At 64.7% G+C, this 55,018-nt stretch carries 56 protein-coding genes and 1 tRNA gene (1 of these 57 cut by a window edge); 18 read left to right on the top strand and 39 right to left on the bottom strand.

The window, feature by feature from the left end; translation table 11 throughout:
• From parC to rpoZ, 11 genes are all read right to left on the bottom strand, one after another.
• A protein-coding gene (parC, locus tag XI08_RS23600) for a DNA topoisomerase IV subunit A (protein ID WP_271576149.1) crosses the window boundary here: on the bottom strand, positions 1-422 show its 5' portion. Its footprint begins 1,834 nt before the window's first position; 422 of the gene's 2,256 nt are visible here — the first part of the coding sequence; its start codon is at positions 420-422; its stop codon lies beyond the left edge, outside the window.
• 61 nt (positions 423-483) lie between these two features.
• Positions 484-768, bottom strand: a complete 285-nt coding sequence (locus XI08_RS23595; RefSeq protein WP_027547159.1) for a hypothetical protein — start codon at positions 766-768, stop codon at positions 484-486.
• A gap of 100 nt (positions 769-868) precedes the next feature.
• The gene (gene recO, locus XI08_RS23590) at positions 869-1,621 is read right to left on the bottom strand and encodes a DNA repair protein RecO (protein WP_271576148.1); all 753 of its coding nucleotides are present in this window, start codon (positions 1,619-1,621) and stop codon (positions 869-871) included.
• Positions 1,622-1,773: 152 nt separating this feature from the next.
• Positions 1,774-2,154, bottom strand: a complete 381-nt coding sequence (locus XI08_RS23585; protein WP_271576147.1) for a hypothetical protein — start codon at positions 2,152-2,154, stop codon at positions 1,774-1,776.
• A gap of 21 nt (positions 2,155-2,175) precedes the next feature.
• The gene (era, locus tag XI08_RS23580; protein ID WP_271576146.1) at positions 2,176-3,102 is read right to left on the bottom strand and encodes a GTPase Era; all 927 of its coding nucleotides are present in this window, start codon (positions 3,100-3,102) and stop codon (positions 2,176-2,178) included.
• Positions 3,092-3,907 (bottom strand): ribonuclease III, encoded by an 816-nt coding sequence (gene rnc / locus XI08_RS23575; protein WP_027547163.1) that lies wholly within the window; start codon positions 3,905-3,907, stop codon positions 3,092-3,094. Before rnc ends, era begins: the two co-directional genes overlap by 11 nt.
• Positions 3,904-4,668 carry a signal peptidase I gene (gene lepB / locus XI08_RS23570; RefSeq protein WP_011087823.1) on the bottom strand — a complete coding sequence of 255 codons (765 nt, stop codon included), beginning with the start codon at positions 4,666-4,668 and terminating at the stop codon, positions 3,904-3,906. Before lepB ends, rnc begins: the two co-directional genes overlap by 4 nt.
• 249 nt (positions 4,669-4,917) lie before the next feature.
• Positions 4,918-5,337, bottom strand: coding sequence for a holo-ACP synthase (gene acpS, locus XI08_RS23565; RefSeq protein ID WP_027547164.1), 420 nt, complete (start codon positions 5,335-5,337; stop codon positions 4,918-4,920).
• Positions 5,334-6,086 carry a pyridoxine 5'-phosphate synthase gene (locus XI08_RS23560; protein WP_271576145.1) on the bottom strand — a complete coding sequence of 251 codons (753 nt, stop codon included), beginning with the start codon at positions 6,084-6,086 and terminating at the stop codon, positions 5,334-5,336. The genes acpS and XI08_RS23560 overlap by 4 nt, the downstream gene beginning before the upstream one ends.
• Positions 6,087-6,197: 111 nt before the next feature.
• Positions 6,198-8,486 (bottom strand): RelA/SpoT family protein, encoded by a 2,289-nt coding sequence (locus XI08_RS23555; protein WP_027547166.1) that lies wholly within the window; start codon positions 8,484-8,486, stop codon positions 6,198-6,200.
• 208 nt (positions 8,487-8,694) lie between these two features.
• Positions 8,695-9,087, bottom strand: a complete 393-nt coding sequence (gene rpoZ / locus XI08_RS23550) for a DNA-directed RNA polymerase subunit omega (protein WP_027522935.1) — start codon at positions 9,085-9,087, stop codon at positions 8,695-8,697.
• 326 nt (positions 9,088-9,413) lie between these two features.
• Between rpoZ and XI08_RS23545 the strand changes: the two genes are divergently transcribed.
• On the top strand, positions 9,414-10,058 hold the full coding sequence (locus XI08_RS23545; RefSeq protein ID WP_092193220.1) for a LabA-like NYN domain-containing protein: 645 nt from the start codon (positions 9,414-9,416) through the stop codon (positions 10,056-10,058).
• On the top strand, positions 10,039-10,713 hold the full coding sequence (locus tag XI08_RS23540; RefSeq protein ID WP_271576144.1) for a uracil-DNA glycosylase: 675 nt from the start codon (positions 10,039-10,041) through the stop codon (positions 10,711-10,713). Before XI08_RS23545 ends, XI08_RS23540 begins: the two co-directional genes overlap by 20 nt.
• An 8-nt stretch (positions 10,714-10,721) precedes the next feature.
• Here the strand turns inward: XI08_RS23540 and XI08_RS23535 are convergent, their stop codons facing one another.
• The 4 genes from XI08_RS23535 to dapA all read right to left on the bottom strand — a co-directional run bounded on the left by XI08_RS23535 (position 10,722) and on the right by dapA (position 13,220).
• Positions 10,722-11,303: a peroxiredoxin gene (locus tag XI08_RS23535; RefSeq protein ID WP_271576143.1), complete on the bottom strand. Its 582-nt coding sequence runs from the start codon at positions 11,301-11,303 to the stop codon at positions 10,722-10,724.
• Between the two features lie 4 nt (positions 11,304-11,307).
• The gene (gene smpB / locus XI08_RS23530; protein ID WP_011087830.1) at positions 11,308-11,781 is read right to left on the bottom strand and encodes an SsrA-binding protein SmpB; all 474 of its coding nucleotides are present in this window, start codon (positions 11,779-11,781) and stop codon (positions 11,308-11,310) included.
• A 74-nt stretch (positions 11,782-11,855) separates the two neighbouring features.
• Positions 11,856-12,272, bottom strand: coding sequence for a large conductance mechanosensitive channel protein MscL (gene mscL / locus XI08_RS23525; protein ID WP_027547170.1), 417 nt, complete (start codon positions 12,270-12,272; stop codon positions 11,856-11,858).
• Positions 12,273-12,329: 57 nt separating this feature from the next.
• Positions 12,330-13,220 carry a 4-hydroxy-tetrahydrodipicolinate synthase gene (gene dapA, locus XI08_RS23520; RefSeq protein ID WP_271576142.1) on the bottom strand — a complete coding sequence of 297 codons (891 nt, stop codon included), beginning with the start codon at positions 13,218-13,220 and terminating at the stop codon, positions 12,330-12,332.
• 281 nt (positions 13,221-13,501) lie between these two features.
• On the opposite strand from dapA, the gene XI08_RS23515 reads away from it, so the two are divergent.
• Together XI08_RS23515 and XI08_RS23510 are read left to right on the top strand one after the other, a co-directional pair.
• The gene (locus XI08_RS23515) at positions 13,502-15,913 is read left to right on the top strand and encodes a lytic transglycosylase domain-containing protein (RefSeq protein WP_271576163.1); all 2,412 of its coding nucleotides are present in this window, start codon (positions 13,502-13,504) and stop codon (positions 15,911-15,913) included.
• A gap of 156 nt (positions 15,914-16,069) precedes the next feature.
• Complete coding sequence (locus XI08_RS23510) at positions 16,070-16,345, top strand: DUF3551 domain-containing protein (protein WP_271576141.1); 276 nt, start codon at positions 16,070-16,072, stop codon at positions 16,343-16,345.
• Positions 16,346-16,420: 75 nt separating this feature from the next.
• Here the strand turns inward: XI08_RS23510 and XI08_RS23505 are convergent, their stop codons facing one another.
• The 4 genes from XI08_RS23505 to XI08_RS23490 form a co-directional block, all read right to left on the bottom strand.
• The gene (locus XI08_RS23505) at positions 16,421-16,690 is read right to left on the bottom strand and encodes a DUF3551 domain-containing protein (RefSeq protein ID WP_333928036.1); all 270 of its coding nucleotides are present in this window, start codon (positions 16,688-16,690) and stop codon (positions 16,421-16,423) included.
• 160 nt (positions 16,691-16,850) lie between these two features.
• Positions 16,851-18,368: a porin gene (locus XI08_RS23500; protein ID WP_271576140.1), complete on the bottom strand. Its 1,518-nt coding sequence runs from the start codon at positions 18,366-18,368 to the stop codon at positions 16,851-16,853.
• Between the two features lie 574 nt (positions 18,369-18,942).
• Complete coding sequence (locus XI08_RS23495; protein ID WP_271576139.1) at positions 18,943-21,555, bottom strand: tetratricopeptide repeat protein; 2,613 nt, start codon at positions 21,553-21,555, stop codon at positions 18,943-18,945.
• Between the two features lie 379 nt (positions 21,556-21,934).
• A tRNA-Ser gene (locus XI08_RS23490) sits at positions 21,935-22,028 on the bottom strand.
• A gap of 257 nt (positions 22,029-22,285) precedes the next feature.
• On the opposite strand from XI08_RS23490, the gene XI08_RS23485 reads away from it, so the two are divergent.
• Together XI08_RS23485 and XI08_RS23480 are read left to right on the top strand one after the other, a co-directional pair.
• Positions 22,286-24,382 (top strand): O-linked N-acetylglucosamine transferase, SPINDLY family protein, encoded by a 2,097-nt coding sequence (locus XI08_RS23485; protein ID WP_271576138.1) that lies wholly within the window; start codon positions 22,286-22,288, stop codon positions 24,380-24,382.
• Between the two features lie 64 nt (positions 24,383-24,446).
• A complete protein-coding gene (locus XI08_RS23480) occupies positions 24,447-25,310 on the top strand; it encodes an FkbM family methyltransferase (RefSeq protein WP_271576137.1) in 864 nt (287 codons plus the stop codon).
• A 146-nt stretch (positions 25,311-25,456) separates the two neighbouring features.
• Here XI08_RS23480 and XI08_RS23475 read toward each other — a convergent pair whose 3' ends face one another.
• Both XI08_RS23475 and gatB read right to left on the bottom strand, forming a co-directional pair.
• The gene (locus XI08_RS23475; protein WP_271576136.1) at positions 25,457-25,723 is read right to left on the bottom strand and encodes a hypothetical protein; all 267 of its coding nucleotides are present in this window, start codon (positions 25,721-25,723) and stop codon (positions 25,457-25,459) included.
• A 1,566-nt stretch (positions 25,724-27,289) separates the two neighbouring features.
• Entirely contained in the window at positions 27,290-28,774 is a 1,485-nt protein-coding gene (gene gatB / locus XI08_RS23470) for an Asp-tRNA(Asn)/Glu-tRNA(Gln) amidotransferase subunit GatB (RefSeq protein WP_271576135.1), read from the bottom strand.
• A 194-nt stretch (positions 28,775-28,968) separates the two neighbouring features.
• Here gatB and XI08_RS23465 point away from each other — a divergent pair, with 194 nt between their 5' ends.
• Positions 28,969-30,408 carry an FkbM family methyltransferase gene (locus tag XI08_RS23465; protein ID WP_271576134.1) on the top strand — a complete coding sequence of 480 codons (1,440 nt, stop codon included), beginning with the start codon at positions 28,969-28,971 and terminating at the stop codon, positions 30,406-30,408.
• Between the two features lie 4 nt (positions 30,409-30,412).
• Here the strand turns inward: XI08_RS23465 and XI08_RS23460 are convergent, their stop codons facing one another.
• The 6 genes from XI08_RS23460 to XI08_RS23435 all read right to left on the bottom strand — a co-directional run bounded on the left by XI08_RS23460 (position 30,413) and on the right by XI08_RS23435 (position 35,000).
• Positions 30,413-30,718 (bottom strand): hypothetical protein, encoded by a 306-nt coding sequence (locus tag XI08_RS23460; RefSeq protein ID WP_027547178.1) that lies wholly within the window; start codon positions 30,716-30,718, stop codon positions 30,413-30,415.
• The gene (gene gatA / locus XI08_RS23455) at positions 30,709-32,184 is read right to left on the bottom strand and encodes an Asp-tRNA(Asn)/Glu-tRNA(Gln) amidotransferase subunit GatA (RefSeq protein WP_271576133.1); all 1,476 of its coding nucleotides are present in this window, start codon (positions 32,182-32,184) and stop codon (positions 30,709-30,711) included. The genes XI08_RS23460 and gatA overlap by 10 nt, the downstream gene beginning before the upstream one ends.
• Entirely contained in the window at positions 32,181-32,393 is a 213-nt protein-coding gene (locus XI08_RS23450; RefSeq protein ID WP_027547180.1) for a hypothetical protein, read from the bottom strand. The genes gatA and XI08_RS23450 overlap by 4 nt, the downstream gene beginning before the upstream one ends.
• Positions 32,394-32,417: 24 nt before the next feature.
• Positions 32,418-32,705 carry an Asp-tRNA(Asn)/Glu-tRNA(Gln) amidotransferase subunit GatC gene (gene gatC / locus XI08_RS23445; protein WP_027547181.1) on the bottom strand — a complete coding sequence of 96 codons (288 nt, stop codon included), beginning with the start codon at positions 32,703-32,705 and terminating at the stop codon, positions 32,418-32,420.
• An 87-nt stretch (positions 32,706-32,792) separates the two neighbouring features.
• Entirely contained in the window at positions 32,793-33,869 is a 1,077-nt protein-coding gene (locus XI08_RS23440) for an NAD(P)H-dependent flavin oxidoreductase (RefSeq protein WP_271576132.1), read from the bottom strand.
• 105 nt (positions 33,870-33,974) lie between these two features.
• A complete protein-coding gene (locus XI08_RS23435; protein WP_271576131.1) occupies positions 33,975-35,000 on the bottom strand; it encodes an NAD(P)H-dependent flavin oxidoreductase in 1,026 nt (341 codons plus the stop codon).
• 97 nt (positions 35,001-35,097) lie between these two features.
• On the opposite strand from XI08_RS23435, the gene XI08_RS23430 reads away from it, so the two are divergent.
• Together XI08_RS23430 and XI08_RS23425 are read left to right on the top strand one after the other, a co-directional pair.
• On the top strand, positions 35,098-35,988 hold the full coding sequence (locus XI08_RS23430; RefSeq protein WP_027547184.1) for a LysR family transcriptional regulator: 891 nt from the start codon (positions 35,098-35,100) through the stop codon (positions 35,986-35,988).
• Positions 35,989-36,195: 207 nt separating this feature from the next.
• Complete coding sequence (locus tag XI08_RS23425) at positions 36,196-37,131, top strand: cyclase family protein (protein WP_271576130.1); 936 nt, start codon at positions 36,196-36,198, stop codon at positions 37,129-37,131.
• Positions 37,132-37,182: 51 nt separating this feature from the next.
• On the opposite strand, the gene XI08_RS23420 is transcribed toward XI08_RS23425, so the two are convergent.
• A complete protein-coding gene (locus tag XI08_RS23420; protein WP_271576129.1) occupies positions 37,183-37,398 on the bottom strand; it encodes a hypothetical protein in 216 nt (71 codons plus the stop codon).
• A 47-nt stretch (positions 37,399-37,445) separates the two neighbouring features.
• Here XI08_RS23420 and ruvX point away from each other — a divergent pair, with 47 nt between their 5' ends.
• Both ruvX and XI08_RS23410 read left to right on the top strand, forming a co-directional pair.
• A complete protein-coding gene (ruvX, locus tag XI08_RS23415; RefSeq protein WP_271576128.1) occupies positions 37,446-37,931 on the top strand; it encodes a Holliday junction resolvase RuvX in 486 nt (161 codons plus the stop codon).
• A 4-nt stretch (positions 37,932-37,935) separates the two neighbouring features.
• Positions 37,936-38,859, top strand: a complete 924-nt coding sequence (locus XI08_RS23410; protein ID WP_271576127.1) for an AEC family transporter — start codon at positions 37,936-37,938, stop codon at positions 38,857-38,859.
• Positions 38,860-39,027: 168 nt separating this feature from the next.
• Here the strand turns inward: XI08_RS23410 and XI08_RS23405 are convergent, their stop codons facing one another.
• From XI08_RS23405 to XI08_RS23395, 3 genes are all read right to left on the bottom strand, one after another.
• Entirely contained in the window at positions 39,028-39,798 is a 771-nt protein-coding gene (locus XI08_RS23405; protein ID WP_271576126.1) for a CPBP family intramembrane glutamic endopeptidase, read from the bottom strand.
• A gap of 147 nt (positions 39,799-39,945) precedes the next feature.
• Complete coding sequence (locus XI08_RS23400) at positions 39,946-41,589, bottom strand: acyl-CoA dehydrogenase family protein (RefSeq protein ID WP_271576125.1); 1,644 nt, start codon at positions 41,587-41,589, stop codon at positions 39,946-39,948.
• A gap of 20 nt (positions 41,590-41,609) precedes the next feature.
• Positions 41,610-42,368, bottom strand: coding sequence for a M15 family metallopeptidase (locus tag XI08_RS23395; protein ID WP_271576124.1), 759 nt, complete (start codon positions 42,366-42,368; stop codon positions 41,610-41,612).
• 180 nt (positions 42,369-42,548) lie between these two features.
• Between XI08_RS23395 and XI08_RS23390 the strand changes: the two genes are divergently transcribed.
• The 4 genes from XI08_RS23390 (at position 42,549) to XI08_RS23375 (ending at position 46,916) form a co-directional block, all read left to right on the top strand.
• Positions 42,549-43,496: an aspartate carbamoyltransferase catalytic subunit gene (locus tag XI08_RS23390; protein WP_027547193.1), complete on the top strand. Its 948-nt coding sequence runs from the start codon at positions 42,549-42,551 to the stop codon at positions 43,494-43,496.
• A 5-nt stretch (positions 43,497-43,501) separates the two neighbouring features.
• Positions 43,502-44,803 carry a dihydroorotase gene (locus tag XI08_RS23385; RefSeq protein ID WP_027547194.1) on the top strand — a complete coding sequence of 434 codons (1,302 nt, stop codon included), beginning with the start codon at positions 43,502-43,504 and terminating at the stop codon, positions 44,801-44,803.
• A 104-nt stretch (positions 44,804-44,907) separates the two neighbouring features.
• The gene (plsY, locus tag XI08_RS23380; RefSeq protein WP_271576161.1) at positions 44,908-45,504 is read left to right on the top strand and encodes a glycerol-3-phosphate 1-O-acyltransferase PlsY; all 597 of its coding nucleotides are present in this window, start codon (positions 44,908-44,910) and stop codon (positions 45,502-45,504) included.
• A gap of 212 nt (positions 45,505-45,716) precedes the next feature.
• Positions 45,717-46,916, top strand: a complete 1,200-nt coding sequence (locus XI08_RS23375) for a patatin-like phospholipase family protein (RefSeq protein ID WP_271576123.1) — start codon at positions 45,717-45,719, stop codon at positions 46,914-46,916.
• A gap of 9 nt (positions 46,917-46,925) precedes the next feature.
• On the opposite strand, the gene XI08_RS23370 is transcribed toward XI08_RS23375, so the two are convergent.
• The 3 genes from XI08_RS23370 to XI08_RS23360 all read right to left on the bottom strand — a co-directional run bounded on the left by XI08_RS23370 (position 46,926) and on the right by XI08_RS23360 (position 49,737).
• The gene (locus XI08_RS23370) at positions 46,926-47,522 is read right to left on the bottom strand and encodes a cupin domain-containing protein (protein WP_271576122.1); all 597 of its coding nucleotides are present in this window, start codon (positions 47,520-47,522) and stop codon (positions 46,926-46,928) included.
• A 43-nt stretch (positions 47,523-47,565) separates the two neighbouring features.
• Entirely contained in the window at positions 47,566-48,423 is an 858-nt protein-coding gene (locus tag XI08_RS23365; protein WP_271576121.1) for a helix-turn-helix domain-containing protein, read from the bottom strand.
• A gap of 72 nt (positions 48,424-48,495) precedes the next feature.
• Entirely contained in the window at positions 48,496-49,737 is a 1,242-nt protein-coding gene (locus XI08_RS23360; RefSeq protein WP_271576120.1) for an amidase, read from the bottom strand.
• Between the two features lie 309 nt (positions 49,738-50,046).
• Here XI08_RS23360 and XI08_RS23355 point away from each other — a divergent pair, with 309 nt between their 5' ends.
• The gene (locus XI08_RS23355; protein ID WP_271576119.1) at positions 50,047-50,472 is read left to right on the top strand and encodes a DoxX family protein; all 426 of its coding nucleotides are present in this window, start codon (positions 50,047-50,049) and stop codon (positions 50,470-50,472) included.
• A 347-nt stretch (positions 50,473-50,819) separates the two neighbouring features.
• Here XI08_RS23355 and XI08_RS23350 read toward each other — a convergent pair whose 3' ends face one another.
• Both XI08_RS23350 and XI08_RS23345 read right to left on the bottom strand, forming a co-directional pair.
• The gene (locus XI08_RS23350) at positions 50,820-51,224 is read right to left on the bottom strand and encodes a hypothetical protein (protein ID WP_271576118.1); all 405 of its coding nucleotides are present in this window, start codon (positions 51,222-51,224) and stop codon (positions 50,820-50,822) included.
• 35 nt (positions 51,225-51,259) lie between these two features.
• Positions 51,260-51,427 (bottom strand): DUF6471 domain-containing protein, encoded by a 168-nt coding sequence (locus XI08_RS23345; RefSeq protein ID WP_271576160.1) that lies wholly within the window; start codon positions 51,425-51,427, stop codon positions 51,260-51,262.
• Between the two features lie 74 nt (positions 51,428-51,501).
• Between XI08_RS23345 and dprA the strand changes: the two genes are divergently transcribed.
• Positions 51,502-52,644, top strand: a complete 1,143-nt coding sequence (gene dprA, locus XI08_RS23340; RefSeq protein ID WP_271576117.1) for a DNA-processing protein DprA — start codon at positions 51,502-51,504, stop codon at positions 52,642-52,644.
• Here the strand turns inward: dprA and XI08_RS23335 are convergent.
• Positions 52,641-53,063 (bottom strand): winged helix-turn-helix transcriptional regulator, encoded by a 423-nt coding sequence (locus tag XI08_RS23335; protein WP_271576116.1) that lies wholly within the window; start codon positions 53,061-53,063, stop codon positions 52,641-52,643. The genes dprA and XI08_RS23335 overlap by 4 nt on opposite strands.
• An 83-nt stretch (positions 53,064-53,146) precedes the next feature.
• On the opposite strand from XI08_RS23335, the gene XI08_RS23330 reads away from it, so the two are divergent.
• The gene (locus XI08_RS23330; protein ID WP_271576115.1) at positions 53,147-53,755 is read left to right on the top strand and encodes an FMN-dependent NADH-azoreductase; all 609 of its coding nucleotides are present in this window, start codon (positions 53,147-53,149) and stop codon (positions 53,753-53,755) included.
• Between the two features lie 61 nt (positions 53,756-53,816).
• Here the strand turns inward: XI08_RS23330 and XI08_RS23325 are convergent, their stop codons facing one another.
• Both XI08_RS23325 and XI08_RS23320 read right to left on the bottom strand, forming a co-directional pair.
• Positions 53,817-53,999 carry a hypothetical protein gene (locus XI08_RS23325; protein ID WP_027547203.1) on the bottom strand — a complete coding sequence of 61 codons (183 nt, stop codon included), beginning with the start codon at positions 53,997-53,999 and terminating at the stop codon, positions 53,817-53,819.
• Between the two features lie 176 nt (positions 54,000-54,175).
• The gene (locus XI08_RS23320) at positions 54,176-54,949 is read right to left on the bottom strand and encodes an SDR family oxidoreductase (protein ID WP_027547204.1); all 774 of its coding nucleotides are present in this window, start codon (positions 54,947-54,949) and stop codon (positions 54,176-54,178) included.
• Positions 54,950-55,018 lie beyond the last annotated feature (69 nt).

The following is a 55,018-nucleotide window of genomic DNA, read 5'->3' as shown; positions in this document are numbered from 1 at the left end:
TCGAGCAGAAGCCGCGCGACATCGGTCATGCGCGCTTCGGTGTAGCGGTAGGCGGCGGGGTTATCGCCGTCGATATTGCCGAAATTGCCCTGGCCGTCGACCAGCGGGTAGCGCGAGGAGAAATCCTGCGCGAGGCGAACCATGGCGTCGTAGATCGCCTGGTCGCCGTGCGGATGGAACGAGCCCATCACGTCGCCGACGATCTTGGCGGATTTCTTGAAGGCCGTGCCGGGGTCGAGCCTGAGCAGGCGCATGCCGTAGAGGATGCGCCGGTGCACCGGCTTCAGGCCGTCGCGTGCGTCCGGCAGCGCGCGGTGCATGATGGTGGAGAGCGCATAGGCGAGATAGCGCTCTTCCAGCGCCTCGCGCAGCGGCACCTCATGGATTTCGGCCGGTTCCGGCGGAATCAATCGTTTTCCCATGCCGCCCGGTTAAACCGTGGAAGCGAATCGGGCAAGGATGGATTGGTTCCCTGTGGGCGGCTTACTGCCCCGCCCAGCCGGCAGTCACAGTCTGGGTGGAGTGGGGATTTTGGGCCTGTGTGGTGGTCGGCGCGTTGGCCAAGCAGCGCCTGGCAGCCTCGATCTCTGCTTCCGTCGCGCCCTTGGACCGGGCCCATGCCTCTGCGGCTGCTGCCGAATATTTGGCCACATAGAACCTGACGACCGTGCAGGAAGCGCGGCGAACCAGTCCTGTTTGCTCGCCTGCGAGGGCGTCCGGCGCCAGCGCAATCAGCGCTGCCGACACAATAAGTCCCTTGATCAGCATCAGGTTTATCCCCGGGTTGGAACCCCACGGGCCAATCCGAGAAACCCGGTTTGGTTCCGGGATATTTCATCTGATCAGGCAATACAGAGCCGCGCTGACGTCATGGCGCCGGGATCGCCGCCCTCGCCTGCTGCCGCGTCAAGGCATTGATGAAGCCGGCCCGCGCGTCGGAATGGACCTGCCCGCGCGGCTCCAGCACGTGGCGCAGCAGGAACAATCCGGTCAGCCGAAAGCCGTCCTGGAGATCCTGGTCGGTGAGTTCGCTCGCGGTTTCACCCTGGCGCAGGAACGGCGGCAGGCGCAACAGCCGGTCGCGCCATGGCTCGCCCGCGCCGCGCGACACCGCGCCGCCGGACTTCGGCGAAACGTAGATCAGGTCCGTGGTCTCCCCGGTCACCGCGCAATTGTCCAGCGCGAGCCCGAAGCCGAGCTCGGCGAGCATCGCCAGCTCGAAATGGATCACGTGGACGGCGGCGCTGCCGATGTCGTCGAAATCGTCGAGCGAATGTTCAAGCAGCGCAAAGATTTCCCCGTGCGGATCGCGCTCGGGAAGGAGCCGCGCAATCGAGGCCAGATGGGTGACGCCGTAGACGCCGTGGGACGATGCCAGCAGCGTGGCCGCACGCAGCTTCAGGCCCTCGACCGCGTAGGTGCCGAGATGCTCGTCGAGCCGCGCCCGCCACACCGCGCTGACGCTGTTGCCCGGTTGCAGCAAGGGCCGCATCCGCGAACCGGCGCCGCCGCGGACGAGACCGAGATGGCGGCCGTGTTCGCGCGTCAGCAGCTCGACGATGGCGCTGCTCTCGCCATGCCGCCGCACCCCCAGCACGATGCCTTCGTCGGTCCATTCCATGGGGTGAAGCTTACAGGATTCCGGTCGGGAGCGCAGCGCTCTCTCCCCCGTCATTCCGGGGCGCCTCGAAGAGGCGAACCCGGAATCTCGAGATTCTCAGGTGCGCAATTGCGCACCATAGTTCGATGCTTCGCATCGCCCCCGGAATGACGCTAGGCGTTGAACCAGCCCTGCGCATCGCCGCTGAAGGAGAAATACAGGCCCATCGTGGTCAGCACGCAGGAGACAATCTCGATGGCGCTGTCGAGCTCCATGCCCTTCTCGCCGATGATCTGGCCGAGCGAGATCACCGACAGCACCAGGGCTGCGGCCAGCACCCAGCGCGGCCAGTTCTTGCGCCAACGCGCCGCCAGCCAGACGAAATAGACCAGCAGAAGGATCATGCCGCCGGCGAGCAGCGTCGCCGTCATGATCATCTGCTCGGTCATATCGGCATTGGGCGTGCGGTCCTGCACCGCCACCGACAGCGCATCCAGCATCAACGACGCATAGAGCAGCGCTTCGAAGCGCTGGACGTTCGTGGGCACGCTCATCGGATACCGATCTGTTCTTGCTTATTCTTTGGGAAATTCCAGGCCCATCTCGCGATAGCGATCGGGATCGTCGCCCCAGTTCTCGCGCACCTTGACGAACAGGAACAGGTGCACTGGCACGCCGAGGATCTCACTAATCTCCTTGCGCGAGTCCGCGCCGATCGACTTGATGGTGGCGCCGCCCTTGCCGAGCACGATCTTGCGCTGGCTTTCGCGCTCGACGAAGATCGTCTGCTCGATCCGCACCGACTTGTCCTTGCGCTCCTCCCACTTGTCGGTCTCGACCGTGGACTGGTAGGGCAATTCCTGGTGCAGCTTGCGATAGATCTTTTCGCGCGTGATCTCGGCCGCCAGGTGCCGCATCGGCGCGTCCGACATCTGGTCCTCGGGATAGAGGAACGGCCCCGGCGGCACCATCTCGGCAAGCGTATCCCTGAGATCATCGACGCCGTCGCCGGAGATCGCCGCGATCATGAAGGTCTTGGCGAACGGCATGCGCTCGTTGGCGGCCTGCGCCAGCGCCAGCAGCTTCTCGCGCTGGACCAGGTCGACCTTGTTGATCACCAGGATCTTCTCGTGATTGACGCTGGCCACCTTGGCGAGGATCGCCTCGGCCTCCTCGTCGATGCCGGTCTTGGCATCCAGCAGCACGCAGACGAGGTCGGCGTCATGCGCCCCGCTCCAGGCGGTCGAGACCATGGCGCGGTCCAGCCTGCGCTTGGGCGAGAAGATGCCGGGCGTGTCGACCAGGATGATCTGCGCATTGTTCTCGATGACGATGCCGCGGATCAGCGCGCGCGTGGTCTGCACCTTGCGCGAGACGATAGTGACCTTAGCGCCGACCAGCGCGTTGACCAGCGTGGACTTGCCGACATTCGGTGCGCCAATGAGCGCAACGAAGCCGCAGCGCGTCGCAGCGGGCGCCTCGCCGCTTGCTTCAACCGTCATTGCCGCCGCCAACGCCTTCACGTTCGATCATCACCGAGGCCGCCACCTTCTCTGCCGCGCGCTTGCTGCCGCCGATACCCTCGGCCGGCGCCAGTCCCGGCAGGTCCACCGCGACGCGGAACTGCGGATCGTGATGCGGGCCGGTGCGCTCGACCTCGCGGTAAACCGGCGTCGGCAGGCCCTTCCCCTGCGCCCATTCCTGGAGCACGGTCTTGGGATCGCGCAACGGACGCCGCGGCTTGTGCATGCGCTCGGTCCAGTTGCGCTTGACGAATTCGGCCGCCGCCGCATGGCCGCCGTCGAGGAAAATGGCGCCGATCACGGCCTCGCAGATGTCGCCGAGCACGCTCTTGCGCAGGCGGGCGTCGGCGCTGGGGCCGACCGAGCCGAGCTTGATGTCGTCGAGCAGCCCGAGCGATTTTGCGACGTCCGCGCAGCTCTCCTTGCGCACCAGTTCGGCGAGCCGCTTGGACAGCTCGCCTTCGTCGGCGTTCGGGAAGGCATGGTAGAGCATGTCGGAAACGACCAGCCCGAGCACGTGGTCGCCGAGGAATTCCAGCCGCTGATAGCTGTCGCCGCGCTTGCGCCCGGACTTCAGCGCCGAGACATGCGTGATCGCCTGGATCAGCTGGTTCGGATCCGCAAAGCTATAACCAATGCGCGCCTCGAGTGCCGCATTCGCGTCAGTCGCCTTGGCCTTGCGTACCCGCTTCTTCTTCGCAGGCGTCTTCGGTGCAGCTTCGCCCTCAGGAGCGGCTTGCGCCTCGATAGGTTGGGTCGCGATGTCCTTGGCTTCGTCTTTCATCGGACGATTTTGAAGAAGCGATTCCAGCGCACCGCCCACGGCCAGCGCCAGAACATCCAGGCATGCTCGCCTTCGGCGATGGAGAAGAAGATCATCTGGGCACGGCCGATCAAATTCTCCTGCGGCACATAGCCGACCTGGCCGAGGAAGCGGCTGTCGGTGGAATTGTCGCGATTGTCGCCCATCATGAAGAAATGGCCTGCTGGCACCGTGTAGACGTTGGTGGTGTCCATGTAGCCGTTGTCGGCGCAATCCAGCGTCTCATAGGACACGCCGTTCGGCAGCGTTTCCTTCCAGCGCTTCACCCGGGAGATGCCGCCGCCTTCGGAGCCGCACGGATCCTCGCCGACATATTCGCTCATGCGCTGCCGCTCGACCGGGGTGTCGTTGATGTAGAGCAGCCCGTCCTTCATCTGGACGCGGTCACCGGGAAGCCCGATCACGCGCTTGATGTAGTCGGTGGAATCGTCCTTGGGCAGGCGAAACACGACGATGTCGCCGCGGTTCGGGTCCGAGCCCCAGAGCCGCCCCGAGAACAGCGGCGGCGAGAACGGGATCGAGTAGTGGCTATAGCCGTAGGAATATTTCGAGACGAACAGATAGTCGCCGACCAGCAGCGTCGCCTTCATCGAGCCGGACGGAATGTTGAACGGCTGGAACAGAAAAGTGCGGATCACGAGCGCGATCAGGAGAGCGTGGATTACGACCCGGATCGTTTCGCCGACGCCGCTTTCAGTTTTCGTTCCCGAAGTCACGCTCATTGCTCTCTCAATTCCGGCCGGCGGTCACAGAGCGCCCTCCTCCCGCGAACAGCCCATCGCTTCGCGGCCCAAGGAGATTGTCCTGATTCTGATAATGAGGGCCAATTCCGGCGTAAAGCCGAATTCGCCCAGCCTGATTTGCGTCCGCGGACTTTTAGACGGTTGTCGAAGACCACGCAATCAAGGATCGCATCAAAACTGCATAAGATATTGATCTTTAACAAGAATTATAAAATGACCCCGGAACGGTCAGGGCTTGGCCAGCGGAACGGCTGAAATGATGACGAAGGCCTGTGCGAGCGGCCAGTCATCGGTGATCGACAGGTCGATCCGCGCCTCGAAGCCAGCAGGCGTCAGGGCCTGGAGCCGAGCCAGGGCACCGCCGGTCAGCTGCATGGTCGGCCGTCCCCCGGGCAGGTTGACCACCCCCATGTCGCGCCACCAGACGCCGAGCCTGATGCCGGTGCCGAGCGCCTTCGAGCAGGCCTCCTTGGCGGCAAAGCGCTTGGCATAGGTCGCCACCACCATCTTCTCGTTCTTGGCGCGGCGCTCCGCCTTGGCCCGCTCAGCCGCGGTGAAGATGCGGTCGAGGAAACGCTCGCCGTGGCGCTCGATCACCTTGCCGACGCGGGTGATGTCGATCAGGTCGGAGCCGATGCCGATGATCATGCCCGGCTCCGTCCGCGGTCCATCGCCGCGCGCATGCTGCGCACCGTCTCGGCAAGACCGACGAACAGCGCCTCGCCGATCATGTAGTAGCCGATGTTGAGCTCCATGATTTCGGGCAGAGCCGCGATCGTCTCCGCCGTCGCATAGTCGAGCCCGTGGCCGGCGTGGACCTCCAGCCCCGCTTCCTTCGCCAGCTTCACGCCCGCCACGATCCGCTGCCATTCGGCGTCGGCCTTCTCGGTGTGGCCATCGACCACGGCGTCGCACCAGGCGCCGGTGTGGATCTCGATCACCGGCGCACGCAGCCGCGCCGCCATCTCGATCTGCGCGGGGTCGGCGGCGATGAACAGCGAGACGCGGATGCCGGCATCGTTCAGCCGCGCGATGTAGGGCGCGAGCGCATTGTGCTGGCCGACCACATCCAGTCCACCCTCGGTCGTCACCTCCTGCCGGCGCTCCGGCACGAGGCACACCGCATGCGGACTGGTGGCGAGCGAGATGCGCATCATGTCGTCGGTCGCTGCCATCTCGAAATTGAGCGGCTTGGAGATCTCGGCCTTCAGCCGCGCCATGTCCTCGTCGCGGATATGCCGGCGATCCTCGCGCAGATGCGCGGTGATGCCGTCGGCGCCGGCCTCGATCGCCAGCAGCGCGGCGCGCACCGGATCGGGATTGCGGCCGCCGCGCGCGTTACGCAGGGTCGCGACATGGTCGACATTGACGCCGAGGCGGAGCGGAGAAGCGGGCATTGCAAGGCTCACAAAGGTAACATTTCTCAACTTGTCATGCGCGGGCCTGACCCGCGCATCCATCCTCTTCGAAGAGATGGGTTGCCGGGTCAAGCCCGGCAACGACGAGCTTCATCCATTAACACGTTCGACGCGGGCGACGACCGCCTTCGCGCGCAACTGGGCCAGGATCGCGCTCAGGTGCTTCAGGTCGTAGACTTCGAGATCGATCGTCGTCTCCGTGAAGTCCGGAGAGCGGCGCTGCATGCTGATGTTGTCGATGTTGCCGTCGTGCTCGGCGATCACGGTCGCGATCTGCGCGAGCGCGCCGGGCTCGTTGACGTTCTCGACCCTGATACGGGCCGGGAAGCGCTGCGGCGCGGTGTCCTCGATGTCCCAGCGCACGTCGAGCCAGCGCTCCGGCTCCTCCTCGAAATCCTTCAGCGCCGGCGCCTGGATCGGGTAGATGGTGATGCCCTCGCCCGGCGTGACGATGCCGACGATGCGATCGCCGGGCACCGCGCCGCCGTTCGGCGCGAACTTCACCGGCAGGTCGGAATTGATGCCGCGGATCGGGATCGCGACCGGGGTTCGCGGCGGCTCGGAGGCCGCCTTCTCCTTGAGCTTGGCGGCGAGCCCCTTCTTGATGCCGTAGCGGGCGACGCGCTCCTCCTTGTAGTCGGGATACATCGCGCGCGCGACGTGTGAGGCCTTGATCTCGCCGCGCCCCACGGCCGCCATGACGTCCTCGATCGAGGTGCGCGCAAGCCGCGGCAGCGCACCCTTGAGCTTGTCGTCGGCGTATTCGATCTTGGCGCGCTCGAACAGGCGCTCGACGATGCGCCGGCCGAGACCGACATATTGGTCGCGCACGGCGGTGCGCGTGGCGCGGCGGATCGCGGCGCGCGCCTTGCCGGTGACCGCGAGCGTTTCCCAGGCCGAAGGCGGCGCCGATTGCGCCTCCGAGGTCAGCACCTCGACCTCGTCGCCGTTCTGTAACTCCGACGACAGCGGCGAGAACTTGCCGTTGATCTTGCAGCCCACCGCGCTATTGCCGACGTCGGTATGCACCGCATAGGCGAAGTCGATCACGTTGGCATGGCGCGGCAGCGCGATCAGCTTGCCCTTCGGGGTGAAGCAGAACACCTGGTCGTGGAACAGCTCGAGCTTGGTGTGCTCGAGGAATTCCTCGGGGTTGGCACTCTCCGAGAGGATTCCGACGGTGTGGCGCAGCCAGGCGAACGCGTTGGATTCGCGCTTGAGGAACTCGGTCGGCGAGCCCGCGCCTTCCTTGTAGAACACGTGCGCGGCGATACCGCGCTCGGCGATCTGGTCCATCGCCTCGGTGCGGATCTGGAGCTCGGCGCGCTGGTTGCCCGGACCGATCACGGTGGTGTGTATCGAGCGGTAGTCGTTCTGCTTCGGCGTCGAGATGTAGTCCTTGAAACGCCCCGGCACGACCGGCCAGGTGGTGTGGACGATTCCGAGCGCGCGGTAGCAGGCCTCGACGTCGTTCACGACGACACGGAAGCCGAAGATGTCGGACAACTGCTCGAAGCCGACCGATTTGCGTTCCATCTTGGTCCAGATCGAGAACGGCTTCTTGCGGCGGCCATAGACCCGCGCGCCAAGGCCCCGGTGGCGCAGATTGTTGGAGAGCTGGGCCTCGATCTCGCCGATCAGATTGCGGTTGCGCTCGGCGAGCGCATCGAGCCGCTGCATCACCACCGAATAGGCCTCGGGGTCGAGCGTGCGGAAGGACAGATCCTCCAGCTCCTCGCGCATTTCCTGCATGCCCATGCGGCCGGCGAGCGGCGCGTAGATGTCGAGCGTCTCCTCGGCAATGCGCCTGCGCGATTCCGTCGGCACGAATTCCAGCGTGCGCATGTTGTGCAGGCGGTCGGCGAGCTTCACCAGGAGCACGCGGACATCGTCGGCAATCGCCAGCAACAATTTGCGCAGGTTCTCGGCCTGCTTGGCCTCGCGCGACACCAGCTCCAGCCGCTTCAGCTTGGTCAGGCCCTCGACCAGCGCGCCGATCTCGGGCCCGAAGATCTGGTCGATCTCGGCCCGCGTCGCTTCGGTGTCCTCGATCGTGTCGTGCAGCAGCGCGGCCACGATGGTGGCGTCGTCGAGCTTCAGGTCGGTGAGAATCGCCGCCACTTCGAGCGGATGCGAGAAGTACGGATCGCCCGAGGCCCGCGTCTGCGAGCCGTGGGCCTTCATGGCGTAGACATAGGCGCGGTTCAGCAGATCTTCGTTGGTGTTGGGATTGTAGGACCTGACGCGCTCGACGAGGTCATATTGACGCATCATGCGCGCACGCGGCTTGGCCGGGCGTGCCACCGGCGCAGTCGGGGCCACGGCAACCGATTCGGTTGCGGCCTGCATCTGCGTTGGTCTGCGGCGTCGATACACCATGCCGTCCTGCCTTCAAACGGACCTCAGGCGGCCCGTTGTATACATCTTAGCTCCGATCCCGCGCGCGTCCGATCAATTCGGTGACAGGCGCGCAGCGCGAACCGGCAACACTATGGTAACCACGAAAACGCCAACAAAAGCAAAGGCCCGAACACAGGTTCGGGCCTTTGATAAGATCACAAGAATTCGACGATTGCGACGGGACGATCTACTCGTCTTCCTCGGGCTGCTCTTCCGGCGGCGCGAGGCCTTCGAGGCCCTTCAGGAGCTCCTCTTCGGTCATGCGCTCAACGGCAACTTCGGTATCGTCCGCATCGACGCTGGCGCCGGCGGAACCGATCAGCGGCACCGTGTCGGGCTCGGGCTCGTCGACCTCGACGAACTTCTGGAGCGAGTGCACCAGCTCCTCGCGGAGGTCCTCCGGAGAGATGGTCTGGTCCGCAATTTCACGCAGAGACACAACAGGGTTCTTGTCGTTATCGCGGTCAACCGTTAGTTGTGAACCCGACGAAATCATGCGGGCACGGTGGGCGGCCAGCAGGACCAGGTCAAACCGGTTATCGACCTTGTCGATGCAATCTTCTACGGTGACGCGAGCCATGGACTGTCGCTCCGTTGTGGGTGGGACGAAATATGTGGATGATTGGGGCTAGTTATAGGGACCAAGACAATTTCGCAAGGCCAATTTGTGATTTGGCCTCGCCAAATGGCTCTGCTACCCCCACATTGGGGCTGGGATGGGCGATTTCCAGGGCTGCCATTGAGGGCGGCCCCGGGTGTTTGAGAGTTCGCCATAACTATACCTTGATTGCCCCGACTTCTCCGGATTTGCGGTTTCGACGGGTTTCGGCGGCACTCTAGAACTGCGCGGCCTGCTGCAGCGCCAACAATAAACGATCAATCACGAGCACTTCGCGAGCAAACTGAATGTCACCTTCTCCTACCAACAAGATCGCGCTCTTCATCGACGGGGCCAATCTCTACGCGACGGCGAAAACTCTGGGCTTCGATATCGACTACAAGCGCCTGCTGAAGGAGTTTCAGAGCCGGGGGACGCTGTTGCGGGCGTTCTACTACACCGCCATCATCGAGGATCAGGAATACTCCTCGATCCGCCCGCTGATCGACTGGCTGGACTACAACGGCTACACCGTCGTCACCAAGGCGACCAAGGAGTTCATCGACGCCTCCGGCCGTCGCAAGGTCAAGGGCAACATGGACATCGAGCTCGCCGTGGACGCCATGGAGCTCGCCGAGCACATCGACCAGATGGTGCTGTTCTCCGGTGACGGCGACTTCCGCTCCCTGGTCGAGGCCGTCCAGCGCCGCGGCGTGCGGGTCACGGTGGTCTCGACCATCGCCAGCCAGCCGCCGATGATCGCCGACGAGCTGCGCCGCCAGGCCGACGTCTTCACCGACCTCGTCGAGCTGCAGTCCAAGCTCGGCCGCGACCCGTCCGAACGCCCCGCCCCGCGCGATCGCGGCGATCGCGAGGCCCGCCACCACGCCCCGCAATTCCTCCAGCGCGCAACCACGATGGCGCCGAGGGGCGATGACGACTTTGAGGAGTGAGGCGGCCCGGTCAGGCCGCCAGCCCCCCACCCTCGTCCCCGACCGTGACTGTCCGCTCTGTCCGCGCCTGGTCGCCTTTCGCGAGGCGAACCGCGCGCGCGAGCCGTCCTGGCACAACGCCCCGGTCGCGCCCTTCGGTGACATCAAGGCGCGTCTCCTGATCGTTGGCCTCGCTCCGGGCATGCAGGGCGCCAACCGCACCGGCCGTCCCTTCACCGGCGACTACGCCGGCGACCTGCTCTACGCCACGCTGCTCGAATACGGCTTTGCCAAGGGAACCTACCAGGCGCGTCCCGATGACGGGCTGAAGCTGGTCGACTGCCGCATCGCCAATGCCGTGCATTGCGTTCCGCCGCAGAACAAGCCGCTGCCGGTCGAGATCAACACCTGCCGCCAGTTCCTCGCGGCAAATCTCGCGACGATGCCGAAGCTGCGCGCGATCGTCGCGCTTGGACGCATTGCTCACGACACGGTGCTCAAGCCGCTGAACCTGAAGGCCTCGCAAGCCCCCTTCGGCCACGGCGCGGTGCATCAGGCCGGCGCGTTCAGGCTCTACGACAGCTATCACTGCTCGCGCTACAACACGAACACCGGCGTGCTGACGCCGGACATGTTCCGGTCCGTGTTCGCGAAGGTGAAGGCCGACCTGGATTAGCCCTTGGACTAGCCTTTGACGGGATTGGCCTTCAGCCAGTCCAGGACATCGCCGGCGTTCCGGTCGGGCGGAAACACCGGATAGAACACGTGCGTGACCTTGGCGTCGTCGATGATCAGCGCAAGGCGCTTGATCAGCGTCAGGCCTGCGACCTCCATGGTCGGCAGTTTGAGGGCGCTCGTCAGCGCCAGCTTCTCGTCCGACAGCACCGGAAACGGCAGATGCAGGCGCGATGCCATCTCGGTCTGGTATGCGTTGCTCTGGGTCGAGAGGCCGAACACTTGAGCGGCGCCGGCGGCCTTCAGCTCGGCGAACAGATCGCGAAACGCACAGGTCTGCGGCGTGCAGCCGCGCGCGCCCGGGATCATATCCCAATCGTCAACCAGCGAGATCTTGCCGGGCTCGCCGGTGCGGGGATAGGCGAACACCACGGTTCGGCCGGAGAGCGCCGACAGCATGACTAATGTGTCGTCGGTCGCGAGCAGGCCGATCGCGGGTAGCGTCATGCCCGGCAGATGCGCGGCGCCGCCATCATCAACCGGCGCCGGAATCTTGCTCCAGTCGACCTCGAGCAGGTTCTTCTGATTCATCCCGCTATCCCCTCGCCCTGAGCAGGCGGCCCTTCTCCCGGCTCCAGTCGCGCTTCTTCTCGGTCTCGCGCTTGTCGTGCAGCTTCTTGCCTTTGGCAACCGCCAGCTGCAGCTTGGCCCGGCCGCGCTCGTTGAAGTAGAGCTTGAGCGGGATCAGCGTCATGCCCTCGCGGTCCACCGCGCCGATCAGCTTGTTGATCTGCCGGCGATGGAGCAGCAGCTTTCGCGGCCGTTTGGGCTCGTGGTTGAAGCGGTTGCCCTGGAGGTATTCGGGAATGGTGGCGTTGATCAGCCAGATCTCGCCGTTCTTCGAGTCGGCGTAGGATTCCGCGATCGTGCTCTTGCCGTTGCGGATCGACTTGACCTCGGTGCCGGTCAGCGCAATGCCCGCCTCGATCGTATCCTCGATCGCATAGTTGAAGCGGGCCTTGCGATTTTCCGCCATGACCTTGATCGGTCGTTCGTTCTTATCGGCCATGACCTTCAAAAACCTGGCAAAAAAACCCGAGTGAGATACGCGCGGACGCTAACAGTTTGGGTGAAGCGCGCGCGTCAAGACTTCTTGAGGAGATCGCGGATCTCGGTGAGCAGCTCGACCTCGGCCGACGGCTTCGGTGGAGCGGCCGGTGCAGCCTCCTCCTTGCGCTTCAGCGTGTTGATGGCGCGGATCACCAGGAACAGCACGAAGGCAATGATGATGAAGTTGATCGTCAGCGTGAGGAAGCTGCCCCAAGCCAAGACCGCGCCTTGCTTTTTGGCATCCGCTAAGTTGGTGGCGGTGACCGCTTTCGACAAGGGGGTGAAGTAGTTCGAGAAGTCGAGGCCGCCGGTGACGGCGCCGATCAACGGCATGATCACGTCGCCGACCAGCGAAGTGACGATCGCACCGAAGGCCGCGCCGATGATGACGCCGACCGCGAGATCGACGACGTTGCCCTTCATGGCGAATTCGCGGAACTCCTTGAGCATCCGCCTGCCCGTTTGATCGACCCCGCTCATGAAAGGCTCCCCGGAAAGGCTGCCGCGTCAGTTGATCAGGCCGGCGTGCACCATGGCGCTGCGCACGGCAACGCGCGTCGGCTCCGACACCGGCACCATCGGCAGCCGCAGCGTCTCGTCGAGCTTGCCGAGCAGCGACATCGCGTACTTGATCGGCGCCGGATTGCTCTCGATGAAGAGGTTGTTGTGCAGCGGCATCAGCTTGTCGTGCAGCTTCAGCGCGGTGGCGTGATCGCCCTTCTGCCAGGCGGTGTGGAACTCCGAGCACAGCCGCGGCGCGACGTTCGAGGTCACCGAGATGCAGCCATGGCCGCCATGGGCCATGTAGCCGAGGATGGTCGCATCCTCGCCCGAGAGCTGGTTGAAGTCCTCGCCCATCGCCGCACGCTGCTGCGACACGCGGACCATGCTGGCGGTAGCGTCCTTGACGCCGGCGATGTTCTTCAGCTCCCACAGCCGCTTCATGGTGTCGACCGACATGTCGATCACCGAGCGCGGCGGGATGTTGTAGATGATGATCGGAATCCCGATCGCATCGTTGATCGCCTTGAAGTGCTGGTACATCCCTTCCTGGGTCGGCTTGTTGTAGTAGGGCGTCACCACCAGCACGGCGTCCGCGCCCGCCTTCTCGGCGTGCTGGGCCAGCTCGATCGCCTCCTTGGTCGAGTTGGAGCCGGCACCGGCAACGACCGGCACGCGGCCCTTGGCCTCCTCGATGCACCACTCGACGACCTTCTTGTGCTCGTCATGGCTGAGTGTCGGGCTCTCGCCGGTCGTGCCGACCGGGACCAGGCCGTTGGTGCCCTCGGAAATCTGCCAGTTGACCAGGGAGCGGAACGCCGCCTCGTCGAGCGAGCCGTTCTTGAACGGCGTGACCAAGGCGGTGAACGACCCCCGGAATTTCGTCTTGGCTGCCATGGACTTCCTCCGTACGCGGCGAGTTTTGAGAGCAAGCCCCATTCATATCGGGTCTATCCCGCCGGTAAAAGGGCCGCTCCCGTGCGACGCACCGTTTAGGCCGCGATTTTGCCGCGGTGATGGTGCAAACCCGCCCGCGGTAAGCGGCTGTTGGTATTTTGTCCGCATATTCAATCAAATTCAGCTAGATCTTGAGCCACTTGACTGATTCGGGGCGACGAAACGCCGTGACCTCATTTCCTCGTGCCACATGGCGATCCACCGGTCTGGTCGTGTGCCTGATGGCAGGCCTGTCGGTCGGCTGCGCCGCCTGGGCCAAGTCCAATGAGACACCTGCCGAAGGCGCCAAGGACACCGCGAAGCCAGCCGCCAAGGACGCCACGAAGGGATCCGGCAAAGGATCGGCCAAGGACACAACGAAGGACACAGCGAAGGAAACAGCCAAGGGAACCGGCAAGGACACAGCGAAGGGCGCGAGCAAGGGGGCGGCTGGCGCCCCGGCCAAGGATGCCGCGAAGAAACCGGCCCAGAATGCCGGCAAGGGTGCTGGCAAGGAACCCGCCAAGGACAAGCCCAAGCCTGCGGCAGCGATGCCCGCGCCGAAATCGCAGCCGACCGCCAACGGCTCAGCCCCCAAGGCCGCCCCCGCGCCGGCCGCAACGGCCACCGTCAGACCTGCCGCCGCTCCGACCGCCAAACCGATCGCAGCTCCCGTGCTGGCTCCCGCGACCCGCCAGCACGCTACGCCGCGCAAGCCGGTCACGCCGGCCGCGGTCGCTGCGACCTCCTCGACGTCGCAAGCCGACAAGGACACGCTCGAGAACGTCATCGACCTCGTGCGCAAGCGCAAGGCGGCCGACGCCACCAATTACGCTGCCTCGATCTCGGATCCCGTTGCGCGAAAGCTCGCCGAATGGATCATCCTGCGCAGCGAGGACAACGGCGCGACCGTGGAACGCTACCGCGCCTTCCTCTCCGCCAATCCAAGCTGGCCGTCTCAGACCTTCCTGCGCCGCCGGCTCGAGGCTGCGATGTGGGACGACAGGCGCGATGATTCAGTTGCGTGGTCATGGTTCGAGAACGAATCCCCAGTGTCCGCCAAGGGCCGCTTCACGCTCGCCAAAGCGATGCTGGCGCGCGGCGACCGCGCCAATGCCGAGCGGCTGGTGCGCGAGGCCTGGCGCAGCGATCCGATGTCGGAGGACACCGAGAACAACGCGCTCGACCAGTTCGGCGCCCTGCTGACGCCGGGCGACCAGAAGGCGCGGATGGACACCCTGCTCTACGGCAGCGAGAACGAGGCCGCGCTGCGTGCCGCAAAACGTCTCGGCGCCGGCTATGTCGCGCTCGCCAAGGCCCGCATCGCCGCCGTCAAGAAGGCGCCGAACGCGCACGCCTTGCTCGACGCGGTGCCGCGCGAGCTGCACAACGATCCCGGCTTCATCTTCAGCAAGATCCAGCTGCTGCGCCGCGAGGAGAAGTTTGCGGAAGCGGCCCAGCTCATGCTGTCGGCGCCGAAGGATCCGAACCGGCTCTACAATCTCGACGAATGGTGGATCGAGCGGCGCCTCCTCGCGCGCAAGATGATCGATACCGAGGAATTCCGCAGCGCCTATCTGATCGCGCGCGATGCGGCGCTGCCCTCGCGTGACATCTACAAGACCGAGCAGGAGTTCACCGCCGGCTGGATCGCGCTGCGCTTCCTCAACGATCCCGCCACCGCCACCCAGCATTTTGCCCGCATCGGCGTCGGCAGCGTCAATCCGACCGCGCTGGCGCGCGCCGGCTATTGGCAGGGTCGCGCCGCGGAAGCCGCTGGCCGTCAGCAGGAGGCGCGCAATGCCTATGCGCGGGCCGCCGAGCAGTCCACGAGCTATTACGGCCAGCTCGCACGCGCCAAGCTCAGTCTGCCGCAGATAGAGCTCAACAGTCAGCCGCGCGGCCGTGGCGCCGAACGGCTGGAGATCGTGCGCGCCGCGCAGCTGCTCTACGAGCTCGACGAACGCGAGATGGCGGTGCCCATGCTCGCCGACATGGGCGAGAACGGAGATCCCGAGGCGCTGGCCGGCCTCGGCGAGCTGACCCAGCGCCACAGCGATGCGCGCGGCATGCTGCTGCTCGGCAAGGCCGCGCTCAACCGCGGCCTGCCGTTCGACTTCTACGCCTATCCCGTCAACGGCATCCCGCAGTTCACGCCGATCGGCCCCGAGGTCGAGCGCAGCATCGTCTATGCGATCGCGCGGCAGGAGAGCGCATTCAATCCCTCGGTGGTCTCGCCGGCGCAGGCCTATGGGCTGATGCAGGTGACACCGGACGCCGCACGCTATGTCTGCAAGCGGCACGGCGCGACTTACGATCTCGGGCGGCTGAAGAACGATTCGGTCTACAACGCCACGCTCGGCTCGGCCGAGCTCGGCGGACTGCTCGAGGATTATCGCGGCTCCTACATCATGACCTTTGCCGCCTACAATGCCGGCCGCGGTAGCGTGAAGAAGTGGGTCGACCGGTACGGCGATCCGCGCGATCCCAAGGTCGATGCGGTGGACTGGGTTGAGCTCATTCCATTCTCCGAGACGCGCAACTACGTGCAGCGGATCATGGAGAACCTTCAGGTCTACCGCGCCCGCTTCGGCGGCGGCACGCGGTTGCAGATCGAGGCCGATTTGCGCCGCGGCACCGGCAGCGTGGAATAGCGGGGCTTGATCGACCCGGCTTGGTCCTGAGCCCTGGCAGCGATGCAGCAAAGGTTCGGGGTAGAATGTCGTGACGGGGCGGACGGCCCCGCCATAGGGCTGGAACAAGCATGACCAACAGCAGTTGGTTAGCCCTCACGAACCCGGAGAGATCTCATGTCCCGCGTGGTCGGTGTGCCCATGTTCGCAGCCGTGGCCTTGTCCGGCTTGGTCGTTGCCGGCTCGCCCGCCCACGGCAAGAATCGTCACCATTCCCAGCCGCAGGCAACCGGCATTCAGGATCGTTATTGCCTGCAAGGACGGCGTTGGGGCTACCCTGGCAACTGCCTGTTTTCCACCTACAACCAGTGTATGGCGACTGCTTCGGGCACGATCGATTCCTGCGGTTTGAATCCAACCTACGCCTTCCAGGAATGGAAGGGACCCAGGTGATAGTCTGATCGCGCTCGTTGAGGCGGTCAGATCACACGGAAGCTGCGGGCCCGATTTCGCAGAGGATTTCGATTCTCACCCGGCCGGCGCGGACCGGCCGCGGGGAGCGCGAGCCGGACCGGCTGAATCCGGCGGGGACCAATATGGGTTGGCCATGCACATCGCCGACAACCCCATCGCGGCAGCCCTGCAGTCTTCCCACGATAGGTAGCTGCAGTAGGTCCTGCTGCTGCCGCCCCACTCCCATTTCTGGAGGCACACGGGATAGCGGGGATCCAGGGGTTCAGCGGCCGCCGGCGCGAAAAACGGGGTGAGCGCAGCGACCATGGATGCCGCACCCAGCACGCTCAGCACCCGTCTCCAGATCCTCGAAGAATTCACGCTCAGAAACTCCCGTACCGCGTGCAGACGAACGATCTGCCTTTTAGACGGTCTCCGCGAGACCCACAAAGAAAAACCCCGGCAGTTTCCTGCCGGGGTTCGCAGATCAGTCAGACGACCGATCTTAGAAGTTGCGTTGAGCGCGGAGGAGCAACTGGAGGTTGCCCTGATCCTTCAGCTCGTAGGTGGCGACGGGCTTCGCAACCGCGGCGTTCCCCGTGGCAGCACCCGTGATCGTGCCCGAGTACTTCTGGTCGAGCCAGACGTAGCTCAGGTCGGCAGTGAAGGCCAGGTTCTTGACCGGGGTCCAGACCACGTTGCCGCCGACAACCGCGAGGTTGAAGTCCGGGTTACACGTGGCAGTGGCGGCGCCGAAGGCGGCGACGAAGTTGGCGCAGATCAGAGCCTTGCCCGTGTCGCCGTAGCGAAGCGAAGCATAAGCACCGTAGATCGACGAAGCCCAGTTCGGGGACCAGTTGTGGGTGTAACCACCGCGGAAGCCCCAGGTCTTGACCGTGTCGATACCGGTGCCGGTACCGAAGACGCCATCAGCGAGACCGGCGAAGCCGAGGCTCTGATAGGCGATGCCGCTGCCACCGTAGATGTAGATGTTCTGCGGGAACAGGCTCTGGAAGTTGTAGCGGGTCGCACCGTCGGTGTAGACGGCCTGCAAGTTGATCGAGTCACCCGCACCAGTCGGGATGTTCTTGATCGACAAGGCACCCTGCACCGCAAAGCCCCACTTGTCGTCGGGATGGCCGGTCGGCTCCGTCGTGCCGTAGTAGGCAGTGTGGAGTTCGTGCGCGGCAACCGAGAACTGGGCGAGACCCCAGGCCTGGTCAACGCGAACCTGACCGACGATGTCGGGCGTACGCGTGCCACCCCAATCGTTGGTGCCGTAGATGCCCTGGATGAAGGCAGCGCCAGCAGCCGAAGCCGAGGTGAAGCCGCTGAGACCACCAGCAGTGATGCTGGCGTTATAGAGGTTCGTCTGGCCGCCAGCGGCGGTCGTCAGGTCCTGCAACGCCACCGAAGCGGTGATGCCCTGGCCGAAATCAGCCGTGTACGCAACCTGGTTCACACCGGTCACGTTGTTGCTGCCGCCCGGAAGGAAGTCGGGACCACCAGCCGGATAGCTCTGCCACGGTGCGTCGAAGATCGAGACGGTGCGGCCGAAGGTGAAACCAGCGAACTGGATGAACGCATGGTAGAGGCCGAGCGTCGCCGAGCCGGTCGAGAACGCCGACGGGTTGCTGGCGGTGGTCGCCTGGCTATCCCAGGAGAAGATCATATCGGCGTAGGTGCGCACCACGCCATACTCGGTCGCCGTCCGCGTATCGACGGTGAAGTCCATACGAGCGCGGCTCTGGTAGTAGTTGTCCAGACGGTTGTTAGCACCGCCGGGAGCGCCCTGGCCGATGCCGTAGTCGCTGTTCGTGTTCCCCAGCATGTCCGCACGGACGTAGCCGCCGAACTTGATGCAGGTGTCAGTGCCCGGCATGTAGTAGAAACCGGCTCCGTACAGGGAGCAGATCTTCACGTATTCGACCGCCTTGGCCTTCACGGGAAGATCGGCTGCCTGAGCTCCGCCAACGGCGATCAGACCCGCCGCCGTACCGAGCAAAAGGCTCTTAAAGTTCATGTTAAACCTCCAAGTTTGCTCTATAGGGAAGGTTCCGGATCCGCTGGGTGACGACACCCTAAGGTTGGTTCCCTTGTCCCTTGTAACCACCGCTTAGCCGCTTCGCGCTTTCGGACACACCCGCTGAAAACGCGAGGGACTTAAGCGAACCACCTAGAACGGGACGACCTCGGGATGCCCCCCTCCGTCGCTCGCTCACAATTACTGAACGTCTTTGCACACACAACAAAAGAACGCTTCGGACCGGGCCTCAAACACGTGTTTTCCGATGGGTGTTGCACAAATAACACGCAGTTGTGATCGACGGCGCCCGCGTAACAGACTGAAAAACATAGAGAAATTTCTCTGGTTCCAGCCGCCTTGAAAAATCCCCGGTTTGGGCACCGCTCTCCATGGCGCTGCTGCGCCTCTGTCCCACTCGAATCGAGCAGCCGAATCCCCGCCGAATCTGTGCGGCCGCTCCTTCAGGCAAAAAGCCGAATAGTCACATGGAACACGGCTGGGAACATCGAGAACCAGGCATCGGCTACTCGCGGCTCGATCCGGATCAACCGATCGGCCGGTGTTCCAACCATCAGACGGATCGTACCGAGGACACCTCGATGTGATCGGGCGGCAATCCGGCGCGATACCGCCGAACCATGGCCTCAAACGCTTGTTCCAGGTTTCGGGCAAGCAGAGACGTATCGAACAGCGGCATCGTATGACGACGCTTTTCCAGAGTTTCCCTGATGCCGCGGAGCTTCTCGCGATCTAGCGCCAGTTCAATCGCGCGTTCTTCATATTCATCGCGAGAATGCGTGATGAGTTCGACCAATCCGAGAGCATGCAGCAGGCTGGCTGCGACCCGGCCCGCATAGGTTTCTCCGGCCAGCGTCAGCACGGGCAGGCCGGCCCAGAGAGCGTCGCCTGCGGTGGTGTGGGCATTGTACGGCAGCGCGTCCAGGAACAGGTCTGCCAGGCCGTGACGCGCCAGGTGATCCGCCGTCGAGGCAACGCGCGTCGCAAAGACCAGGCGCTGGGGATCGATGCCGCTTGCCTCGGCCGCTCTCCGCAAATTGGATTTTGCGACATCCTGGAGATCGGAAAGCCAGACGACGGAGCCGTCGACCTCCTTCAGGATGCGCATCCAGCTCCCAAAGGTCGCAGGATTGAGTTTGTAGGCGTTGTTGAAAGCGCAGAAGACGACGCCTTCGGCAGGCAATCCCTGCGCTCGCCTGTCGAGCCCGGCATGCGAGATCGCGCGTCCCTCGGCATCGTGCGGCATGAAGCAATGCGGCAGCCAGGCGACCTTCTCTGAAAAGTGCTTGCGGTCCTCGGCAGGAATGACCCGCTCGTCGGCGATCACATAATCCAGCAATCCTCCGCCGACGGTGCCGGCAAAGCCGAGATAACCTGCGAGAATTGGAGCTGGCCGCTGCGCGAGAACAGCGAGCCGCGCTCCGAGCGTATGCCCCATCAGGTCCACGAGGATGTCGATTTTGGCCGCCTTGATGCAGCCCATGATTTCATCGTCGCTCCGCTCGAAGAGATCGGTAAACTGGTCGAAGCTCCGCTCCAATCGCGCGCGCAGATCGCTGTCGTCGGTCGGGCCGATCGAGAAACCATGCGTTTCAAATCGGGTGCGATCGTGGGCCTCGAAAAGACCTGCGGCCAGATAGCTGACCGGATGGGTGCGAAAATCCCCCGACAGGTAACCGACGCGGATCTTGTCGGCCTGAACGGGAACAGCGTCGACGGATTTGCGCGCGGCAAGACCAAGCATCCTTTCGATCCAGAAATCGGCGCTTCGTCGCTGGTCCTCGGCCGATGCCGCAATCGAGAGCAGCGCAAACGGCTGACAGCCCCCCTCGCCCGCACGAATGGATGCGATCAAGCGCGTTCTTTCAGCCTCTATCTCTGTCCAGTCGCAGCAATTCAGCTTCGAATAGAGCCTCGCGCCTTCCACCCCGGGCAGGTCGCGATTGAGCGAGAACGCCCTGTCGAAGGCCGCGAACGCGTCGTCGTGGCGACGAAGGTTGGCGAAGATATTCCCTCGCCCGAACCAGGCCTCCGCCAGGTCGGACCTGATGGACAGCGCCTTGTCGTAGCCGTCGAGCGCCTCCCCGTAGCGCTTGACGTCGGCGAAAACATTGCCTCGGCCCAGCCAGGCTTCCGCCCGGTCCGGCGCGATGGAGAGCGCCTTGTCGTAGGCGGCGAGCGCATCATCGTGACGCCGCAGATCCAGGAAGACATTGCCGCGGCCGAGCCAGGCTTCGGCCGAATTCGCTTTGCTCGAGAGCACCGCGTCGTAGAGCGCGAGGGCATCGTCGTGGCGCTTGAGGGCCGTGAAGACGTTGCCGCGGCCAACCACGGCTTGGATCGAATCCGGCTTGATCGAGAGTGCTTTGCCGTAGGCCGTGAGCGCTTCGTCATAGCGCTTGAGATCCGCGTTGACGTTGCCCCGGCCAAGCCAGGCGGCCGCCGATTGAGGGGCGATGCCGAGTGCGCGGTCGTAGGACGCGTCGGCATCCGCGTAGCGCCTGAGCTCGTACAGGACATTGCCCCTGCCGATCCAGCCCTCCGCCAGATCGCCCCTGATGGAGAGTGCACTGTCGTAGGCGGCAAGAGCCTCGTCGCGGCGCCCGCCACGAGCCAGCGCCGTGCCGCGGCCGAGCCAGGCTTCCACCAGTTCGGGCCTGACGGAGAGCACCCGGTCATAGGCGGCCAACGCCTCGGCATGGCGCCCGAGTTCGAGCAGCGACTTGCCCTTGTTCGCATGAGCGTCGGCGTAGTTCGGATCGAGGGCAATCGATCTGTCGAAGTCGGATATGGCCGCTTCGTATTGGCCGAGATCGTTGCAGGCTACGCCGCGGTTGTTCCAGCTCTCGCGCACATTTGGATTGAGCCGCAAGGCCCTGGTGAATTGCTCGTGCGCGAGTGCGGGCTTACCGAGCTGCTTCGCGATCAGCCCGTAATTGTAGAAGGAAACATCCGATCCCTGGTTGAGCTTGACGGCGCGCGCGATGAATGGCTCGGCCTCGGCGAACCGGTTCGTGTTCACCAGAACGATTGTCAGCAGGTTGAGCGCAGGCACATGCGACGGCTCGGACTTGATGACCCGCCTGAAGCCCTCTTCGGCCTTCTTGAGATCGCGCGCATTGAGGGCCGAGAGCGCCTCATTGAAGATTGCTGCAATGTTCTTCATCGACGGGAACACACCCCTTGCACGGCGACCCACTACGTCCACGGATCGACGTCGCGCTCAGCACCCAAACCATGCCCATATCCGCCCAATCGAGCGAAAGACCGGTGAAGTACCTCACGCCGGCTCGGTTGAACATACGCCGGACGCCATGTTTTCTCGGGCAAGGTGCAGGGGACATGGTCCATTGGGCCGGGAGGACCTCGGCAGAGCCGGATTTGACGGTTCCGGCCTCCCTTACGGCGATTCGCCGAGCTGCAAACCAGCCGCCGCGGACCATGCGGGATGGCAACGCCGGGGATGCTCCGCCCTTCAGCCCATCCGGGCAACCGAGCGCGCGGCCAATCCGCGAAAAATGGAAGATATTTCAATTGGATGCATCTGGCGGAGACGGAGGGATTCGAACCCTCGATAGGCCTTTACAAGCCTATAACGGTTTAGCAAACCGCCGCCTTCAGCCACTCGGCCACGTCTCCAACGCGCCGGGTATGCCCGACACGGCGGCGGGCTGCAAGCGGCAGAATTGGGACGAGCGGGTTTCTTTGCACATGAAAGCTCTGGCAGTGATGAAAGAAGGACGGGCGGGACTGGCTGACGCCCCGGGCCGGCGGGCCGTCGTCACGCCCGCGTAGCGGGCAGCCCTCGCGTCGGTTGGCCGGCATCGAGATTATCATGCGTGAAATCTCGGCCCGAGCGCGATAGTTTCGTGCCTCGAAGCGCGGCGGCGCGGCCGTTGTTCTCTCCGGCGAAGGCGGCTAGAGTTTTTGCACCAGTTCGCCAAAGCACAGCCCCGTCATCGGGGTCCAGAAAACCCAATCACATGTCGCAGCACAGCCGCAACAAGGGAGCTTCGGCCCCCTCCTCACTCCATCCGTCGACTGTTCTGGACCAGGCACTTGCGGCGCACCGTGCGGGCAATGTGTCGGATGCGGAGCGGGCCTACACGGCGATCCTAAAGGGAAGCAGAACGCACCCCGTCGCGCTCCACATGCTTGGGCTGTTGCACGCACAGCGCGGCAATTTCGCGGATGCCGAGCCATTGCTCAAGAAAGCTGTCCGCGTCGATCCCGGCAATCCCGACGTCCTCTTCAACTATGCCAACGTGCTGCGTGCATTGGACAAGACGGACGATGCGCTCGACTGGCTTGCGAAAGCGATTGCCCTGGCGCCGAACTTCGCCGGTGCGCATCTCAATCGCGGAGCGATCCTGATGGCACGGAAGGAGCTTCACGATGCCATCGCGGAATTTGATCGCGCCATTGCGATCGCGCCGTCGAGCGCAGCGTTCGCAAACCGAGGTAGCGCGTTTCACCAGCTCGGTCGGCTCGACGAAGCGCATGACAGCTACCAAAGGGCCGTCGAGCTCGGACCGTCGAATCCACAGAACCATTTCCTCTTGTCTGAAGTCCTTACCCAGATGGGTCGGCACGACGAAGCGATCGGAGCGCTCGAAAGAACGGTCGCGCTGGACAAGGCGTTCCCGTTCGCATTGAGCAAGCTCGTTGGTTCCAGGCGCAAGCGTGCCGACTGGCGCAATTTCGAACGTGAACAGGCCGCCCTGGACGAGGCCGTCGAAACCGGCGTGGCGGTCGACCCCTTCACCTTCTTTCATGCCTCGTCGTCTCCCGCACACCAATTGACCTGTGCGAAGACATATGTCGCCAACGTCGCCCCGGAACGGGGTGCAGCGATATCTGGAACGCCGTCACCGGCTTCCCGGCTGCGGGTCGCGTACCTGTCTGCCGATTTTTACAATCACGCCACCGCGCATTTGATGGCCGGAGTTTTCGAGGAGCACGACCGCGAGCGCTTCGAAATTAGCGCCATCTCCTACGGACCGGATGACCGCGGCGAGATGCGCGGCCGCCTGAAGGCAGCATTCGAGCGCTTCGAAGACGTCAGCCATCTTCCCGACGAGGACGTGGTCGAGCTGATACGCCAGCTCAACATCGAGGTCCTCGTCGATCTGGGAGGCTTCACCGCCGGTGCGCGGCCGAAGATCCTGGCGAGCCGGGCGGCTCCCATCCAGGTCAACTATCTCGGCTTTCCCGGCACAATGGGCGCGTCATATATCGACTACGTCATGGCCGACCGGATCGTCATCCCCGAAGGAGAGCAGAAGCATTACGCCGAGAAGGTGATTTATCTCCCCGACAGCTATCAGGCGACCGACGCGAGGCGACCGCCCCTGCCAAATGGACCGGCCCGGAGCGAGGTCGGTCTGCCGGAAGACGCATTCGTCTACTGCGCGTTCAACAGAGCGTCCAAGATCACGCCCCTGCTGTTCGATGTCTGGATGAGGCTGCTGACCAGGACCGCGGGCAGCGTCCTCTGGCTGCTTGATGGGGACCCGATCGCCAGGGAGAACCTGAGGCGTGGAGCCGTTGCGCGCGGCATCGCCGCCGACAGGATCGTGTTCGCCCCACTCGTCCCTGCCGACGAACATCTGGCGCGCCACCAACTCGCCGATCTGTTCCTGGACACATTGCCCTACAACGCCCATACCGGGGCCAGCGACGCCCTTTGGGCTGGCTTGCCGGTCCTGACCTGCCTCGGCACCGCCTTTGCGGGACGTGTTGCAGCCAGTCTCCTGAATGCGGTTGGCCTTCCTGAGCTAGTGACGCGATCGCTGGACGAATATGAGGACTTGGCGCTTCAGATCGCGCGTGATTCCGAACTTCGAACCGCCCTCAAGAGCAAGTTGGCGGCACGTCGGACCACTTGGCCTCTGTTCGAAACTGCCCGGATGGCGCGACACATCGAAAAAGCCTTCAATGAAATGTGGCGCCGCCACTACGCTGGCGAGGCGCCGGCCTCGTTTGCCGTCTAAATCTCATCATGAGGTCGCCTTGGCGTGAAGCCTCATGTCATTCCTTCCATGGGCTTCTCCGCGCATGACTGACAACGAACCGGACCTTCTAAACAACCTCATCCGGCCGGCACGGCTGACCTCGGTGGTTGATGTCGGGGCCAATCCGATCGATGGCGAGCCGCCCTACAAGGCGATGCTGCAACGAAGACTTTGTACCGTCGTTGGCTTTGAACCGCAGGACGAAGCGCTTGCAGAGCTCAATGCCCGCAAGAGCGACCTCGAGAGCTACTATCACTATGTCGTTGGGAATGGGCACAAGGCAAAGCTGCGTCTGTGCCGACTCCCGGGAATGACGAGCCTGCTGCTTCCGGATCAGAATGTGCTGTCGCATTTTGCGAAATTTTCCGAATGGGGCAGCGTGGTCAGCGAACATCCGGTCCAGACCCGCCGGCTCGACGATATTGCCGAAATCCGGGATCTGGATTTCCTGAAAATTGACGTTCAGGGCTCCGAATTAGCAATTTTCGGAAGCGGGCGGGAAAAGCTGAAGCAGGCGGTCGCCGTCCAAACGGAGGTCTCGTTTCTTTGTCTCTACAAGGACCAGCCAACATTCGGCGATATTGATGGCGAACTGCGCAAGCAGGGGTTCATTCCTCACGCTTTTACGGCCGTCAAACAGCGCATGATCGCTCCATTGAGCGACCCATCCAATCACCATGCGGCCATGAACCAGCTACTGGAGGCCGATATCGTCTACGTGCGAAACTTCATGCGGCCGGCTGCCATGACGGTCGAACAACTCAAGCATCTCGCAATGATCGCTCATCATTGCTACCGCTCGTTCGACCTTGCCGCGAACTGCGTTCACCACCTGATTGCGCGGAAGGCGATCCCCGATCAGTCGATTCACGATTACATGGCGTCGATCCAGCTTCCGCAACGCTGAACTGATTGCACGATCGCGGGACGCGTATGAGTGCGCGTCGGTCGGCTCGACGAAGCGGCCTCGTTTGCGATATCGCTGCGAGCTCGCCTTGGCGCGCAATCGCACCGACCGGTCGAAGTCCAGTTCCCCGGGTCGGGGTGAATCGCTCAGTGGGTGGAAACCCACGCCCTCGCCTCGCGCTGAGCGGCCGAAATGTCGGCGTCCGACATCTGCCCGGCGACTTCCTGGCGCAGCGCCACGGCGTCCTTGCGGCCCTTCAGGGCGGCGAGGTTGAACCATTTGTGCGCGGCGACGAGATCGACGAGGCCGGCGCGGCCGCTCGCCCAATAGATCCCGCGCTCGAACAGCACGTCCGACAGCGCGCTCGCGTCGATCGGCGTCGCGGTCTCCAGATCGAAAGTACCCTGAAACATAACGCATCCCCTGTTTTCTTGTGCCGCCTCGTTCCCCCGAGCGCGGCTCCCGTCCAACTCTGATTTGCGTGATCCCTTCTGGGATCATGCGCCGTTCAACTCTCCCCATGCCGTTTGCCGGCTTGTTGAAGGCGATGATGGCGGGCAAATTTGAATGGCAGTTTAAGTATCGCGATGAAGCAGACGTAAACGCGGGCCGCCGGCGCCCGCATGGAGAATGCAAAAAGCCTCCGTTTTGCAGGCACTTCTGCAATTCGTCAGATTCGGTTTACCTTGGGATTTTCGGACAACGATAACCATCACGCGCGGTGGCGGGGCGCTGCGGCGTACATTCCGCCACTCATTGTCGTCACCCGCGACCCGGCCACGCCGGGGCTTTTCGGTCCTGGGACGCCGAAGCTTCGGCCAACGGCGGGCGGGTGACCCGGTACTCCGGAGAGGCCAGTCATCTATCAAGAGCCGCGGCGTACTGGATCGCCGGTCGGAACCGGGCGATGGGTCCGCAAATGCGGAAACGGCGCTCGGACGCCGCGCAACGGCAAGACCGCAGCCATCGCCTGCCCCAAGGCAATGCACAGCGGCAGCGCGGCCGCGTCGCGATCAGATCGGCAATGTCGGGAAAAGGAATGCCGGCAATACCCCGGCCTCAAGGGAACGAGGGCGTCGGCGAACACGTCAGGACCAGATTCCACTTTGACCGCGAGGCCACTCGTGAAATTGCAGAACCGAAAGAATCAGCCCCGCACCGAACGAAGAAAACTTGTTTCTTCTGCCGGACCGTGAAGAGAACGATCCGACCGTTGACCTGATGTCTCGCCGACACCCTCTATCGTCGACCAGAGCCTTCTAGGAGGCGCTGATGACGTGCCGGCTGTCTAGCAGCCGGCAACTTCAGAAGTCGAAGTTACTTCTTCTTCTTCGCGACCTTGCGGGTCTTCTTCGCAGTCTTCTTCACTGCGCTCTTCGCCTTCTTCGCCTTCTTCGCTTTCTTGGCCATGTTGCCCTCCGATGTGTGAGATGGCTTTAATCGCTGCGTGCACTCGGGGATCGAGATGCACACTCATCCCGAATACACCAACACGACGAAAAAAACAGCTTCTCGCTTAAAGAAGTGTTGACGCAGCAAGGCGCGTGCGCTTGGCCGGCGCGACGCAAGCACACTGCATGACGCGTTCGCTCGATCGCGGAGAGTGGGCGCATCATCGGTGTTTGCGAGAGTATTGATTGCAAGAAAACACTATGCAGAAAGTATTTTCCTGCACTCACGCATTGCGCATGACCGGCGCGCTGACGCGTGTCGCGACGCGCGGGATCGCCTCGCGAAGGCGTTTCGCGGACTCTGAGTCGCAGATTTTGGCAACGAAAATATTTTCATGCTTAACGGCGCGAGCGCTCGTCGGAGCGTGTGCAAGCCGCCGTTTTGCGCGAATCGCGTGACGGCGATTCGGTCGCCTCGGAGCTGTCGATCGGGATGAAGTTTGCCGCCGAGGACGCGCGCGAGCGTCGCATCGCGAACCGAAGGCGAGGTGACGAAGCGTCTCCGTCACCTCGTCCGAACGCGTGAGGCTAGACGCCGAGCTTGGACTTGAGCAGCTCGTTGACGCTTTGCGGGTTGGCCTTGCCGCCGGACGCCTTCATCACCTGGCCGACGAACCAGCCGAGCGACTGCGGCTTGTCCTTGACCTGCGCGGCCTTGTCGGGATTGGCCGCGATGATGTCGTTGACCACCTTCTCGATCGCCGAGAGGTCGGTGACCTGCTTCATGCCGCGGCTTTCCACCAGCGCGCGGGGATCGCCGCCCTCCTGCCAGACGATCTCGAACAGATCCTTGGCGATCTTGCCGGAGATCGTGCCCTCGCCGATCAGGTCGATGATCCCCGAGAGCTGCTCGGCGCTGACGGGAGAGCCCGTAATATCCCGGCCTTCCTTGTTGAGACGGCCGAACAGCTCGTTGATCACCCAGTTCGCCGCCGTCTTGCCGTCGCGGGCACGGTTGCCGAGCCTGTCGAGCACGGTCTCGTAGAACACCGCGCTCTCGCGCTCGGCGACCAGCACGCTCGCGTCGTAGGCCGACAGGCCGAAATCGGCGACGAAGCGCGTTTTCTTCTGGTCCGGCAGCTCGGGCAGCTTTGCCTTCAGCTCGTCGACGAGGTCTTGCGAGAACTCCAGCGGCAGCAGATCGGGATCGGGGAAGTAGCGGTAGTCATGCGCCTCTTCCTTCGACCGCATCGAGCGCGTCTCGCCCTTGTTGGGGTCGTAGAGCCGCGTTTCCTGGTCGATCTGCCCGCCGTCCTCGAGGATCTCGATCTGGCGCCGCGCCTCGTACTCGATCGCCTGTCCGATGAAGGTGATCGAGTTCATGTTCTTGATCTCGCAGCGGGTGCCGAGCGGCGCGCCCGGCTTGCGCACGGAGACGTTGACGTCGGCGCGCAAGGATCCCTTCTCCATGTCGCCGTCACAGGTGCCGAGATAGCGCAGGATCGAGCGCAGCTTGGTCACATAGGCCTTGGCCTGCTCGGCATCGCGGATGTCGGGCTTGGAGACGATCTCCATCAGCGCCACGCCGCAGCGGTTGAGATCGACAAAGGACATGGTCGGCGACTGGTCATGCAGCAGCTTGCCTGCATCCTGCTCCAGATGCAGCCGCTCGATGCCGATGGTGGCCGTCTTGCCGCCGTCCAGCTCGACGACGACCTCGCCCTCGCCGACGATCGGCGACTTGTACTGGCTGATCTGATAACCCTGTGGCGAGTCCGGATAGAAATAGTTCTTGCGGTCGAACACCGAGCGCAGATTGATCTTTGCGTTGAGACCGAGCCCGGTCCGGACAGCCTGCCTGACGCATTCCTCGTTGATCACGGGCAGCATGCCCGGCATCGCGGCGTCCACCAGCGACACGTGGCTGTTCGGCTCGCCGCCGAACGTGGTGGAGGCACCCGAGAACAGCTTCGAGTTCGACGTCACCTGGGCATGGATCTCCATGCCGATGACCATCTCCCAGTCGCCGGTTGAGCCTTTGAGCAGTTTGTGAGGTGTCGCGTCAGCGTTCATGGCGAAGATATCGTTCTGTGCTGGAGGATGCGGGTCGGACCCCGGCCGGGCGGGAGCTACCACGCTAACTAATTAAGCCGGGGCGGAAAGCGATGCAACCTGGGCCCCCGCTCCCCGATCGGCCGAATTGGGCGTGAAACTGCACGCAATCCGTGCCATGACAACCGTAAATGGATCGAGGCGGGAGGGACATGATGGGCGAGCTATCGCTCCGGATGACTGACGGGACGCATATCGTTGTGCCGGCCACGCTCGGCGCCATCACAACCTATGTCATCCTCGAGCAGGAATCGTGGTTCGAGAAGGAGACGGCGTTTCTCGCAAGCTGGTTAAAGCCGGGCATGACCGTGCTCGACATCGGGGCCAATCTCGGCGTCTACAGCCTGCCGATGGCGCGGCTGCTCGCGCCTCATGGCCAGGTGTTCGCCTATGAACCAGCCAGCGAGCCGCGCCGCCTGCTCGCGCTCAGCAAGGCCAAGAACGAGGCCACCAACCTGCACGTCGTCGCCGCCGCGCTGTCCGACGGTGAGCGCGAGGGTCAGCTGGTGCTGGGCAGCTCCAGCGAGCTCAACTCGCTGCAAGGCAGCGGTCCCAGCGAAAACGTTCAGATCACGTCGCTCGACGCCGAGCAGAAGTCAAGGAACTGGGGCGCCATCGACTTCGTCAAGATCGACGCTGAAGGAGAGGAAGAGCGCATTCTGGCCGGCGCGCAGGCATTTTTCTCCGAGCACTCTCCCCTGGTGATGTTCGAGATCAAAGCCGGCGAGAAGCACAACGACGGCCTGCCGGCAGCGTTCGCCAGTCTCGGCTTCGGCATCTACCGGCTTCTCGGCGGCGCACCCGTCTTGGTACCGGTCAAGATCGGCGAGCCGCTCGATCCCTACGAGCTCAACCTGTTCGCAGCCAAACCCGAGCGCGCCGCAGCACTCGCAGGCGAGGGTTTCCTGATCGAGACCATTCCGGTGTGGGAGCCCGACGACACCGCACGCGACTGGGCGCTTGCGCAGTTCAAGGCGCAATCCTTTGCGCCGATTTTCAATGCGCTGCCCGGCGGCGCCGCGGCTCAGGACCCGATCTATCGCGACGCTCTTGCCGGCTATGCGATCTGGCGCTCCCAGGAGCACGCATGGCCTCAGCGTTACGCGGCGCTGAAGTTCGCTTGCGATACGCTCGGCGCGCTCTGTCAGCAGCAAGCTTCGCTGTCGCGCCTTTCGACGCTCGCCCGCATCGCCTCGGACATCGGCAACCGCACGATGGCCGTCAACGCACTGCGGTTCGTGGCGGAGGTGCTCAAGGGCGGCAAAGGCCGCATCCTGGAACCATTCTGGCCGGCAAGTCAGCGGTTCGACCATCTTGCGCCTGGGGACAACGTCGTCGGCTGGTTCGTGGCTGCAGCGCTCGAGCGGTTCGAACAGCTCGCGTCGTTCTCCTCGTGCTTTGCACCGCCTTCCGTCGACCTCGACTGGCTGGCAAAGCAGCCGCTGGTTGCCACCGAGATCGAACGCCGCCGTGTTCTCCAGCGGGCACGCGCAGGTCAAAAGGTCGCGGTCCCATCGCGTCTGCGCAAGGCGGCGCCGGATCATCTCAACGCCGCGGCCTGGCGCGCCGGCGTAGTGCCCAACACGAGCCTGTGAAGGCTCAGGCGCGCCCCGTTTCGAGCAGCGCCGCCGCGATCCGCTGCCACTCCGCTTCCAGTGAATCCTTTGCCGCCGGCTGGCCGGCCTGGCGGTACCAGTAGCCGGCGTTGCCGAGATCGCCTTCGACGCGGTGCAGATAGGCGTGCACCCAGGCGGCCTCGCGGCTGCTCTCGTCCTGGACGATCTTGTGGGCGCGGTCCCAGTCGCCCTTCGCCGCCCACCAGAGACCGGCGAGCGGCGCGTTCAGGTCCGGCGCCGGCGCTGCGCCGTCGAGGCTCGCGATGAACGCGGCGACATTCACCACCACCTCGCGGGCGTGAAGCGGCCGGCGGCCTGCTCGATCACCTCGCCGAGCGAGAACAGCGTCTCCTCGTCGAAGGGACGGCCGATCAATTGCAGGCCGAGCGGAAGGCCCTGCGCGTCCTTGCCGGCGGGCACGGCGATGCCGGGCAGCCCCGCCATGTTCACCGTCACCGTGAATATGTCGTTGAGATACATCTCGACCGGGTCGGCGCCGCCCTTCTCGCCGATGCCGAAGGCCGCCGACGGCGTCGCCGGCGTCAGGATCGCGTTGACGCCCTTGGCGAAGCAATCCTCAAAATCCTTCTTGATCAGCGTGCGCACCTTCTGGGCGCGAAGATAATAGGCATCGTAATAGCCGGCCGAGAGCACGTAGGTGCCGATCATCACGCGGCGACGCACTTCGGCGCCAAAGCCTTCGGCGCGGGTGTTCTCGTACAGCTCGATGATGTTCTTAGCCTGCTCGCGCAGGCCGTAGCGCACGCCGTCATAGCGCGCGAGGTTCGAAGATGCCTCCGCCGGCGCCACGATGTAATAGGCCGGCAGCGCGTATTTGGTGTGCGGCAGCGACACCTCGACGAGCTCGGCACCGGCCGCCTTCAGCCAGGCCGCGCCCTCGCTCCACAGCTTCTCGATCTCGGCCGGCATGCCGTCGAGACGATATTCCTTGGGGATGCCGATCTTGATGCCCTTCACGGACTTGCCGATCGCGGCCTCATAGTCCGGCACGGGAATGTCGACCGACGTCGTGTCCTTCGGATCGTGCCCGGCCATCGAGCGCAGCAGCATCGCGCTGTCGCGCACGCTGCGTGCAATGGGACCGGCCTGGTCGAGCGAGGAGGCGAAGGCGACGATGCCCCAGCGCGAGCAGCGACCGTAGGTCGGCTTGATGCCGACGGTCGCGGTGAACGCCGCCGGCTGGCGGATCGAGCCGCCGGTGTCGGTCGCGGTCGCGCCCATGCACAGCAGCGCCGCCACGGCCGAGGCCGAACCACCGGACGAGCCGCCCGGCACCAGCGTCGTGTTGCTGCCGTCACGCCGCCACGGATTGCCGACGGGACCGAAGCACGAGGTCTCGTTGGCCGAGCCCATCGCGAACTCGTCATTGTTGAGCTTGCCGAGCATCACCGCGCCGTCGCGCCAGAGCTGCGAGGTGATGGTGGACTCGTAGGTCGGCACGAAATTGCCGAGGATCTTCGAGCACGCCGTGGTGCGCACGCCCTTGGTCGCGAACAGGTCCTTGATGCCCAGCGGGATGCCGGCGAGCGGGCCGCCCTCACCCTTGGCGATCTTCTCGTCCACGGCCTTCGCCATGTCACGCGCCTGGTCGGGCGTCTCCATCACGAAGGCATTGAGCACGCGCGCGGCTTCGATCGCGGACAGATGCGCGTCGGTCAGCTCGAGTGACGTGAAAGTCTTGGCCGCGAGACCCTTGCGGGCCTCGGCGAGCGTCAGCGATGTCAAATCGGTCATTTATTGATCGGGCTGCAGAAGAACGGAGACAGGGTTTTGTCGTTGGCCGGATCGTCCTTCTTGGCGGCCGCTTTCGCGGCGGCCTCGATCTCGTCGAGCACGGCATTGACGGCGACGTTGGGATCGGCAGCCTTGCCCTGCCGCTCCATCTTGTCGAGATAGTTCATGTAGGCCTGGTAGGCCTTCTCATCGTCGCAAAGCAGGCACATCGGACAACGTCCTGAATTAGAGACTTACTCGACGACCTTCGGCACCAGGAAGAAGTGACCTTCGGTCGCGGGCGCGTTGGCAACGATATCGTCGGCGACCTCGCCGTCGTTGACCACGTCCTGCCGCTTCTTCATCTGCATCGGGGTGACCGAGGTCATGGGCTCCACGCCCTCGACATTGACCTCCGAGAGCTGCTCGACAAAGGCGAGCATGGCGTTGAGCTCGCCCTGCAGATGCGGAACCTCGTCCTCGGAAACCGCGATGCGCGCCAGATGCGCGATGCGGCGGACGGTAGTGGCGTCGACGGACATTATATAAGGCCTCTCACGGCAAAACCTAACCGCCGTATAGCAGAGGCCGCTTTTGCGCCGCAACCGGCGCTCCCGCCTATCTCCCGCCTATCCAGCGAGCGCCTTAAGGCGAGCCAAGGCCGATTTGGCCAGATCCCGGGTCAATTCGGCCGCGGGGACCTCGCGGCCCAGGGCGATGGCCTGGCCGGCCCAGAGATTGGTGAAATCCACCCTGCCCTGCTTTTCGGCAGCCGCCTTGAGCGGCCCCAGTGCGGTCGCGGCATGGGGAAAGGGAGGCGCATCGGGCGAGATCGGACCGGCCTCGCGCATCAGGCGGTTCTGCACGCCCCGCGCCGGACGGCCGGTCATGACATTGGTGATGACGGTGGAATCGTCCCGCGCTTCGGCGAGCGCCTTGCGGCCGCCCGCGCTGACCTTGGATTCCGGGCAGCGCAGATACGCGCTGCCGATCTGCACACCGGAGGCACCGAGCGCAAAGGCCGCGGCAAGGCCGCGCCCGTCGGCGATGCCACCGGCCGCGATCACCGGCACATTCACGGCATCGGCGACCTGCGGCACCAGTGCGAAGGTGCCGGGCTGCTCGGCAATCTTGTCGGTCAGGAACATGCCGCGATGGCCGCCCGCCTCGGCGCCTTGCGCGATCACCGCGTCGGCACCGTGCTGCTCGAGCCAGACCGCTTCCTTCACCGTCGTGGCGGAGGAGATGACGAGACAGCCGGCCGCCTTGACGCGCTTGAGCAACGCTTGCTCCGGCAGACCGAAATGGAAGCTGACGACCTCCGGCTTCAGCTCCTCGACGACCTCGCAGAAGGCTGCGTCGAATGGCGCACGGTTGGCCGCGGCGATCGGCGCCGCCGGATCGAGGCCATGCTCAGCGTAATAGCCGGCGAGCCGCTGCTTCCACCGCGCTTCGGCATCGGTCGTGAGATCGACCGGCGTGTGGCAGAAGAAGTTCATGTTGACCGGCGCCTTCACGCGCTGGCGGATGAGACCAACCTGCTCGCGCGCCTTCTCCGCCGAGATCATCGCGCAGGGCAGCGACCCCAGCGCCCCGCCTTGCGCAGCCGCGATCACCAGCTCCGCATCCATCACTCCGGCCATCGGCGCCAGCACGATCGGGAATTCGGTCTTGAAGAGATCGATCAGTCGACGGTCAGGCCACATGGTTCTTGCCTCATGTTCGCTCTTCCCTCTCCCCTTGTGGGAGAGGGTGGATCGCCGCGCAGCGGCGAGACGGGTGAGGGGTTTGCATCCGCGGAGACAGACCCCTCATCCGGCGCGGATTGCATCCGCGCCACCTTCTCCCACAAGGAGAGAAGGAAAAGAAGAAACCGAATTGCGCCGGCCAGCAAGATGCTGCTCGGCTTCGGTCGCGATCCGCTCGACGATCTCTGCCGCGGGTGGGATATCATGGATCAGGCCGACGGCCTCGCCCGCGATCACCGCGGCGACGTCGAAATTGCCGGCCGCCTTTGCCGCGGCATACTCCGCCGCGACCGTGGCGACATTCTGCATCAGCTCGACCTCGCGCCCGATCCAGCGCCTGGCGTGGTCGTTGACCAGGCACCGGCCGGTAAACGGCGCCGGCCAGACATTGTTGCGTGACAGGTCGAAGATGATGCCGCGCACGGTCGAGCCGCTGCTTGCCGCGCAGATGCGCCGCTTGGCCTCCTCGGCGCCGTCGGCCTCCTCGCTCGCATAGAAGCGCGTTCCGAGCAGCACGCCGCTCGCGCCCAGCATCATCATGGCGGCGAGACCGCGCCCGTCGGCGATGCCGCCGGCCGCCACCACAGGCACACGGCCCGCCGCGAGATCGACGATGGCAGGCACGAGATCGATGCTGGTGCGTGACGCGCCGTGACCGCCCGCCTCCGTTCCCTGCGCGACCAGGATATCGGCGCCGGCGTCGAGCGCCTGCCGCGCCATCGCCTCGTCCTGCACCTGGCAGATCAGGCGCGCTCCCGCGGATCTGATCTTTGGTACGAACGGCGCGGGATCGCCGAAGGACAGCATGATCGCGGATGGTCTGGCGGCGAGCACAATGTCGAGCAGCTCGGGCCGCTTGGCGAGGCTCCAGGTGATGAAGCCGACACCGAACGGCGCACGCAGGCCGGCGAGCTTTGCGGTCTCCCGCTCCAGCCACGCCCTCTCGCCGTAGCCGCCGCCTAGAATGCCGAAGCCACCTGAGCGGCTGACGGCGGCCACCAGACGGCTGCCCGCGACGACATCCATCGGCGCCAGCAAGATGGGATGCCTGATCTCCAGCAAGCTCGTCAGCGGCGTCGCAATGGACATGGTTTCTCCCCGATCTGGACAGCGAGGGTAAGCGCGATTAGCATTCTCGAAAAATGAATTGTTGTGAACGCTGCCATCACAAAAGCGGAACGACGCCATGGAACTCAGCGATATCCAGACCTTCGCCGCCGTCGCCCGTACCGGCGGCATCACCCGCGCGGCCGAGGAGCTCAACACGGTGCAGTCAAACGTCACCCAGCGCGTGAAGGCGCTGGAGGCGGAGATCGGCACGCCGCTGTTCGAACGCCACAGCCGCGGCATGACGCTGACCGGCGCCGGCAAGCGCCTCCTGCCCTACGCGCAACGGATGGCCGCGCTATCGCGCGAGGCCGTGCTCGCCGCACGCGACGACGGCGAGCCGAAGGGACCGCTGGCGATCGGTTCGATGGAAACGACGGCCGCCGTGCGGCTGCCGCCGCTGCTGGCCGATTTCCACCGCCGCTTCCCGGCCGTGCGCCTCTCCTTGCGCACGGCGACGACGGCCGACCTCGTCGCTGGCGTGCTCGAAGGCACGCTCGACGGCGCCTTCGTCGCAGGTCCCATCGCGCATGCCGACCTCACCGCGACCAGCGCCTTCCGCGAAGAGCTGGTGCTGGTCAGCGCGCGGCGCTGGAGCTCACTTGCGGAGCTGCGCGCCGGCACGCCGGAGTCCGGTCCGACGGCGCTGGTGTTCCGCACCGGCTGCACCTATCGCCAGCGGCTTGAGCAGATCTTCGTCGAGTTCGGCTGGCCGTCGGCCGCACGCTTCGAGCTCGGCACGCTCGACGGCATGATCGGCTGCGTCGCCGCCGACATGGGCGTGACGCTGCTGCCGCGCACGGTGGTCGAGCGCAGCGCGATGAACGGCAGCGTGTCGATCCACCCGCTGAGCACCTCGCACGCGCGCGTCGAGACGCTCTTCATCCAGCGCGGCGCCGGACATCAATACAGCGCGCTTCAAGGCTTTGCGGCCTGCCTGAAGACGGATGACGACGTCATCGCGGCCTGACGCAGGCGCGGGTGTTCCACCGCACGAAATTCACTGTCACAAATCTGTCGTACTTGAATCGATCAAGCGGCGCGCAGCTGATGCTGCGTTCAGCCGTCGCAGCGCGGCACATCGAAAAGCTTTGAAGGCCGTGGATTTTCTACGTTAGGATGCGCGACTAGCCAGCGCAAAAACCATAACGAAGCCAAAACATCGGGAGGACTATCGATGCGCAATACGCTCGTGTTGTGCTGTGTCGCTGCGTTGTCGGCGACGATCGAAACAGCAAGCGCACAGGACTGGACCAAATCGAAATGGGGGCCGAACGACGAGATCGGCGCCGCCAACTACATGACGCCCGAACTCGTGGTGAAAGCGGCATCGCTGGTGAAGACCGGCAAGACCTACGCACTCGGCATTCCCGTCACGTCCAGCACGCCGGCCTATCCGCCGCGCACCTTCAAGATCACCGTGGTGCAGCCGGGACAGGCCGGCAGCCCGGGTCTCGGTCCCAACAAGGCCACCTACAATGACGACATTCTCGACACCTGGGTCGGCATCGGCAGCCAGCTCGACGGGCTCGGCCATCTCGGCGTCGAGCACGTCTATTACAACGGCAACAAGCTCGCCGATTTCGCCGACCCGAACGGGCTGAAGAAGCTCGGCATCGAGAAGGTGCCGCCGATGGTCACGCGCGGTGTGCTGCTCGACATGGCCGCCTATTTCAAAACCGACGTGGTGAAGGAAGGTACCGCCTTCAACGTCAAGGAGATCGAGGAAGCCGCCAAGCAGCAGAACGTCGAGATCCGCCAGGGCGACGTCGTCATCTTCCACACCGGCTGGCTCAGCCTGATCGGCAAGGACGACAAGCGCTACTCCGCCGGCGAGCCGGGTCTCGGCGTCGAAGGCGCGAAATACCTGACCGGCAAGGGCGTCGTCGCGATCGGCGCCGACACCTGGGCGCTCGAGGTGCTGCCGTTCGAGTCCAAGAACGTGTTCGAGGTGCACCAGATCCTGCTCGCCATGAACGGGACCTACATTCTCGAGAACATGGACACCGCCGCGCTCGCTCGCGACAAGGGCTATGAATTCCTGTTCGTGCTCGGACAGCCGCGCTGGACCGGCGGCGTGCAGGCGATGATCAACCCGATCGCGATCCGCTGACCTGAGACCCGGGCGAGGAACTTGCGGCAGGTCCCTCGCCCGCCCCTTCCGTCAGCGCGGCCTTAGATGCCACCGCCGCAATGCAACCACGGCCCAAATCGCCTCGACCAGGCCGAACGGCCAGGCGCCCTTCAGGAAGCCGTAGGCGGAGCCCAGCGCACAGGACATCGCAAACAGCAGCACGAACCAGTGGCTGCGGTCCTCCATGGCATAGCAGACCAGCATCGCCGTCACGGCAAGCAGGCCGAATAGTGTCAGTGCATCCATTGTTACCGGTTCACCCCGCAGCGCGACGCGTGTTATGCGCTAACGCCATGCCCGCTCTTATCCTGCCCCTCGTCGATGCTGCAACCCACTGGCCCGAACGCGGAGGGCTGATCGGCCTTGATCTGGGCACCAAGACCATTGGTGTTGCCGTGTCCAATCCGGACCGGCGGCTGGCGACCGGCGTCGAGACCATTCAGCGCAAGCAATTCAAGCAGGACGCGGCGCGGCTCCTGGCGATTGCGACCGAGCGCAAGGTGGTCGGCTTCGTGCTCGGCCTGCCCATCAACATGGACGGCAGCGAGGGCCCGCGCGCGCAATCGACCCGCGCCTTCGCCCGCAACCTCGCCAATCTCACCACGCTCCCCATCGGTCTCTGGGACGAGCGGCTATCGACCGCGGCGGTCGAACGCGAATTGATCGGCATGGATGTCAGCCGCGCCAAGCGCGCCGAGGTGATCGACGAGCACGCCGCGATCTTCATCCTGCAAGGCGCGCTTGACCGTCTCGCCAATTTGCGCACCGGAAACGGCTGACTCGATGGCCGTCGTGATCGCGGCGCTGCTGCCGGTCTTCATCCTCATCGTGCTCGGCGTCGTGCTCCGGCACAGCCTGATGCGGCTCGACACGCAATGGCACGGGCTGGAGCGGCTGACCTATTTCGTGCTGTTTCCGATGCTGCTGATCCAGACGCTGGTGAAGGCCGACCTTTCCAAGGTACCGGTCGCCGGCGTCGGCGGCGCGCTGCTGCTGTCGGCGCTGGCGGTGTCGCTGCTCTGCCTCGCGCTGCGCCCTGCGCTGGCGCGGCTCGACATCGACGGCCCCGCCTTCACCTCGATCTTCCAGGGCGCGACGCGCTGGCAGACCTATGTGGCGCTCTCCGTCTCCGCCAACATGTTCGGCGATGTCGGGCTGGCGCTGGCATCCGTGGCGATGGTCGCGATCATTCCGCTCGTCAACGTGTTCAGCGTCGCGGTGCTGGCGCATTACGCCGCGCCGGAAAAGCAGTCCGCGCGCGCGATCGTGACGACGGTGATCCGCAATCCCCTGATCTGGGCCTGCGCGATCGGGCTCGTCGTCAACATTGTCCATCTGCCGCTGCCGAAGATCTGGCATGAGGTTGCGGACGCGCTGAGCCGGTCATCCCTTGCGATCGGGCTGCTCGTCACCGGTGCGGGCCTGCATCTCAAAGGCCTCCTGCGTCCCAGCCTGAGTGCGACGATCGGCGTCGCCTTCAAGCTGGTCCTGATGCCCGTGCTGGCGCTGGCGCTTGCGGCCTGGTTCGGGCTATCGGGCAACAGTCTGGCAATCGTCGCGATCTGTGCGGCGGTGCCGACCTCCCCCAGTGCCTATGTGCTGGCTCGCCAGATGGGCGGCGATGCGCCGCTGTTGGCGCAGATCATCACGCTACAGACCATCCTGGCGGCGGTCACGATGCCGATTGCGATCGCGCTCGTGGCCTGAGGCTCGTCATTGTGGGCGCCTCCCTCTCCTCGTCATTGCGAGGAGCTCGCGACAAAATTGCGAAGCAATTTTGCGCTGATGCGACGAAGCAATCCAGAATCCCTCCGCGGAAAGATTCTGGATTGCTTCGCTTGCGCTCGCAATGACGGGATGTGGGGGCAACCGCCCTCAGCCGCCCAGCCACATCGTCAGCACCACCGCGGTCATGTTGTTCAGCGCGTGCAGCACGATCGTGAGCCAGAGCGAATTGGCGCGATAGCGCATGTAACCGAACCACAGGCCAATGGTGAAGACCTCGGCGAGGAAGTACATGTCGTATTGAAGATGCACGACCGTCCACACCAGCGACGACAGGATGATCGCGCCGGGCACGCGCAGGAAGCTCGCCGACCAGCCGCGATAGAGGAAGCCGCGTGCCAGCACCTCTTCCGACATCGGCGCCGCCACGCTGAAGGCGAACAGCAGCAGGATGGCCGCGCCCTTGTCGCGGCCCGATTTCAACAGGTCGGTCATGAAGCCCGGTGTCGCCTCGCGGCCGAGGCTTCGCGACATCGTCTCCCAGGCCACCACGACGAGGATAAGCCCGACCACGCCGAACAGAAGCTGCTTCCAGGACGGCCAATGCAGCGCGAGATAGTCGACGAAGGAGGCCTTCTTGATGCGGATGGCGAGCCATACCGCCGCCAGCGTCGCCGGCAGGCCCATGATGACCGACAGCGCGAGCGCTGCCGGCTCCCGGCCGACCGACTGGATCGAGGCCATGTCGATCGGAAGGCCGCGCAGCGCGGCCAGCAGCAGGATCGCCCCGACCTGGCCGACGAACATCGCGACGAAGATGAGAAGGCCCCACAGCGCCGTGCCGAAGAACTTCCAGACGCGCGGCGCGGGATCCGCGGGCGTCATGATCAGTGGCGGATGCTCGGGATTGAGGGAGTCCATCAGGGGGCTTTCGTCAGGAGCAGCGAAACATCGGAAGGTCGTCATGCCCGGGCTTGTCCCGGGCATCCACGTTCTTCATGCCGCGCAGCAAGACGTGGATGGCCGGGTCAAGCCCGGCCATGACGGAATGGAGAGAGCTCGTCCCTTTCAAGGCAGCGCCCTCTCCAGCAGCGCGCGCACGTCACCGCTCTCAAGCTCGACCGCGCCGTACATACTGGCGTGGTTCGCGGCGAGGCGCGTGGCCGCGAACAATTCGGCATGGCGCGGCGACACGCCGTTGAGCGCCGCGGCCGCGGCAAGCAGCGCCAGCTTCTCGACCGCGAGCCGCGCGACGCGCTCGCCGTCGGCGCGGCGGAAGGTCTTGCCGATGAACGCCGCCGCCTCGCCTGCCCCCGGCAGACCTTTGGTCTCGGCGGCAAGCGATTGCAGCACCGCCGTCGCCGCCTCCGGCTCGCGCGACAGCGCGCGCAGCACGTCGAGGCACATCACGTTGCCCGAGCCCTCCCAGATCGCGTTGACCGGCGACTCCCGGTAGTGGCGCGCCAGAATGCCGTCCTCGACATAGCCGTTGCCGCCCAGGCACTCCATCGCCTCGTAGAGGAAGGCGGGCGCGCTCTTGCAGGTCCAGTATTTGATCGCGGGCGTGAGCAGCCGCATATAGGCGGCCTCCGCCGCATCGTGCGGGGTGCGGTCGAAGGCGCGGCAGAGCCGCATCACCAGGGCGACGCTGGCCTCCACATGCAGCGCCATGTCCGACAGCACCGCCTGCATCAAGGGCTGATCGGCCAGATGCTTCTGGAACACGCTGCGGTGACGCGCATGATGCAGCGCATGCGCGAGCCCCGAGCGCATCAGGCCGGTGGAGGCAATCGCGCAATCCTGCCGCGTCAGCTGCACCATCTGGATGATGGTGCGGATGCCCTTGCCCGCCTCGCCGACCGCTTGCGCATAAGCGCCGACGAACTCGACCTCGGAGGACGCATTGGAGCGGTTACCGAGCTTGTCCTTCAGCCGCTGGAACTGGATCGCATTGACCGACCCGTCGGGCGCAAAGCGCGGCATGAAGAAGCAGGTCAGCCCCTCGTCGGCCTGCGCCAGAACCAGGAACGCATCGCACATCGGCGCCGACATGAACCATTTGTGGCCGGTGACGCGATAGGCGTCGCCGTCGCGCACCGCGCGCGTCATGTTGGCGCGCACGTCGGTGCCGCCCTGCTTCTCGGTCATGCCCATGCCGAGCGTCATGCCGCGCTTGTCCCACCACGGCGCGAATGTCGGATCGTAGCTCCTGGTCGACAGCACCGGCATCACGCGCGCCAGCAGATCCGGCTGCATCGCCAGCGCGGCGACGGAGGCGCGCGTCATCGTGATGGGACAGAGATGCCCGGTCTCGACTTGCGAGGCGATGTAGAATTTTGCGGCGCGGATGACCTCGGCGGCATCGCCCGCAGGCTTCCCCTCCGCCGTCCAGGTCGAATTGTGCACGCCCGCATGCGCGCTGTGCGCCATCAGCTCGTGATAGGCGGGATGAAACTCGACCTGGTCGCGGCGATTACCCTTGGCGTCGAAGCTGCGCAGTTTGGGGGTGTTCTCGTTCGCCGCGCGCCCGCGATCGGCCATCGCGGCCGAGCCCCAGTGCTTGCCGAACTCGGACAGCTCCCGCTCCGCCGTAGCGCCCCCATTCGCCTTGACCGCCTCGACCAGCGGCCGGTCCACGGCAAACAGATCGACATCCCAAAACGGCGGCGATTGGTTGAAAACCTCGTGAGTTGCGAAGCTGGGCTGGGTCATCTTGCTTCCCCGGCGCGGAATCAGTTCCGCCGCGGCTGGATCGGGAAATCATAGGCCGCCCCGCCTGCCCCCGGCAGCGAAAAATGCCACCACTCCTTCGAATAGTTCACAAAGCCTTGCTTGGCCATCGCAGCCACCAGCCGCTTGCGCCAGGCGCGTTGGTCGGGTGTGATCGACGGTGCTGCGGTATGGCCCTTCGTGTCCGTACAGTCGTAGCCGGTGCCCATGTCCACGCTGCCCTCCGGTGGCCGCGCCTCGACCGGTGCCGTGCAGTCGGCATAGGTTTTCGACGGATCATATTTGCCGGAGTTGTCGGCTTTGAGATCGACCAAGGTGAGATCGAGCGCCGCACCCGTCGAATGCTGCGAGCGGCTTGCGATGTAGCCGAGGCGAAACAGCTCGGTCTTGGGAATCCTGGGATTGTAGCGCTGCTCGGCGGCCGTCTCGCGGCCGTTCTGCGACCACGCGACCATGTCGAGCGAGGCCCGCGCCGGCCGGTAGCAGTCGAGCATCTTGAGCGACAGGTTTTGCGCGGCGAGGTCCTGCTGGACCGCCTTCAACCGCAGCCCCACCTCGCGCTTCACCACGCACTCGCCGGCGCCGTAGCCCGCGAGCGGACGGCCGACGAAATTGTTGGATGTGGCGTAGCGGATGTCCTGGATGATGGTTGGATCGATGTCGCGCAAATAGCCGAAGCCGCCGGGGAGCGACTGGGCTGAAGCGGATGAGATTGAAGCGATCGCTAAAAGTGCGATCAAAATTGATTTGGCCGAGCGCATCCAAACTTCCCTGTCATTCCGGGGCGATGCGAAGCATCGAACCCGGAATCTCGAGATTCCGGGTCTGGCGCTTGCGCGCCATCCCGGAATGACGGTGTACCAGACTCCTCAGGGGATAACTCCCCGCCCCGGCATTGGCCCTTGCCCCCCCAGCCATCCCCGCCTATAGCTCTCGTTTTAATGACATCGAAATCGACCTTCGTCCTCGGCCACCGGCATTTGCTGGGCATCGAGGGCCTTTCCGCGGCCGACATCACCGGCCTCCTCGACCTGTCCGAAGAATATGTCGAGCTCAACCGCCAGGTTGACAAGAAGCGCACCGTCCTGCGTGGACGGACGCAGGTGAACCTCTTCTTCGAGGCCTCCACCCGGACCCAATCCTCGTTCGAGCTCGCCGGCAAACGGCTTGGCGCCGACGTCATGAACATGTCGGTGTCCTCCTCGTCCATCAAGAAGGGCGAGACGCTGGTCGACACGGCGATGACGCTCAACGCCATGCACCCGGACATCCTGGTGGTTCGCCATCACGCCTCAGGCGCGGTGGAACTGCTGGCCCGCAAGGTTGACGGTTCCGTGATCAACGCCGGCGACGGCGCGCACGAGCACCCGACCCAGGCGCTGCTCGACGCCCTGACCATCCGCCGCAACAAGGGCCGGATCGAGGGCCTGGTGGTCGCGATCTGCGGCGACGTGCTGCATTCGCGTGTGGCCCGTTCCAACATCATCCTGCTCAACACCATGGGCGCCCGCGTCCGCGTCGTCGGCCCTTCCACGCTGCTGCCGACCGGCATCGAGCGGATGGGCGTCGAGGTTGCGCGCGACATGCGCGAGGGGCTCAACGGCGCCGATATCGTCATGATGCTGCGGCTCCAGCGCGAGCGCATGAACGGCTCCTTCGTGCCGTCGACCTCCGAATATTTCAACTATTTCGGGCTGGACCAGAAAAAGCTTGGCTATGCCAAGCCGGACGCTCTCGTCATGCATCCCGGCCCGATGAACCGCGGCGTCGAGATCGACACCGCGGTCGCCGACGGCGCGCAATCGCTGATCCGCGAACAGGTCGAGATGGGCGTGGCGGTGCGGATGGCCGTGCTCGAAGCGCTCGCCCGCAACTTGCCGAACGCGTGATGCTCATGCTGACTGACCGCCGTCCCATCCTGCTCGCCAACGCCCGCGTCGTCGATCCCAGCAGGGATTTCGACGGCCCCGGCGATGTCCTGATTGCCGACGGCATCATCCGCGAGACCCGGCGCGGCATCGGCGCTGCCGGCGTCCCCGAGGGCACCGACGTCGTCAACTGCGCCGGCAAGATCGTGGCCCCCGGCCTGATCGACATGAAAGCTTTCGTCGGCGAGCCCGGCTTCAGCCATCGCGAGACCTTTGCCTCCGCGAGCCAGGCGGCCGCGACCGGCGGCATCACCACCATCATCTGCCAGCCCGATACGGAGCCCGTTATCGACAATTCGGCGACGGTGGACTTCGTGATGCGCCGCGCCCGCGACACCGCGATCGTCAACATCCAGCCGATGGCGGCGCTGACCAAGGGCATGCGCGGCGAGGAGATGACCGAGTTCGGCCTGCTCAAGGCAGCCGGCGCCATCGCCTTCAGCGACGGCGACCGAAGCGTCACCAACGCCCAGGTGATGCGCCGGGCCCTGACCTACGCGCGCGATTTCGACGCGCTGATCGTGCATCACGCCGAAGACCCCGATCTCGTCGGCGAAGGCGTCATGAACGAGGGCGAGTTCGCCTCGCGGCTCGGCCTGATGGGCATTCCGAACGCAGCGGAAGCCGTGATGCTGGAACGCGACATGCGCCTCGTCGCGCTGACCGGCGGCCGCTATCACGCCGCCTCGCTGTCCTGCATCGACTCGCTCGACGTCCTGAAGCGCGCCCGCGACGCCGGGCTCGCCGTCAGCGCCTCGGTCTCGATCAATCATCTTGCGCTCAACGAGAACGATATCGGGCCCTACCGGTCGTTCCTGAAGCTGTCGCCGCCGCTGCGCACCGAGGACGACCGCCGCGCGCTGGTCGCAGCCGTCGCCTCCGGCCTCATCGACGTGATCATGTCCGACCACAATCCGCAGGACGTCGAGGTCAAGCGCCTGCCATTCGCGGAAGCCGCTCCCGGCGCCGTCGGGCTCGAGACCATGCTGCCCGCCGGCCTGCGGCTGATGCACAATGGCGAGCTGGACCTGAAGACGCTGATCCGGGCGATGTCGACCCGGCCGGCCGAAATTCTGGGCCTGCCCGGTGGAACCCTGCGCGCAGGTAGCCCGGCGGATGTGATCGTGATCGACCCCGACGTCCCCTGGGTGGTCGATCCCGCCGAGCTCAAATCGCCCTGCAAGAACACCCCGTTCGACGAGGCCCGCTTTACAGGCCGCGTGGTGCGCACCATTGTCGGCGGACGGACGGTCTACGAGCATGTCTAGGGTGACGGTATTGGGTGTCGCCCTGCACCGCGGCAGCGGATCGGGACAGGATCATGCGTGGCGTCGCAGTTCAGCATGGAGATGCGGCCAAGGGATTTGCAGCGATGGGTCTTGAAGCATTTTTGCCGGTAGCGCTCGTCATCGGCTACCTCCTCGGCTCGATTCCGTTCGGGCTGGTCCTGACCAGGCTCGCCGGCACGCAAGATATCCGCTCGATCGGCTCGGGCAGCATCGGCGCCACCAATGTGCTGCGCACGGGACGCAAGAGCCTTGCTGCGGGCACCCTCTTGCTCGATGCGCTCAAGGGCACGGTGGCAGTCGTGATCGCCGGCTCCATCGCCGGCCCCAATGCCGCGATGGTGGCGGGCCTCGGCGCCTTCCTCGGCCATCTCTTCCCGGTCTGGCTCAAGTTCAAGGGCGGAAAGGGCGTCGCCGTCTATATCGGCATCCTGCTCGGCCTGTTCTGGCCGGCCGCATTGGTGTTCTGCCTGCTCTGGTTGGCTACCGCCTTCACCACGCGTTATTCGTCGCTCTCGGCGCTGGTGGCATCCTTCATCACGCCAATTTTCCTGTGGTGGTTCGGCCACCTCGCATTGTCTGCGCTGTTCGCCGTGCTGACGCTGCTGCTGTTCTACGCGCATCGCGAGAACATCAGGCGGCTGCAATCGGGCAAGGAAAGCCGGATCGGCGAGAAGGCCTAGAGCGTTTTCGAGCGAAGTGGATACCGGTTCGCGTCAAGAAAACGCGTCAAAACAAAATCTGACGCCGGGAAAAAGTACGGATACCGCCGCGCTCCTTCCGCATTATACGCCAAATCCTGTTCGCAACTCGCAAGCCAGTCGTGGCCAGAGTGGCGAACGAGTTCCATGCCTGTCATCCTGACAGCGCAAAAGGCGTTACGCGGTTGCTCAGAATGAGCGAGAAGATGGTCGGCGCGCATATCGACGGCGGTTCGCAAGCTGCGCCACGCACCGCGGCGAGCCGACTGCTGTCCATGACGGACATCTGGTCCGATGCGCCCTCACCGCCGGCTCCAGAACCCGCCGCCGTCCCATCGCCAGCGCCGCCGCCCGCACCCGTCGCGCAAGCGCCGCAGCGTGTCGAGGCCGCGACCGTTGCCGCGCCGGTCGCGCGCGATCAGGTACCTTCGAGACAATGGCCACCGCGAAAACTCTCGCTGGCGCTGCAGGGCGGCGGCACCTTTGCCGCCTTCACCTGGGGCGTGCTGGAGCGGCTCTTGGAAGAGCCTGACATCGAGATCGACACGATCAGCGGCGCCAGCGCCGGCGCCGTCAATGCGCTGCTGCTGGCCTGCGGCCTCGCCGAGGGCGGCCGTGAAGCTGCACGCTCGCGGCTGAACCGGTTCTGGGTCCGCCTGATGCACGAGGCCTCGTTCCGCTCGCTGATGCTGGTCGGCGGCTTTTCGCCGACGGGAAGCTCGGTCGCGTTCGGGCCGACGCTGCGATCGGGCCAGTTCGATCCGTTCGATCTCGATCCGCTGCGGCAGGCGCTGTCGCGCGACATCGATTTCGCGGCGCTGCGCGCGGCGAGGTCGCCAAAGCTCCTGATCGCGGCGACGCGGATCCGCGACGGGCAGCAGCAGATCTTTCGCAATGACGCCATCACGACCGACGTCGCGCTGGCCTCGACCTGCCCGCCCCTGGTCCACTGCGCCGTCGAGATCGACGGCGAGGCCTATTGGGACGGCGGCTTCGGCGGCAATCCGCCACTGCTGAAGCTGGCGCAGGAGACGGCGGCGACCGACGTGCTGCTGGTGCAGCTCACCCCGTCCCGCGACAGCTACGTGCCGATCACGCTCGCCGCCATCGACCGCCGGCTCGACCAGATCACCGCCAACGCCGTGCTCAACGCCGAGGTCGCGGCGATCGCATGGGCGCAATCGCACGCCGCATCCTCGCTACGGCTGTCCAGGATCGCGGCGGAAGACTCGATTGAAGGCCTGGCGCAGCGCAGCTCAGCCGATCTCGGCCGCGGCTTCATCCGCCTGTTGCACCGGAGCGGCCGCGAAGCCGCCGGGCGCTGGCTCGGGCAAGGTGCGACAGGCGCCGAGGCCCAACGCGCCCTGCCCACGATCGAGCCAGCACTGTCCTGAGCTTTCAACTCAGGCCGCGACGCCGGCCCGTGCAAGCGTCTCGCTCAGCGGCTCGATCGCCATCCGGTAGCCGGCGAGCCGCGCCACCGGAGCAAGGAGAGCGAACAGCAGCTTCTGAAGCCAGATCGGCACGCCGGCGAGATAGAGATGATCGCGATAGGTGTGCAGCACCAACGCGATCAAAAGAAAGTTCGCCTCGCCGGCACTCGAAAACCACGCGGGCTGCTTGACCGTGAGCGTGGCGAAATTGGCGAAGAAGCGCAGATGCTGCTGCGCCGGGACGAAGGAGATCTCGAGATCGGCATTGCTCTCGCCGACATTGGCAAAATAATGCGGCCGGCCGCGGGGCACGATCGCGGTGCCGCCGGCATCGACCAGTTGCTCGCGCCCGTCGACGACAACCTTGATGCGCCCGCTCTTGACCGCAAAGTGTTCGTCCGCGCCGGGATGAACGTGCACCAGCGCATTGCCGCCGCCCGAGCCGCCTTTTTCGAGGATCACCCCGAAGCGCGCGACGCCGGGATTGTCGAGCGGTCCGGAGAAGACAAAAGTCTCCTTGTTAAAGGCATTGCGCAGCCGCGTGCCGCGGGCGATCTCGGTCAGCATGTTTGCTTCTCCTTGCAATCCAGGGAGATGCGCTGGTAGCGGCCTAGGCGACGAAGGTATTGTAAAAATCCGACGCCGCGAGCTCGGCGTTCCAGGCCCTTACGTTGGCGATCGACGACTGACGGCAGAACGCCTCCGGCGAAGCGCACGCGAGCGTGCGGAAATCGCGGATCAGATGCGCCTGGTCGGTAAAACCGGTCGCGTGCGCGACATCGGCCCAGTCGGAACCGGCGCGGCGCGCGGCAACCGCCCGCTGCATCCGCTCGATCCGCGCAAACTGCTTTGCGCTCGCGCCGGTCTCGGCCTTGAAGCGCCGCTGCAGGCTACGCTCGCCGATGTCGAGATCGCCGGCAAGCCTGCGCATGGAGATCGCCGGATCCCGCCTGATCGCGCGCATCGCCTGCGCGACCAGCGGATCGAGACGGCCGGGCCCTGTCCTCGTCCGGAGGAAGTCTCGCATGCAGGTCACGCGCGCGGCCGCGCTGCCGGCCTCCGCGAGCTGTTCTTCGAGCAGCGCGGCAGCGCCATCGCCAAAAATGTCCGACAGATCGATGCTGGCATCGAGCAGATCGGCAGGCTTCACGCCGAGCACGCGGTCGGCCGCGTCGGCCTTGAGCCGCACCGACACGACGCCGAGCGAACCGCTCGGCTTCAGCACTGCTGCGCGGGTATGCATGCCGTTGATGGTGCGCTTGTAGACGCCGCGTTGCGAGGCCATGGGCGCGCGATAGTGCACGATCAGGACTGGCGACGGCGTCGGCAGAACCTTGATGGTCCGTGCGCAGGCGGCTGCCGCATCGTCGAGATCGGCATCCCAGAGGGACTCGACGATGTCGCCGAGTCCCTCGCCCGCGCCGAAAAATTGCGAGCTGCGTGGGGTCTGTTTGTCTGGGAGAGCCATGAGTTCAGTTGGTCGGCTCAGCCCGGGCGCGGTTGCATCCTTCGCGCTCAAATAAAGTTGAGGTGCCCCGCGTCAGGCCCGCGTCAGCGCGTCCTCCAGGAACCATGCCGCCGCAAGCGCGCCCGTATCGTTGCCGAAGCGCGCGATCACCTGCACGCCGATCGGCAGGCCATTAACCTTCAGCACCGGCACGTTGACGCAAGGATTGCCCATCAGCGTCCAGAGCCGGTTGTAGCGGGGGTCGCCGGTGCTCGCGAGCTCCTTGGCCGGTGCGGTGCCCGGCGCCGAATAGGTCAAGAGCACGTCGACGCCCTCGAACAATTCGCCGAGCTCGCGGCGGCCACGACGGCTGATCCGGCGCGCCTCGTCATAATCCTTCGGCGTCAGGCCGACCGTCGCATCGAGGCTGGCGCGCAGCATCGGCGCGATCTCGTCGTGATGCTCCGAAAACTCCCAGGCGAGCGCGCGATGCGCCTCAAAGTCCTGGACGATCGGATGGATGCGCCAGGCCTCCTGCACCGCTTCGGGCAGGTCGATGATCTGCACGCTGGCGCCGGCGCGCTCGGCCGCCTTGATCGCGGCTTGCAGCCCCTCTTCGGCGGCCGGCTCGACAGCGCCTGCGAACTCCTGCCTGACCACGCCGATGCGCGGCGCCTTGGCCGGGACGATGCCGGAGAATTCGCTGCGGCCCGTCATCGCCAGCAGTCCGCGCGCGAGATCTTCCGCGCGCGCGCCGAACAGGCCGACCGTGTCGAGCGCCCACGAATAGCACTTCACGCCGACCGTCGGCAGCATCCGGAACGACGGCTTGATCGCGGCCGTCCCGCAATAGGCGGCGGGCCGGATCACCGAGCCGCCGGTCTGGGTGCCCAGCGCCAGCGGGATCATGCCGGCACCGACCGCCGCCGCCGAGCCCGAGGACGAGCCGCCCGGGGAATGGCCGGTGTTGTGCGGATTGAGCGTGGGGGTCGGATCGCGCGAGGCGAACGCCGTGGTCGTGGTCTTGCCGATGATGGTGGCGCCCGCCCGCTTCAGCATCATCACGACCGGCGCGTCCGAGCGCGGCTGCCAGCCACGGTAGATCTGCGAGCCCATCTCGGTCGGCATATTGGCGGTGTCGATGATGTCCTTGATGCCGACCGCGATGCCGCGCAGCGGGCCGGAGGCCTGCGCTCTTGCCGATTTGTCGTGGCGGACGAAGGCATGGACCTCTTTCTCCCGCGCCTCGATCGCCGCGTGCGATTGGGCGATGGCGGCATCGGGCGAAAGCTCGCCCGCTTCAATGCGGCGCTGGAGGTCGGCGAGTGAGATCATGGCAATACCCTTCTTATTGGTATCGCTTTTAGCATTGCGATGAGGTCGCGCAAGCGCAAGCGGGCGCGATCAATCCATGCGTGCAGTCAACAGAGACCAACGGCGCGACCAGAGCATTCGTCTCCGCGACGTCGCACAGCTAAGGCCAAAAATGGAAACAGTAACTTTCAATCATTTCTATTTCGGTCACAATTCGATCCGGCCAATCTGAGGACACAACGCAGGGCCCCGCGGCGCGCACTTTCTTCCAGGCCACACGCTTGGTGCGTCACCGCCGTCGGACCTCAACCAAGTACAGGAGCGACTACCATGGACACGACCCGTTATGCTTCCCTCGTTGGCCGGCTGCTGATCGGCCTCCCGTTCGCAATGAGTGGCTTCAGCAAGCTCGCCGCTTATGGTGCGACGACCGCTTACATCGCCTCTGCGGGATTACCGGTGCCACCGGTGGCTTATGCGATCGCAGTGCTCGTCGAGCTCGGTGGCGGTCTCTTGCTTATCGCGGGCTATCAAGCCCGCTCTGTCGCACTGGCGCTCGCCATATTCTCGCTGGCCGCGGCAGCCTCGTTCCACAACAACTTTGCCGACCAGAATCAGATGATCCATTTCCTCAAGAACGTGATGTTGGCAGGCGGCCTGCTTCAGATCTTTGCCTTCGGCGCCGGTGCGCTCAGCCTTGACGCTCGCCTCTTGCGGAGCGGCGCCGCTGTCGCTCAGGCGGCGCACGCTCGTTGAGTGGACGACCTTGCGGAAGACCCGTCGACCACGTCGGGTCTTCCGACAGTGCCTCTAAAGCCTGATCAAGCGCACCTCACTGTTGCCCACGCCCTCAGGTTGCTCCATGCTGCTTCCACAAGGAGACGGCCGTGGACGCATCAACCCAAGTGTGGGGCTGACCGAGACCGAGCGGATGGCGCAAACGCCAGAAGTAACCGATCAATCTTCGATATCGGCAATTCGCCTGATGACGATCACGACGGCGAAGACCAGGCCAAATACGCCGCCAGCAGCTCCGGCCAGGCCAGAACCAAAGGCACCACTTACATCCCGGTCGGATAGAGCGAATACGACCGTTTCAGCCGCTAAGCTCGTCCCAGCGTCACAGCGATTATGATTGCGACGGATGTGAAAAATTCGACCGCAAATCGAAGTGCCATATGTTTTAGAGCGCCGCGAGCGCGGGGCATACGAGTATCGGGACCAGGGGCGGCCGTGCGCGGCAAGCCTTTGCCGATCAATCGGTTCGCACGCGGATTGTCACGGGGATCATCGAGGGCTTTGATGTCTCGTGAGAGTTCTCGTCGCATGATCAGAACGAAAATCAGCACCCAGCATATACATACGCCCCCTCCCAGGTAGATGCTGTAGCTGCCTGCCCATACGGTCAGAAAAAGGCCAACCCAAAAAAGGGATTCGCCAAAAAAGTAACCTGCCCCCAATTTGGCGCGGTCGGCCAAAGACTGCTCACCGGAATCCGCCGGCGTCATCGGTTTGCCTTTCGACGCTCCGCTTCCCGCACCGATCAGCCACTTAATCCAGTAAGATGTGGAGCGTGGTCGTCGCGTGCAACCCCATTTGTTTCGAGCACCACGCCTTCCAATTCCATCGCTGCAATGCACGCAAGGAAGAATGGTGCGGAGACTGTGCCGCGCTTGACCGTCATGGGCATCCGGGCCTCAGTCTCCTTGATGCCCGATCGCCCTTGGCATTGCGACGAGGTCGCCCAAGCGCACGACGCTGTTGCCCACGCCCTCAGGTTGTTCCATGCTGTCGACGCAAGGAGACACCGTGGACGCCATCAATCCCAGTGTGGAGCTGACCGAGACTGAGCGGATCGACCGCCTGCGGCTGATCCGCTCCGACAATGTCGGGCCGCGCACCTTCCGCTCGCTGGTCGATCATTTCGTCAGCGCGCGTGCTGCGTTGGAGCGGCTGCCGGATCTGGCGCGCCGCGGCGGCGCGGCGCGGTCGGGGCGCATCTGCAGCGCGGACGAGGCGAAGGCCGAGCTGGCCGCCAGCCGCAAATTCGGCATTGCCTGGCTCGCGCCCGGCGAGGACGGCTATCCGGCGCGGCTGGCGACGCTCGATGACGCGCCGCCGCTGCTCGCCGTGCGCGGCGATGTCGCGACCTTGATGCGGCCGATGATCGCGATCGTCGGCTCGCGCAACGCCTCCGGCGCCGGCTTGAAATTCGCCGGACAGCTCGCGCGCGAACTCGGCGAAGCCGGTTTCGTCATCATCTCGGGGCTCGCCCGCGGCGTCGATCAGGCCGCCCATCGCACCAGCGTCGAGAGCGGCACGATTGCCGTGCTCGCCGGCGGCCATGACTGCATCTATCCACCGGAGCACGGCGACCTGCTCGCGTCGATCCTCGATCACGCGGGCGCGGCGATCTCCGAGATGCCGCTCGGCCACGAGCCGCGCGCCCGCGACTTCCCCCGCCGCAACCGGCTGATCTCGGGCGCCTCGCTCGGCGTGGTCGTGGTGGAGGCCGCCCACCGCTCGGGCTCGCTGATCACCGCGCGCATGGCGGCCGAACAGGGCCGCGAGGTGTTCGCTGTGCCGGGCTCACCGCTCGATCCGCGCGCCGCCGGCACCAACGATCTGATCAAGCAGGGCGCAACGCTCGTCACTGAAGCTGCCGACGTCATCAACGCGGTCGCACCGATCATCGAGCGGCCGCAGATGATTCCTGCGCGCGAACCCGACAGCGAGCCGTTCGAAAGCGATCCGCAGATGCACGACCGGGACCAGATCATCGGCCTGCTCGGCCCCGCGCCGATCTCGCTCGACGATCTCGTGCGGATGACCGGCGCCTCGCCTGCGATCGTGCGCACCGTGCTGCTGGAGCTCGAACTCGCCGGCCGGCTCGAACGCCACGGCGGCGGACTGGTGTCGTTGCTCTAGTTCTCGCCGCGCTTGTCGAACCGCGTCCGTGCGGCCTCGATCTGCGCCAGATGCTCCATCGCCCACTTGCCGAGCGCCTCAACGGGCCGCGACAGGCCGCGGCCGAGATCGGTCAGCTCATAGTCCACGCGCGGCGGAATGGTCGGGAAGATCGTGCGCGTGACAAGGCCGTCGCGCTCCAGCCCGCGCAACGTCAAGGTCAGCATCCGCTGCGAGATGCCGTTGATCATGCGCTTCAGCTCGTTGAAGCGCTTCGGTCCGTCGCCGAGCATCATGATGACGAACACGCTCCATTTGTCGCCGACGCGGGACAGCACGGAGGCGACCCCGCGGCAGTCCGCATGGTTGGGATCGGGCCTTTGACCCGACCTTGGCGAAGCAGGCAGATCGATGTGCGCAGGTTTCAATAATGTGTCCATGGCTCAAAAAAGTGCGTTCTTGCGGGGATTTCGATGGTCACTCATGTAGTGCGGGTTACAAATCTATACCATGGGTGACCTCAATGAAACTCCTCCATATCGACTCCAGCGTGCTCGGCCCCCACTCCGTCAGCCGGCAGGTTTCCGCCGCCATCGTCGACCGTCTCAAGCAGGCGACGCCCTCGCTGGAGATCGTCTATCGCGACCTGACCCAGACCCCGCTCGCCCACCTCTCCGGCTCGCATCTGGCGGCCGCGCAAGGCGCGCCTGCGCCGACGGAACTCGGACCCGACCTTGCCGCGAGCGCGGCCGTGCTCAACGAGTTCCTCGCTGCCGACATCGTCGTGATCGGCGCGCCGATGTACAATTTCACCATCCCGAGCCAGCTCAAGGCCTGGATCGACCGTATCCTGGTGGCAGGGAAGACGTTCCAATACGGCGCCAATGGCCCGCAAGGCCTTGCCGGCGGCAAGCGGGTGATCGTGGCCATCTCGCGCGGCGGCTTTTACGGCGCGGAGACGCCTTACGCGGCCGGCGAACATCTCGAAACCTATCTGCGCTGGGTGTTCGGCTTCATCGGCATCACCGATCCCGAGTTCATCTCCGCCGACGGCATCCAGGTCGGGCCGGATCATCGTGAGAAAGCGCTGGCTGGCGCACTTCAGGCAGTCACCAGCCTTCAGGCGGCGTGAGGCTCACGCCAACCGCAACGGCCGCTGCCGGATTCCGGCGGCGGCTGACAGGTCGCACGGCCTAAAACCAGGCGCCCTGCATGCCAAGGATGACGGCCACGAGCGAAATGAACAGGCCGATGCCGGAGAAAAGGGCCACCGCGATGAGCTCCGATCTGTCGGAGCGCCTGGCGGGAATGGCGGAGCGTTCGGTGAAAATGCGCGGTGCTGAAATCGACGAAAAAATGCGAGCTGCCTTTGGCATGACGGGCTCCCTGAAAATGAGTCTTGTGACCCCCTGCCCGTAAAAGGGTCTTGGCAGCTTGCGGCAAGGTTCAACCTCATCACGCAAGGTTCAGAAAATACATCCTGCAGGACGAGGAAACCGGCCGGCGCAACCGATGTGGCCGCGTCGACCGATTCAATTTGCACTTGATTTGATCAGCCGCGATAGATCGGCGCGCCGCTCGGCGAGGCCACCGCGCCGCCATCGACGAAAATCTCCTGGCCTTGAATATGCGCGGAGTCATCGGAGGCGAGGAACAGCACCGTCTTCGAGATGTGATCGGGTTCACCAATGCGGCCGAGCGGCGTCGACAGCGCGATCCGTTTCTCGAACGCCTTCTCGGCTTCAGGCGTTGCGATCGCGGCGCCCCAGATCGGCGTGCGGATCGCGCCCGGCGCGACGACGTTGACGCGGATGCCGCGCGGCGACAGCTCCGAGGCCATGATCCGCGCCATCGCCCGCACGCCGGCCTTCGCCGCGCCGTACGCCGAGTAACCGGGGATGCCGAGCACCGAGATCACCGAGCCGTTGAGGATGATCGAGGCGTTGTCGTTGAGATAAGGCAGCGCGGACTGAACCGTGAAGAACACGCCGGTGAGGTTCGTGCTGATGACCTTCTCGAAGACCTCCAGCGTCGCCGCACCGAGCGGCGTGCTGCCGGGAATGCCGGCATTGGCGAACACGATGTCGAACTTGCCGAACTTCTCGGCGCCCTGCCTGATCGCAGCTTCAGTAGCGGCGATGTCGGTGGCATCAGCGACGACCGCAAGCGCGTTCGGGCCGAGTTCCTTCGCGGCAGCCGCCAGCGTCTCCTTGTTGCGCCCGGTGATCACCACCTTGGCGCCCTCGGCCACGAACAGCTTTGCGGTCGCAAGACCGATGCCGCCGTTGCCGCCCGTAATCAATGCCGTCTTGTTCTTCAGTCTCACGCTCGCCTCCAGTGGTTTCATAATGAAACTACGTTGCCATCTAGGCCAATTGGTTTTATGATGCAACCA

This window comes from Bradyrhizobium sp. CCBAU 11361 (assembly GCF_028128935.1).
Lineage (GTDB): Bacteria > Pseudomonadota > Alphaproteobacteria > Rhizobiales > Xanthobacteraceae > Bradyrhizobium > Bradyrhizobium niftali.
This window is presented reverse-complemented; position numbering and strand designations above follow the sequence as displayed.

What these genes read in the sequence shown, in the direction of transcription:
- XI08_RS23595 (WP_027547159.1), bottom strand. Translation starts at nt 768, where the DNA reads ATGCTGATCAAGGGACTTATTGTGTCGGCAGCGCTGATTGCGCTGGCG.
- recO (WP_271576148.1), bottom strand. Translation starts at nt 1,621, where the DNA reads ATGGAATGGACCGACGAAGGCATCGTGCTGGGGGTGCGGCGGCATGGC.
- XI08_RS23585 (WP_271576147.1), bottom strand. Translation starts at nt 2,154, where the DNA reads ATGAGCGTGCCCACGAACGTCCAGCGCTTCGAAGCGCTGCTCTATGCG.
- era (WP_271576146.1), bottom strand. Translation starts at nt 3,102, where the DNA reads ATGACGGTTGAAGCAAGCGGCGAGGCGCCCGCTGCGACGCGCTGCGGC.
- rnc (WP_027547163.1), bottom strand. Translation starts at nt 3,907, where the DNA reads ATGAAAGACGAAGCCAAGGACATCGCGACCCAACCTATCGAGGCGCAA.
- lepB (WP_011087823.1), bottom strand. Translation starts at nt 4,668, where the DNA reads ATGAGCGTGACTTCGGGAACGAAAACTGAAAGCGGCGTCGGCGAAACG.
- acpS (WP_027547164.1), bottom strand. Translation starts at nt 5,337, where the DNA reads ATGATCATCGGCATCGGCTCCGACCTGATCGACATCACCCGCGTCGGC.
- XI08_RS23560 (WP_271576145.1), bottom strand. Translation starts at nt 6,086, where the DNA reads ATGCCCGCTTCTCCGCTCCGCCTCGGCGTCAATGTCGACCATGTCGCG.
- XI08_RS23555 (WP_027547166.1), bottom strand. Translation starts at nt 8,486, where the DNA reads ATGGTGTATCGACGCCGCAGACCAACGCAGATGCAGGCCGCAACCGAA.
- rpoZ (WP_027522935.1), bottom strand. Translation starts at nt 9,087, where the DNA reads ATGGCTCGCGTCACCGTAGAAGATTGCATCGACAAGGTCGATAACCGG.
- XI08_RS23545 (WP_092193220.1), top strand. Translation starts at nt 9,414, where the DNA reads ATGTCACCTTCTCCTACCAACAAGATCGCGCTCTTCATCGACGGGGCC.
- XI08_RS23540 (WP_271576144.1), top strand. Translation starts at nt 10,039, where the DNA reads ATGACGACTTTGAGGAGTGAGGCGGCCCGGTCAGGCCGCCAGCCCCCC.
- XI08_RS23535 (WP_271576143.1), bottom strand. Translation starts at nt 11,303, where the DNA reads ATGAATCAGAAGAACCTGCTCGAGGTCGACTGGAGCAAGATTCCGGCG.
- smpB (WP_011087830.1), bottom strand. Translation starts at nt 11,781, where the DNA reads ATGGCCGATAAGAACGAACGACCGATCAAGGTCATGGCGGAAAATCGC.
- mscL (WP_027547170.1), bottom strand. Translation starts at nt 12,272, where the DNA reads ATGCTCAAGGAGTTCCGCGAATTCGCCATGAAGGGCAACGTCGTCGAT.
- dapA (WP_271576142.1), bottom strand. Translation starts at nt 13,220, where the DNA reads ATGGCAGCCAAGACGAAATTCCGGGGGTCGTTCACCGCCTTGGTCACG.
- XI08_RS23515 (WP_271576163.1), top strand. Translation starts at nt 13,502, where the DNA reads ATGGCAGGCCTGTCGGTCGGCTGCGCCGCCTGGGCCAAGTCCAATGAG.
- XI08_RS23510 (WP_271576141.1), top strand. Translation starts at nt 16,070, where the DNA reads ATGTCCCGCGTGGTCGGTGTGCCCATGTTCGCAGCCGTGGCCTTGTCC.
- XI08_RS23500 (WP_271576140.1), bottom strand. Translation starts at nt 18,368, where the DNA reads ATGAACTTTAAGAGCCTTTTGCTCGGTACGGCGGCGGGTCTGATCGCC.
- XI08_RS23495 (WP_271576139.1), bottom strand. Translation starts at nt 21,555, where the DNA reads ATGAAGAACATTGCAGCAATCTTCAATGAGGCGCTCTCGGCCCTCAAT.
- XI08_RS23480 (WP_271576137.1), top strand. Translation starts at nt 24,447, where the DNA reads ATGACTGACAACGAACCGGACCTTCTAAACAACCTCATCCGGCCGGCA.
- XI08_RS23475 (WP_271576136.1), bottom strand. Translation starts at nt 25,723, where the DNA reads ATGTTTCAGGGTACTTTCGATCTGGAGACCGCGACGCCGATCGACGCG.
- gatB (WP_271576135.1), bottom strand. Translation starts at nt 28,774, where the DNA reads ATGAACGCTGACGCGACACCTCACAAACTGCTCAAAGGCTCAACCGGC.
- XI08_RS23465 (WP_271576134.1), top strand. Translation starts at nt 28,969, where the DNA reads ATGGGCGAGCTATCGCTCCGGATGACTGACGGGACGCATATCGTTGTG.
- gatA (WP_271576133.1), bottom strand. Translation starts at nt 32,184, where the DNA reads ATGACCGATTTGACATCGCTGACGCTCGCCGAGGCCCGCAAGGGTCTC.
- XI08_RS23450 (WP_027547180.1), bottom strand. Translation starts at nt 32,393, where the DNA reads ATGTGCCTGCTTTGCGACGATGAGAAGGCCTACCAGGCCTACATGAAC.
- gatC (WP_027547181.1), bottom strand. Translation starts at nt 32,705, where the DNA reads ATGTCCGTCGACGCCACTACCGTCCGCCGCATCGCGCATCTGGCGCGC.
- XI08_RS23440 (WP_271576132.1), bottom strand. Translation starts at nt 33,869, where the DNA reads ATGTGGCCTGACCGTCGACTGATCGATCTCTTCAAGACCGAATTCCCG.
- XI08_RS23435 (WP_271576131.1), bottom strand. Translation starts at nt 35,000, where the DNA reads ATGTCCATTGCGACGCCGCTGACGAGCTTGCTGGAGATCAGGCATCCC.
- XI08_RS23430 (WP_027547184.1), top strand. Translation starts at nt 35,098, where the DNA reads ATGGAACTCAGCGATATCCAGACCTTCGCCGCCGTCGCCCGTACCGGC.
- XI08_RS23425 (WP_271576130.1), top strand. Translation starts at nt 36,196, where the DNA reads ATGCGCAATACGCTCGTGTTGTGCTGTGTCGCTGCGTTGTCGGCGACG.
- XI08_RS23420 (WP_271576129.1), bottom strand. Translation starts at nt 37,398, where the DNA reads ATGGATGCACTGACACTATTCGGCCTGCTTGCCGTGACGGCGATGCTG.
- ruvX (WP_271576128.1), top strand. Translation starts at nt 37,446, where the DNA reads ATGCCCGCTCTTATCCTGCCCCTCGTCGATGCTGCAACCCACTGGCCC.
- XI08_RS23410 (WP_271576127.1), top strand. Translation starts at nt 37,936, where the DNA reads ATGGCCGTCGTGATCGCGGCGCTGCTGCCGGTCTTCATCCTCATCGTG.
- XI08_RS23405 (WP_271576126.1), bottom strand. Translation starts at nt 39,798, where the DNA reads ATGGACTCCCTCAATCCCGAGCATCCGCCACTGATCATGACGCCCGCG.
- XI08_RS23400 (WP_271576125.1), bottom strand. Translation starts at nt 41,589, where the DNA reads ATGACCCAGCCCAGCTTCGCAACTCACGAGGTTTTCAACCAATCGCCG.
- XI08_RS23395 (WP_271576124.1), bottom strand. Translation starts at nt 42,368, where the DNA reads ATGCGCTCGGCCAAATCAATTTTGATCGCACTTTTAGCGATCGCTTCA.
- XI08_RS23390 (WP_027547193.1), top strand. Translation starts at nt 42,549, where the DNA reads ATGACATCGAAATCGACCTTCGTCCTCGGCCACCGGCATTTGCTGGGC.
- XI08_RS23385 (WP_027547194.1), top strand. Translation starts at nt 43,502, where the DNA reads ATGCTGACTGACCGCCGTCCCATCCTGCTCGCCAACGCCCGCGTCGTC.
- plsY (WP_271576161.1), top strand. Translation starts at nt 44,908, where the DNA reads ATGGGTCTTGAAGCATTTTTGCCGGTAGCGCTCGTCATCGGCTACCTC.
- XI08_RS23375 (WP_271576123.1), top strand. Translation starts at nt 45,717, where the DNA reads ATGAGCGAGAAGATGGTCGGCGCGCATATCGACGGCGGTTCGCAAGCT.
- XI08_RS23370 (WP_271576122.1), bottom strand. Translation starts at nt 47,522, where the DNA reads ATGCTGACCGAGATCGCCCGCGGCACGCGGCTGCGCAATGCCTTTAAC.
- XI08_RS23365 (WP_271576121.1), bottom strand. Translation starts at nt 48,423, where the DNA reads ATGGCTCTCCCAGACAAACAGACCCCACGCAGCTCGCAATTTTTCGGC.
- XI08_RS23360 (WP_271576120.1), bottom strand. Translation starts at nt 49,737, where the DNA reads ATGATCTCACTCGCCGACCTCCAGCGCCGCATTGAAGCGGGCGAGCTT.
- XI08_RS23355 (WP_271576119.1), top strand. Translation starts at nt 50,047, where the DNA reads ATGGACACGACCCGTTATGCTTCCCTCGTTGGCCGGCTGCTGATCGGC.
- XI08_RS23350 (WP_271576118.1), bottom strand. Translation starts at nt 51,224, where the DNA reads ATGACGCCGGCGGATTCCGGTGAGCAGTCTTTGGCCGACCGCGCCAAA.
- dprA (WP_271576117.1), top strand. Translation starts at nt 51,502, where the DNA reads ATGCTGTCGACGCAAGGAGACACCGTGGACGCCATCAATCCCAGTGTG.
- XI08_RS23335 (WP_271576116.1), bottom strand. Translation starts at nt 53,063, where the DNA reads ATGGACACATTATTGAAACCTGCGCACATCGATCTGCCTGCTTCGCCA.
- XI08_RS23330 (WP_271576115.1), top strand. Translation starts at nt 53,147, where the DNA reads ATGAAACTCCTCCATATCGACTCCAGCGTGCTCGGCCCCCACTCCGTC.
- XI08_RS23325 (WP_027547203.1), bottom strand. Translation starts at nt 53,999, where the DNA reads ATGCCAAAGGCAGCTCGCATTTTTTCGTCGATTTCAGCACCGCGCATT.